Origin of the sequence: Pseudomaricurvus alcaniphilus, assembly GCF_011440395.1 — a bacterium.
Classification (GTDB): Bacteria; Pseudomonadota; Gammaproteobacteria; order Pseudomonadales; family Cellvibrionaceae; genus Pseudomaricurvus; species Pseudomaricurvus alcaniphilus.
Window position 1 is genome coordinate 57,672 of sequence record NZ_JAAOIX010000006.1, and the last position, 57,671, is coordinate 115,342.

The 57,671-nt window shown below is 58.3% G+C and carries 47 protein-coding genes (2 of these 47 cut by a window edge); 34 read left to right on the top strand and 13 right to left on the bottom strand.

Annotated elements, in window-relative coordinates:
* From G8764_RS12985 to G8764_RS13005, 5 genes are all read left to right on the top strand, one after another.
* Positions 1 to 1,589, top strand: partial view of an ATP-dependent acyl-CoA ligase gene (locus G8764_RS12985; protein WP_207951871.1) — the 3' portion only. 34 nt of this gene lie to the left of the window's left edge; only the last 1,589 of its 1,623 coding nucleotides appear in the window; its start codon lies beyond the left edge, outside the window; it ends in the stop codon at positions 1,587 to 1,589.
* Between the two features lie 95 nt (positions 1,590 to 1,684).
* Positions 1,685 to 2,641, top strand: a complete 957-nt coding sequence (locus G8764_RS12990) for a Rieske 2Fe-2S domain-containing protein (protein ID WP_166165086.1) — start codon at positions 1,685 to 1,687, stop codon at positions 2,639 to 2,641.
* Positions 2,638 to 3,681 (top strand): aromatic ring-hydroxylating oxygenase subunit alpha, encoded by a 1,044-nt coding sequence (locus G8764_RS12995; RefSeq protein WP_166165087.1) that lies wholly within the window; start codon positions 2,638 to 2,640, stop codon positions 3,679 to 3,681. Before G8764_RS12990 ends, G8764_RS12995 begins: the two co-directional genes overlap by 4 nt.
* 273 nt (positions 3,682 to 3,954) lie before the next feature.
* On the top strand, positions 3,955 to 4,578 hold the full coding sequence (locus G8764_RS13000; protein ID WP_207951872.1) for a TetR family transcriptional regulator: 624 nt from the start codon (positions 3,955 to 3,957) through the stop codon (positions 4,576 to 4,578).
* A gap of 288 nt (positions 4,579 to 4,866) precedes the next feature.
* The gene (locus tag G8764_RS13005) at positions 4,867 to 6,447 is read left to right on the top strand and encodes a phytoene desaturase family protein (RefSeq protein WP_166165089.1); all 1,581 of its coding nucleotides are present in this window, start codon (positions 4,867 to 4,869) and stop codon (positions 6,445 to 6,447) included.
* Between the two features lie 28 nt (positions 6,448 to 6,475).
* Here the strand turns inward: G8764_RS13005 and G8764_RS13010 are convergent, their stop codons facing one another.
* Entirely contained in the window at positions 6,476 to 7,117 is a 642-nt protein-coding gene (locus tag G8764_RS13010) for a TetR/AcrR family transcriptional regulator (protein ID WP_166165090.1), read from the bottom strand.
* Positions 7,118 to 7,310: 193 nt separating this feature from the next.
* Here G8764_RS13010 and G8764_RS13015 point away from each other — a divergent pair, with 193 nt between their 5' ends.
* From G8764_RS13015 to G8764_RS13085, 15 genes are all read left to right on the top strand, one after another.
* On the top strand, positions 7,311 to 8,594 hold the full coding sequence (locus tag G8764_RS13015) for a cytochrome P450 (RefSeq protein ID WP_166165091.1): 1,284 nt from the start codon (positions 7,311 to 7,313) through the stop codon (positions 8,592 to 8,594).
* Positions 8,595 to 8,633: 39 nt separating this feature from the next.
* A complete protein-coding gene (locus G8764_RS13020; protein ID WP_166165092.1) occupies positions 8,634 to 9,665 on the top strand; it encodes a hypothetical protein in 1,032 nt (343 codons plus the stop codon).
* Positions 9,666 to 9,693: 28 nt separating this feature from the next.
* Positions 9,694 to 10,056 carry a nuclear transport factor 2 family protein gene (locus tag G8764_RS13025; RefSeq protein ID WP_166165093.1) on the top strand — a complete coding sequence of 121 codons (363 nt, stop codon included), beginning with the start codon at positions 9,694 to 9,696 and terminating at the stop codon, positions 10,054 to 10,056.
* A gap of 313 nt (positions 10,057 to 10,369) precedes the next feature.
* On the top strand, positions 10,370 to 10,900 hold the full coding sequence (locus G8764_RS13030; RefSeq protein WP_207951873.1) for a carboxymuconolactone decarboxylase family protein: 531 nt from the start codon (positions 10,370 to 10,372) through the stop codon (positions 10,898 to 10,900).
* Positions 10,897 to 12,120 (top strand): MFS transporter, encoded by a 1,224-nt coding sequence (locus G8764_RS13035; protein WP_207951874.1) that lies wholly within the window; start codon positions 10,897 to 10,899, stop codon positions 12,118 to 12,120. The genes G8764_RS13030 and G8764_RS13035 overlap by 4 nt, the downstream gene beginning before the upstream one ends.
* Before the next feature lie 158 nt (positions 12,121 to 12,278).
* Entirely contained in the window at positions 12,279 to 13,553 is a 1,275-nt protein-coding gene (locus G8764_RS13040) for a cytochrome P450 (protein WP_166165094.1), read from the top strand.
* A gap of 138 nt (positions 13,554 to 13,691) precedes the next feature.
* Positions 13,692 to 14,999, top strand: a complete 1,308-nt coding sequence (locus G8764_RS13045; RefSeq protein ID WP_166165095.1) for an amidohydrolase family protein — start codon at positions 13,692 to 13,694, stop codon at positions 14,997 to 14,999.
* An 87-nt stretch (positions 15,000 to 15,086) separates the two neighbouring features.
* Positions 15,087 to 16,232, top strand: a complete 1,146-nt coding sequence (locus G8764_RS13050; protein WP_166165096.1) for an acyl-CoA dehydrogenase family protein — start codon at positions 15,087 to 15,089, stop codon at positions 16,230 to 16,232.
* Positions 16,233 to 16,257: 25 nt separating this feature from the next.
* Positions 16,258 to 17,298 (top strand): acyl-CoA dehydrogenase family protein, encoded by a 1,041-nt coding sequence (locus G8764_RS13055; RefSeq protein WP_166165097.1) that lies wholly within the window; start codon positions 16,258 to 16,260, stop codon positions 17,296 to 17,298.
* Positions 17,295 to 18,095 (top strand): crotonase/enoyl-CoA hydratase family protein, encoded by an 801-nt coding sequence (locus G8764_RS13060; RefSeq protein WP_166165098.1) that lies wholly within the window; start codon positions 17,295 to 17,297, stop codon positions 18,093 to 18,095. Before G8764_RS13055 ends, G8764_RS13060 begins: the two co-directional genes overlap by 4 nt.
* Positions 18,096 to 18,141: 46 nt before the next feature.
* Positions 18,142 to 19,266 (top strand): acyl-CoA dehydrogenase family protein, encoded by a 1,125-nt coding sequence (locus tag G8764_RS13065; RefSeq protein WP_166165099.1) that lies wholly within the window; start codon positions 18,142 to 18,144, stop codon positions 19,264 to 19,266.
* A gap of 27 nt (positions 19,267 to 19,293) precedes the next feature.
* Complete coding sequence (locus tag G8764_RS13070; protein ID WP_207951875.1) at positions 19,294 to 19,884, top strand: DUF1993 domain-containing protein; 591 nt, start codon at positions 19,294 to 19,296, stop codon at positions 19,882 to 19,884.
* Between the two features lie 540 nt (positions 19,885 to 20,424).
* Positions 20,425 to 22,008: a sodium:solute symporter family protein gene (locus G8764_RS13075; RefSeq protein ID WP_166165101.1), complete on the top strand. Its 1,584-nt coding sequence runs from the start codon at positions 20,425 to 20,427 to the stop codon at positions 22,006 to 22,008.
* Positions 22,009 to 22,137: 129 nt separating this feature from the next.
* Positions 22,138 to 24,177, top strand: a complete 2,040-nt coding sequence (locus G8764_RS13080) for a hypothetical protein (protein ID WP_166165102.1) — start codon at positions 22,138 to 22,140, stop codon at positions 24,175 to 24,177.
* Between the two features lie 110 nt (positions 24,178 to 24,287).
* Entirely contained in the window at positions 24,288 to 25,781 is a 1,494-nt protein-coding gene (locus tag G8764_RS13085) for a vanadium-dependent haloperoxidase (RefSeq protein ID WP_166165103.1), read from the top strand.
* Positions 25,782 to 25,908: 127 nt separating this feature from the next.
* Here the strand turns inward: G8764_RS13085 and G8764_RS13090 are convergent, their stop codons facing one another.
* The 4 genes from G8764_RS13090 to G8764_RS13105 form a co-directional block, all read right to left on the bottom strand.
* Positions 25,909 to 26,337 carry an HIT family protein gene (locus tag G8764_RS13090; RefSeq protein WP_166165104.1) on the bottom strand — a complete coding sequence of 143 codons (429 nt, stop codon included), beginning with the start codon at positions 26,335 to 26,337 and terminating at the stop codon, positions 25,909 to 25,911.
* Between the two features lie 32 nt (positions 26,338 to 26,369).
* Positions 26,370 to 27,869 carry a patatin-like phospholipase family protein gene (locus tag G8764_RS13095; RefSeq protein WP_279538453.1) on the bottom strand — a complete coding sequence of 500 codons (1,500 nt, stop codon included), beginning with the start codon at positions 27,867 to 27,869 and terminating at the stop codon, positions 26,370 to 26,372.
* Positions 27,870 to 28,091: 222 nt separating this feature from the next.
* The gene (locus G8764_RS13100) at positions 28,092 to 29,423 is read right to left on the bottom strand and encodes an alpha/beta fold hydrolase (protein WP_166165106.1); all 1,332 of its coding nucleotides are present in this window, start codon (positions 29,421 to 29,423) and stop codon (positions 28,092 to 28,094) included.
* A gap of 268 nt (positions 29,424 to 29,691) precedes the next feature.
* Positions 29,692 to 30,600 carry a LysR family transcriptional regulator gene (locus tag G8764_RS13105; RefSeq protein ID WP_166165107.1) on the bottom strand — a complete coding sequence of 303 codons (909 nt, stop codon included), beginning with the start codon at positions 30,598 to 30,600 and terminating at the stop codon, positions 29,692 to 29,694.
* Positions 30,601 to 30,702: 102 nt separating this feature from the next.
* Here G8764_RS13105 and G8764_RS13110 point away from each other — a divergent pair, with 102 nt between their 5' ends.
* The 7 genes from G8764_RS13110 (at position 30,703) to G8764_RS13140 (ending at position 39,967) form a co-directional block, all read left to right on the top strand.
* Positions 30,703 to 34,272 (top strand): indolepyruvate ferredoxin oxidoreductase family protein, encoded by a 3,570-nt coding sequence (locus tag G8764_RS13110; protein WP_166165108.1) that lies wholly within the window; start codon positions 30,703 to 30,705, stop codon positions 34,270 to 34,272.
* Positions 34,273 to 34,397: 125 nt separating this feature from the next.
* Entirely contained in the window at positions 34,398 to 35,138 is a 741-nt protein-coding gene (locus G8764_RS13115) for an SDR family NAD(P)-dependent oxidoreductase (protein ID WP_207951876.1), read from the top strand.
* Between the two features lie 30 nt (positions 35,139 to 35,168).
* Positions 35,169 to 36,455 carry an acyl-CoA dehydrogenase family protein gene (locus tag G8764_RS13120; protein WP_166165109.1) on the top strand — a complete coding sequence of 429 codons (1,287 nt, stop codon included), beginning with the start codon at positions 35,169 to 35,171 and terminating at the stop codon, positions 36,453 to 36,455.
* Entirely contained in the window at positions 36,452 to 37,501 is a 1,050-nt protein-coding gene (locus tag G8764_RS13125; protein WP_207951877.1) for a phosphotransferase, read from the top strand. Before G8764_RS13120 ends, G8764_RS13125 begins: the two co-directional genes overlap by 4 nt.
* Positions 37,498 to 37,824, top strand: coding sequence for an AMP-binding protein (locus G8764_RS13130; protein ID WP_166165110.1), 327 nt, complete (start codon positions 37,498 to 37,500; stop codon positions 37,822 to 37,824). Before G8764_RS13125 ends, G8764_RS13130 begins: the two co-directional genes overlap by 4 nt.
* 96 nt (positions 37,825 to 37,920) lie before the next feature.
* Positions 37,921 to 38,844, top strand: coding sequence for a quinone oxidoreductase family protein (locus G8764_RS13135; RefSeq protein ID WP_166165111.1), 924 nt, complete (start codon positions 37,921 to 37,923; stop codon positions 38,842 to 38,844).
* A 199-nt stretch (positions 38,845 to 39,043) separates the two neighbouring features.
* Positions 39,044 to 39,967 carry a helix-turn-helix domain-containing protein gene (locus tag G8764_RS13140; protein WP_166165112.1) on the top strand — a complete coding sequence of 308 codons (924 nt, stop codon included), beginning with the start codon at positions 39,044 to 39,046 and terminating at the stop codon, positions 39,965 to 39,967.
* Between the two features lie 67 nt (positions 39,968 to 40,034).
* Here G8764_RS13140 and G8764_RS13145 read toward each other — a convergent pair whose 3' ends face one another.
* Both G8764_RS13145 and G8764_RS13150 read right to left on the bottom strand, forming a co-directional pair.
* Positions 40,035 to 41,120: a ResA-like WAxxUGC motif-containing protein gene (locus G8764_RS13145; RefSeq protein ID WP_166165113.1), complete on the bottom strand. Its 1,086-nt coding sequence runs from the start codon at positions 41,118 to 41,120 to the stop codon at positions 40,035 to 40,037.
* Between the two features lie 4 nt (positions 41,121 to 41,124).
* A complete protein-coding gene (locus G8764_RS13150; RefSeq protein ID WP_243748803.1) occupies positions 41,125 to 41,586 on the bottom strand; it encodes a limonene-1,2-epoxide hydrolase family protein in 462 nt (153 codons plus the stop codon).
* Between the two features lie 360 nt (positions 41,587 to 41,946).
* Here G8764_RS13150 and G8764_RS13155 point away from each other — a divergent pair, with 360 nt between their 5' ends.
* The 5 genes from G8764_RS13155 (at position 41,947) to G8764_RS13175 (ending at position 47,525) form a co-directional block, all read left to right on the top strand.
* A complete protein-coding gene (locus G8764_RS13155) occupies positions 41,947 to 44,322 on the top strand; it encodes a TonB-dependent receptor (RefSeq protein ID WP_166165115.1) in 2,376 nt (791 codons plus the stop codon).
* Positions 44,323 to 44,431: 109 nt separating this feature from the next.
* On the top strand, positions 44,432 to 45,658 hold the full coding sequence (locus G8764_RS13160) for an acyl-CoA dehydrogenase family protein (RefSeq protein ID WP_166165116.1): 1,227 nt from the start codon (positions 44,432 to 44,434) through the stop codon (positions 45,656 to 45,658).
* Between the two features lie 14 nt (positions 45,659 to 45,672).
* Positions 45,673 to 46,386 carry a TetR/AcrR family transcriptional regulator gene (locus tag G8764_RS13165; RefSeq protein ID WP_166165117.1) on the top strand — a complete coding sequence of 238 codons (714 nt, stop codon included), beginning with the start codon at positions 45,673 to 45,675 and terminating at the stop codon, positions 46,384 to 46,386.
* Between the two features lie 13 nt (positions 46,387 to 46,399).
* Positions 46,400 to 46,756, top strand: coding sequence for a nuclear transport factor 2 family protein (locus tag G8764_RS13170; RefSeq protein WP_166165118.1), 357 nt, complete (start codon positions 46,400 to 46,402; stop codon positions 46,754 to 46,756).
* A 25-nt stretch (positions 46,757 to 46,781) separates the two neighbouring features.
* Positions 46,782 to 47,525, top strand: a complete 744-nt coding sequence (locus G8764_RS13175; RefSeq protein WP_166165119.1) for an alpha/beta fold hydrolase — start codon at positions 46,782 to 46,784, stop codon at positions 47,523 to 47,525.
* 76 nt (positions 47,526 to 47,601) lie between these two features.
* On the opposite strand, the gene G8764_RS13180 is transcribed toward G8764_RS13175, so the two are convergent.
* Both G8764_RS13180 and G8764_RS13185 read right to left on the bottom strand, forming a co-directional pair.
* Complete coding sequence (locus G8764_RS13180; RefSeq protein WP_166165120.1) at positions 47,602 to 49,953, bottom strand: TonB-dependent receptor; 2,352 nt, start codon at positions 49,951 to 49,953, stop codon at positions 47,602 to 47,604.
* 138 nt (positions 49,954 to 50,091) lie between these two features.
* Positions 50,092 to 50,259 (bottom strand): hypothetical protein, encoded by a 168-nt coding sequence (locus G8764_RS13185; protein ID WP_166165121.1) that lies wholly within the window; start codon positions 50,257 to 50,259, stop codon positions 50,092 to 50,094.
* Between G8764_RS13185 and G8764_RS13190 the strand changes: the two genes are divergently transcribed.
* Positions 50,258 to 50,974 carry a TetR/AcrR family transcriptional regulator gene (locus G8764_RS13190; RefSeq protein ID WP_166165122.1) on the top strand — a complete coding sequence of 239 codons (717 nt, stop codon included), beginning with the start codon at positions 50,258 to 50,260 and terminating at the stop codon, positions 50,972 to 50,974. The two genes, G8764_RS13185 and G8764_RS13190, sit on opposite strands and share 2 nt — an antisense overlap.
* Positions 50,975 to 50,980: 6 nt before the next feature.
* Here G8764_RS13190 and G8764_RS13195 read toward each other — a convergent pair whose 3' ends face one another.
* The 3 genes from G8764_RS13195 to G8764_RS13205 all read right to left on the bottom strand — a co-directional run bounded on the left by G8764_RS13195 (position 50,981) and on the right by G8764_RS13205 (position 55,827).
* Positions 50,981 to 51,595 (bottom strand): OsmC family protein, encoded by a 615-nt coding sequence (locus G8764_RS13195; protein ID WP_166165123.1) that lies wholly within the window; start codon positions 51,593 to 51,595, stop codon positions 50,981 to 50,983.
* Positions 51,596 to 51,663: 68 nt separating this feature from the next.
* Positions 51,664 to 54,117: a TonB-dependent receptor gene (locus tag G8764_RS13200; RefSeq protein WP_166165124.1), complete on the bottom strand. Its 2,454-nt coding sequence runs from the start codon at positions 54,115 to 54,117 to the stop codon at positions 51,664 to 51,666.
* 375 nt (positions 54,118 to 54,492) lie between these two features.
* Positions 54,493 to 55,827, bottom strand: coding sequence for an MFS transporter (locus G8764_RS13205; RefSeq protein WP_166165125.1), 1,335 nt, complete (start codon positions 55,825 to 55,827; stop codon positions 54,493 to 54,495).
* Positions 55,828 to 55,979: 152 nt separating this feature from the next.
* Between G8764_RS13205 and G8764_RS13210 the strand changes: the two genes are divergently transcribed.
* Positions 55,980 to 56,615 carry a glutathione S-transferase family protein gene (locus G8764_RS13210; protein WP_166165126.1) on the top strand — a complete coding sequence of 212 codons (636 nt, stop codon included), beginning with the start codon at positions 55,980 to 55,982 and terminating at the stop codon, positions 56,613 to 56,615.
* Positions 56,616 to 56,631: 16 nt separating this feature from the next.
* Here the strand turns inward: G8764_RS13210 and G8764_RS13215 are convergent, their stop codons facing one another.
* Positions 56,632 to 57,671: the 3' portion of a spinster family MFS transporter gene (locus G8764_RS13215; RefSeq protein ID WP_166165127.1), read on the bottom strand. It continues 298 nt past the right edge of the window; the window shows 1,040 of its 1,338 coding nt (coding positions 299–1,338); its start codon lies off the right edge, out of view; its stop codon occupies positions 56,632 to 56,634.

Below are 57,671 nucleotides of genomic sequence, written 5' to 3' on the forward strand. Positions count from 1 at the left end.
AGGACACCGTTATAGACGCCCTGGATCGCGCCGTCGCCGAACACCCCGAGCGTATACTGCTGGATTTTGGCGGTGAGCTGTTCAGTTATGGCGAGGTGGACAAACTGTCCAACCGCATGGCCCACTCCCTGCAGGAACTGGGTTTGCAGCAGGGCGAGACCCTGGTCAGCATGCTGGACAACAACATCGATGCAGTGGTCAGCTGGTTGGCGGTCAACAAGCTGAGTGCGGTCAGTGTACCGATCAACACCGCTTTGCGCGGCAGCTTTATGGCGCACCAAATCAACGATGCCGACTGCAAGATTCTAGTTTGCGAAGCGGACTACGTGCAGCGCGTGGTCGATATCGCCGACACCCTGCCCAACCTCGAGTTGGTGCTCTATCGCGGTGACCTGGCTGATCAACCTCAATGCTCCAAGCGCATCCTGCCGCTGGACGAGTATCGCGGCAGCAACGATGCCGGTTTTGCAAGCAAGCCCAAACCCTCGGACCTGGCCTGCATTATCTACACCTCGGGTACCACTGGCCCATCGAAGGGCTGCATGCTCAGTTACAACTTTATGTGCAGTCTCGCCCGTCTGCAATTGCGCGCCGGACCGGCCAGCAAGGACGATATTACTATTACCCCCTTGCCGCTGTTTCACATGAACGCCCTCTGCGTGGGTATTATTTCCAATATTCTGGTGGGGGCGCGGGTGGCGATTATTCCGCGTTTCTCGGTGTCCAATTTTTGGCCGGAAGTGCAGCGTTCGGGAGCGACCATCGCCTCGATATTAGGCAGTATGGGCTGGCTGCTGGCGCAGGCCGATGACAACGAAGCCATGCAGCAATGCATTGGCCAGATACACACGGTGCGCGGCAACCCTTTTACTGAAGAGGCGAAAAAAATCTGGCGCGAGCGCTTCGGTGCCAAACAGGTGGGCGGCAATGGCTACGGCCTCACCGAGGCCTGCGTGATCACCTCCCTGCCCGGTGGCGAATACGCGGCGCCGGGCTCGTCGGGCAAGCGCATCCCCGAATACGACGTGCGCATTGTGGACGACCTGGATCGCGAGCTGCCCGCCAATACCCCCGGTGAGGTGGTGGTGCGGCCGCTGCACCCGGACATTATGTTTATGGGCTACTGGCGCCGGCCCGAAGAGACCCTCAAGCTGATGCGCAATTTATGGCTCCACACCGGTGATATCGGCAAGTTTGACGAGGACGGATTTTTTTACTTCGTCGATCGGAAAAAAGATTATCTGCGTCGCCGCGGCGAGAATATTTCCAGCTTTGAAATGGAATCGGCGTTTTCCGATCACCCGGATATTGCCGAGGTGGCGGTGCATGCGGTGCCGTCCGACAAGGGTGAAGACGATGTCAAAGTGACTGCGATTCTGCGCCCCGGTGCGACGCTCAGCGAAGAGGCATTGTTTCACTGGTCCACCGACGTGGTGCCTTACTACGCTTTGCCGCGCTATATCGAATTCCGCACCAGCCTGCCAAAAAACCCCCAGGGCAGGGTGCTGAAATACCTGTTGCGCGACGAGGGCAAAACCGGGCAAACCTGGGACCTGGAAGACACGGACATCAAGGTGGCGAAACGTTAATTGCGCTCCACCTTTTTGTTGCTAACAATAGTGCGTTGATAAGAGTGACGCGTTGATAAGAATGTTGATAACAATAACAAATGGACCATGCTGCTATGAATGCAACTCAAGGTTGGCTGGCGGTCGCTGCGGTTGAAGAAGTGAACGGCAAAACCCCCCGGGCAGTTTCAGCCGGGGGCTTTGATTTCGCGTTATTCCGTGATCGCGACGGGGTGGCGCGGGCGCTGCAGAACCGCTGTCCACATCGGCGGGTGCCCCTGACCTTGGGCAAGATTATCGACGGCGCCATACGCTGTGCCTATCACGGCTGGACCTTTGACGGCGGCAGTGGTGCCTGCATCGATGTGCCCAATTTGAGTGAAGCAGAGCGCGTGCCCCCCAGTTTTTGTGTGCCGGCTTACCCGGTGGCCGAGCACCAGGGCTTTGTTTTTGTCTGGGCGGGCGAGGGCGAGCCGGGCTTGTTGCCGCCGCTGGCAGCGCAAGTCGATGCCCGCCTGGAGCTGGAGACCTACGGCAGCGGTGTGGCCGCGCTGGGAGTCGATCACTACCGCGATCTCCTGTTCGACGGGCCAGAAGTGGTGTTTGATATTCCGGGGGTAAGATTTACCGATTTTTACCTCGGCGATGTGCGGGTTATTGGTGACCGCCTGGTCATTGATCGGGAGGCCGAGTGGGGCCTGGCCAGCAAGCCGGCGGACATCAAGTTGGTCGACCGCCCTCTGGTGTTGCGCACGGAGCAGATTATTGGCAGTGGCAATGTGTTGTTCACCCTGCTCGACGCCAATGAGGATGTACTGGCGTCCCTGACGCTGGCGTTTGCCGCGGGCCGGCGCGGTACCACCTCCTATTGCTGGCGTTACCGCCGCTATACCGGTTTCAACCGCCAGCAGCCCGGAAAATATCGCTTGCTGGCCCGGGGCCGAGCGCCGGTTGAAGTATTTGAGAAACTGGATGGCAGCGCAGTAGCCGCAACCCTGGTCGGCCCTTCGGCCGATCTGTCGCTGCAGCCAGAATGGAAAATTCCGTTGCGGGAAGAGGAGATGGCGTTATGAACAGCAAGGTCGATGCAGTACCGTCAAGGCAAAAGCTGGCCACCGATTGGTTGCCGTCAAATTTTGACTTGCGTGATACCTGGTTTGCGGTAGCCCACGCCAATCACGTCTCCGCCCGGCCGATCAAGCGGGTGATGCACGCCCGCCAGTGCTACTTGTGGCGGGAGAACGGCACTCCGGTCGCCGCCGAGTTTCACCCCCTGCATATGGCGGCAATGAAATCTGAATACTCGGAATTTACCGCCGGCTCGGGTTACTTTCCGGTGGCGGAGCGCTACGGCTACGTCTGGGTTTGGTACGGCAACCCGGCCAACGCCACGCTGGACTTGCTGCCGCAGATCCCTTTTTTGCCCCGCGATGGCAGCAGTATTCCGGCCTATATGCGCACCACGGTGCGTTTCGATGGCTGTTCGCCGCTGTCGGTGGAGAACCTGCTGGATTTGACCCACGCGGACTTTCTCCACGGCGAAGTGGTGGGAGGCGAGGGCGAGGCCGAGTCCGATGAGGTTGAGTACAGCCATACCAGTGAGACCCTGACTCGCACCCGCATTGTGACCCACAAGCCGGTGTCCCCGGTAATGCGCTGGGTCGGGGGGGTGCGGGCCAAATACCAGGATTTCCGCTCAACCCTGCACGTGCACTTGCGCAGCAACCTGTGCATTTCCTATCCGCGCTTCCGCCCGGGCTTCGATATTCCCAATGTGCAGCCGTTTGTGCCCAGTGGCAAGTACCGCTCCAGGGTCAATCAAATATTTAACCTGCAGGCAGCACCCTTGCCGTTTCGCCACATTATGCCGCGCATGGCCTATGTGGTGGGCCCGCAGGACAATTCCGTGGTGCGGCCGCAGACACCGGTCTACCTCAGCGACAATGCGCCCCGGGACCTGCACTCGCGCTTCGACGGCCCCGGTGCGCGCTATCGCCTGTTGATGAAAAAGCTGTGGGAGCGCCAGCAGAATGGCGATTTTTCCTACGCAGGGGACGCCGATCCCGGGGCCGATATCGCGGCCCTGCTGGGTATGGATCGAGCCCTTGAATGACGTTCGCAGCGCTACAGGCCGCTTGCCGCTAAAATTAAAAATGACATAAACACGAAAAGTGTTAAGCTACAGCTTCACTGTGGCAACCGAAAAATGGAATCTGACGCCGCGCCACTCATTACAGGCGCACTCGGCTGATGCAACCAGGCCTTTTTTTGGCTGAATCGTTGGAGATATTGTTGGTTGTTGTTGTCGGTAGATAAGCAAATGCGGAGGGGCCCAATGCCCGAGGCGGAGTTAACAATAACGCGGAAGGTAAAGGCAAAGGAAAAAGTGCCGGCAAAAGAAGTTGCGAAGATAAATGGACCGATCAAGCGGCGGCGCAACAAGCGCTCCGAGAATACCATCCAGACCATTTTCGACGCCGCCGAGCAGGTGATCCTGGTGTCCGGCGCGGAGCGTGTGTCCATACTGGACGTCTGCAAGGTGGCGGATATTTCCCGGGGTACCTTTTACCGCTACTTCTCCTCCCAGGATGAATTGCTGGATGCCTTCTCCAAATTCAAGCGGGATCGTTTCCACACGTCCCTCACAGTAGCACTGGCGCCTTTCAATGACCCGGACGAACGCTTCAATGCGCTAGTCAACTATTTGAACAAGTACCTGGAGCAGGGGCGGGCGCGAAAGTTATTGACGGTAGCGCCGCAGTACGCCATGGGTTGGTTTAACCGCATTTTTCACGACGCCATCGAACGTTTTCAAGTGGATTTACGCATCGTTTTCGATGCCTGGGATGAGCGCCTGGGGGTGGAGCTGGATCGGGAATTGATCTGCGAATTTTTGATTCGCTACATTTTGAGCGAGCAACTGGTGAAGTCGACGCCACAGCGGCGCCGGGCACTGCCGAAAAAAATTCGCCGTATGGTACAGGCGATGGTCATCGCCCATCGATTATAGAGTACTAGACTAGGCGCCATTCATAAACGTGTCTATGTCTCCCTCGCTGGCCGGGATCCAGTGCTCTGGTGAGCCGAGGTTCCGTGTGCTGCAAGGTCATCCCCGCGCAGGCGGGGATCCAGTGAGTACTCGAAATCTATAGACGCCGGACTGTCACCTGCGCGGAAATAACGGTAAATAATAGCCTAGCCCCTCCTGCAGTTTGACCGTTGGTAAAAGGTAAACACTCTTCAGTTGCGTCGCAGCTGTGGTTCAATTGAGCCCCGATTTTTTACAGAGATAAAAACAATGCCTACATCTGCCGACTATGACGTTGCCATCATTGGTGGTGGCCACAACGGCCTTACCGCGGCTTGCTACCTGGCCGCCGAAGGAAAAAAAGTTGTGGTGATCGAAGCGCTGGATAAAGCCGGTGGCATGTGCAACTCCGGTTACACACTACCGCAAGCGCCACAACATATGATTCACCCCTGTGCCCTGGATTTGATGTCACTGCGGGTGCACCCCATGGTGCCCGATGAATTGCAGCTTGCCCGCCACGGTTTTCGCCAGGAGCGGATGCTGCCCGGTTATGTGTTCCTGCATCCCGATGGTTCATCGCTGGTGTTTGGCAGTACGCCGGAAGAAACTGCCGCAGAAATACGCCGCTACTCGGCCAAAGATGCGGAAGAATTCCTCAGTTTGATGCAAGTGGTCAATGCCTTTGTGGATATGGCACTGCCGCAGATGCGGGTCGATCCGGCGCGCTTTAATTTCGGCGCCAAGATGGCCTCGCTGGGTGTGTTGTTGAAAAACCTCAAGCTCAAGCCGGAAATTATGGGGCTGGTTAGCAGTCCGGCCTACACCACCATCATGGAGCGCTTCGAGCATCCTGTGACCCAGTCGGCACTGTGCTGCCTGCTCGGTGCCGCCGGCCCCATTGCCAATGAGGGCACCGGAATCTATTTTGTCCTGCTGGGGTTCGTGCAACGCTTTGGGCTCGGCCGTTCCATCGGTGGTATGCAGGCGTTGAGTGACGCGTTTGTCGGTCGCCTCAAGGAAGTGGGTGGCGAACTGATGTTGTCTACCCGGGTGGAGGAAATCGTTGCCGAGGCGGGTAAAGTCAAAGGGGTGCGCCTGGCCGATGGCCGCATGCTCAATGCCAAAGCGGTAATTGGTGCTATCCACCCCAAGCCGGCGCTGGAAATGGTGACGGCCGGGGAGATTGAGCGCAAACTACTGACCCGGGTCGCCCTGGCGCCCGCCAACTCCCACGGTGCCGCACCGGTCAAGGTGGACGTCGCACTCAAAGGTCAAATCAGCTACAAGCGCCACGAGGCGCTGCGTGGCGACGGTGTGAGTTTCCGCAAGAGTGGTATTATTTTCGGCACCGCCGAGGCGGTGCTGGATAATTTCAAGTGCGCGGCACGGGGCGAAGTATCAAAGCTGCCTTACCAGTGGATTACCGCGCCCACGGCCATGGACCCCAGTCAGGCCCCGGAAGGCCAGGATGTGGCCTATCTCTACCCGGTAGCCATGCCGGTGCACCCCACCGAGGGCTGGGATGCGATCCGGGACGAGGTGGCGCAAATGCTGATCGACCAGGCCGCCGAGTATATGGACGGCTTGAAGGAGCACGAAATTGCCCGCAATATCGACGTGCCCATGGATTGGGAGAAAAAATACAACGTTCACAATGGCTGTGTGGTGCATATCGATACCATGCCCTCCCGCTCCGGCGGTATGCGCCCGGCGGCCGGGCTGGGTGGCGATACCCTGCCGGTAGCAGGTCTGTACCTGGGTGGTGCTGGCATCGCACCGGGTGGCGGGGTCAACGGCTTGCCCGGTCGCATTACCGCGGCGCGGGTGTCGCGCTACTTGAAAAAGTAATTGCCACGGGGCGTGCAGTCAGGCGCGCTCAGTGTTTTTCCAGGGCGTTGAGAATCAGGTCGGCGATGTAGGTCTTCCAGCTTAGTGGTGCCTCATTGTCGGTCGGGTCAAAGCCCCCGACCGCGGATATGAGGTAGCGGCTGGTGAAGGTGCCACTGATCATCAGCGCCGCGGTCGCGAACACATAATTGGGCGGCATCCGATCGTGGAACAGGCCTTCATCGACACCGCGCTGGATGATATCGGTCATTTTTACGGTCAGTAGCGGGCCCATATCCAGCACACGGTTGCGAGGCGTGTCGTGATTGTCGTGGTAGCGAATACCTTCGGTGGCCAGGGAGGCCAGCGCCGGGTCCTGCTTGAATTGGTCAAACATCTGGTAGAGCATGGAGCGCATGGCCTCTCGGGGCGGCAGGTGCTCCAGGTCCAGCTGTGCCAGCTCAGTCATGGCGTGGTAGGAGGACTCGTCCAGCACGCAGGCGAACAAGTTGTCTTTGCTCAGGTAGTAGTGGTAGATCAGTTGCTTGGTGACGCCGGCCGCTTCGGCGATGGATTGAATATGGGCTTTGTCCAAACCCTTGTCGGCAAACTCCGCGCGGGCCGCGTCCAGAATACGCTGCATGGTTTCTACCTTGCTCGAGGACTTGGTTTGCTGGACTTTTTTGGTCATGAATTATTTCCCGCTATGGCCCGGCCCATTGGACCCGCTGTCAAACTTGAGCGCATGCGTTGCGCCGGTCGTTACTCTACCATAGTGACTTGATGCTTCATATGCGGTGTGCCTTTTCTTGCCACCTCTGCTTGCAAGGCAGCAACTCGGTGGAAAAGTGCATCAATAATAAATACCCAGAGGAACGACCAATATGACCAAGCCTGCTGCTCTCGATATCCCACTGAAAGCCTCCTACAACGTCGTCTCCCAGACCTACAAGGGCACGGACATCGACATTCACGAAGTCTGCGAAGCGATGCGCAAGAAAACGCCGATTTACGAGGGCGATTTTATTGCCCAGTTTGGCGTGCCCACCAATGCTGGCCTGGCCCAGGGGACCAAACCGACCTTTGCGGTGTTTAACTACGACGATGTCATGACGGTATTGCGCGACGCGGACACCTACACCAGCGGCTTTATTTTAAAAGGCTTCGGCGCCGCTTTTGAAGGCGGGCTGTTTATCCTGGGCCTGGACGGCGAGCAGCATCGCAAGGTGCGTCAATTGCTGCAACCCGCTTTCGTGCCGGCCACGGTGAATAAATGGCGCGGCAAGATGGATCGGGTGATTCGCGAGGACTTCCTCCAGCCGCTGGTGGCGGACAAGAAAGCCAACCTGATGGATTTCGGGCTCTATTTTCCCATTCGCATTATGTATTCACTGATGGGGTTTCCCGAGAATGACCCTGAGCAGTACAAGCAGTTTGCCTCCTGGTCACTGCTGATGGCCGGTGCCAACCAGATTGATCCGGACAAAATCGACGAGGCCAAGCGCCTGGGTATGCTGGCAGCGCAGGGCCTCTACGACGCCATTAAAGAGGTGGTGGTCAAGCGTCGGGAGGAGGGCGCCGAGGGCGAAGACCTGATTGCCCGCTTGCTGCGTGCGGATAACGAAGGCCAACGTCTCACCGATCACGAAGTGGTGACCTTCGTGCGTTCCCTGCTGCCGGCGGCGGGCGAAACCACCACTCGCACCCTGAGCTGCATCCTGGTGATGCTGTTTACCACCCCCGGCCTGCTCGAGCGGGTGCGCGAGGATCGCAGTTTGATTCCGCGTTTGATCGATGAAACAGTGCGCTACGAGCCGATTGCGACCTTCAAGGTACGGGAGACCTCCCGCGAGGTGGAAATGCACGGGGTCAAGATTCCCAAGGGCTCCTTTGTGCAAGCGATGGTGGTGTCGGCTAATCGCGACGAAAAAGTATTTGAAAACCCCCATGAATTTAACATCGACCGCAAGGCGCGGCCGTCGTTTGGTTTCGGTTTTGGACCACACATGTGCATTGGCCAGTTTGTTGCCAAGCTGGAACTCAATTGCGCCCTGAACGCGATGCTCGATCTGTACCCCAATATGCGCCTGGACCCGGACTATCCGGTGCCGAAGATTGAGGGCGCCCAATTGCGCGGGGCCTCCGAAGTGCACGTCATCTGGGATTAACCGGTTTTATTTTGAAAAACATAACAAGGGAATAACTGCATGCGCTATTTTAAGAATGTTCCACCGCGGGGAGACTTTGCCTACCAGTGCCTGGTCGGCCCGCAAAAAGTCAGTGGCGCCAAACTCGCCGACCTGCGCGACCATTTCGGCCTCAAGCTGACCAAACACATGCCGTTCGGCAGCATGCGCGACGAGGAGGGCCACATCTACTCTCTGGCGCGGGCCCTGAATGCGCCCAACAGCACGCCCAACCCGACCAAGTTCATGTACCTGAACACCCGTCTCGACAACAAGAATATACGTATCGATACGGCGAAAATGGAAGGCCGGGCCACGACCATGTTTCCAAAGCGCTGGCTGCAGGATGATACCGCACACTGGTCCAACCTGGACGGCGAAGAGGGCGCCGGCTGGCAGATTTCCGCCTCCGGCGAGCGTTTGAACTGGCGCGAGGATGGCTTGCTGGAGATCTCCGGCAAGCTGCTCGGCGAGGGTTTTCAGTGGTATTTGCCGGGTGAAGACTGGGGCACCTTTTACGTATCCCAGGTGTACGATGTGGCGGGTGAGTGCGAAGGTCGCAAGGTCAAGGGCTTCATTGCCCTCGACCAGGCCTGGATGGCCGAAGGTGGCGCCATTCACTACCAGAAGGACCTGGTGGTAAACAACAAAATGCATGTGCTCTGGTGGACCTTTGCCACCATCTACAAGGACGGTACCTGGGATCTCGGCTCATTTATGGTGGGACACGACAACCTGGGTTACGCCATCTTCCAGAACGAGAAGGGTGAAATTCGCTGCACCACCAACATCGAGGGCGAGGTGCGGCACAAGGATGGCAGTTACTTTGCGGAAAGCGCCTGTGTGGAATTGGAAAACGGCGAAAAGTGGGAGTTCCTGCCCGATGCTCGCGGCGAAATGATCGATTTCGTCGGTGGATTCCCGATCACCGCCCAGCAGGAAGGGCGCTGGCGCCGGGTGGGGGATACCCGCGAACCGGATCGCTGGATCGCCTGGGGAGAGTCCGATCGCCGCAACGGCTCCGCCCGCAATGTGCGCGGCAGTGACCTTTAACATCCGTCAATTGGAAGGAGAGACAGCAATGAGTGCAGCAACGGCAGAGACAATAACCGCGTTTATTCACCAGCAGGTTGCCTGCTGGAACGCCGGTGACAAGGACGGCTTTTTTCAGAGTTATCGCGCTATCGCCACCGGCAACCTGACCATTGAGTATGTGGGCAAGCACAGCGGTGACGGCTGGCCGATCCTGAAAGGGATGTGGGAGCAAAACCAGCCCAAGATCGATATTGAGGAAGTGGAGATGATCCTCAACGGCAACGAAGTCGCCTGCCACAATCGCAATAAACTGAAAGGCAGCGACCTGGCCATTGAGACCATCGAAATCTACCGTTTCGAAGACAATGGCGACCTTCATATCCGCTATTTTATTCGCCAGCCGGGCTAGGAGCCTGTCGGACTTAGGGTTGCCCTGCTGCGAAAAAGCCGAGTTTGGCCATTTTTTAACCATTTTCTCGTTAAATAGAACCACTATTCGCCTCAAAAATGGTTAAAAACTGACTCAAATCGGACTTTCTCTCGCTACGGGCACCTAAGTCCGACAGGCTCCTAGGGGTCGCAGAGCCGGAGCCCTCCTTCATTTGCCGGGAAACCGGTCGAGGGTGGCCGGCATTTTTTAAATTAAACATAATTGCAAAAAGTGTTACATTTATATAGGATCAAGTGCGTGATAAGACCAATAACGCATCCCGAGCTTGCCTATGCCGCGTATACCACCCCTGCCTGAAACCCTGATAGACGCTGAACTCAAGTCTTCTATTGCGGAGGCTCGCGCCGAGCGGGTCCTGAGTTCTACCTTACCCCTTGAAGTTTGGGCGCACCGTCCACAGACCGCTTTACCCTGGCTGCAGGCCATGCGCTCCTTCTATCGCGACAGCCTGCTCGACGACCGTTTACGCGAATTGGTGCGTTTAAAAATAGCCTCCATTACCCGCTGCCAGGCCTGCCAATTGGCCCGCAAAAGCGAGGCAGTGAGCGAGCTTGATATCGCCTGCCTGGCCTCCGACAGCGACCAGTTCTCGCCCCGCGAACAGGCGGCGCTGCAATTTGCCGAACTGTTCGCCGCCGATCACCTGGCCATTGGCGACCAGCACTTCGCCAGGCTGCGGGAGCACTTTTCCGACCCCGCCATCGTCGAACTCAATCTGTTTTGTGCACTGATGCTGGCCGGGGGGCGGGCGACATTGGTGCTGGATGCGTTCGAGGACCGTACCTTCGAGGACAGCCAGTGAGCCCTGGATCGGCGCCGGCCGCTGTATTCCGGCGCACACTTTTGGCACTGGTGCTGTGCCAGGTGGGCCTGCACGCCTGTATGCACGGCATGCGGGTGGCGGTGCCATTGCAGGCTCTAGCGCTGGGTTACAGTGCCATGACCGTGGGGGTGCTGGTGGCCATGTTTGCCATTGTTCCGGCTCTGCTGTCGATCGCCTTTGGTCGCTTTACCGATCGCGCTGGCTATCACGCCCCGGTGCGCCTGGCGGCGGGGCTGTCCATTACGGCCGGCGTATCCCTGGCGCTCAGCGAGTCGCTGTTCGCGCTCTGCCTGGGGGCGGCCTGCAGCGGTGCTGGCTCCGGTTTCGGCATGATCGCCATACAGCGCACGGCGAGCAAAATGGCCACGTCCGGGGCCAGTCGCCTGCAGGTGTTCAGCTGGATTGCCCTGGCACCGTCGGCGGCGGGGCTGCTGGGGCCGCTGCTGGGCGGCAGTTTGATCGATATCTATGGCTACCGTTACGCCTTTGCCGCATTGGGCAGTTTGCCGCTGCTGACCCTGTTGCTGTCACAGTTGGTGCCGCGCGAAACCAGCGGCGGCAGCGGCGACCGAAAAGCAGCGCCGCGGGGACGGATTCTGGATTTGCTGGCCCAGGGGCCGATGCGACGCTTGCTGTTTATCAACTGGGTGGTGGTGGCGAGCTGGGATGCTCACGGTTTTGTCATACCGATCCTGGGCCACGAGCGGGGCTTTAGCGCCACTGCGGTAGGTGGGGTTTTCGCCGCCTTTGGCGCCGCCTCTATTGTGGTGCGGCTGCTTATTCCGCTGCTGTCGAGGTGGTTGTCCGCCCGCCTGCTGATGCAGGGTTCGGTGGCGCTGGCAGCGCTGGCATTTGCTATCTACCCGCTGCTGCCATCGGCAGGGGCGATGGCCATGTGCGCATTTGCCTTTGGCCTGGCGCTGGGCGCGGTGCAGCCGTCGATACTGACGACATTGCACGATGTCACCCCCGGCGATCGGCACGGGGAGGCGCTGGCCCTGCGCTCCACCTTCACCCAGTCTTCCATGCTGGTGATGCCGCTGCTGTTTGGCGCTGTTGGTGCATCCCTGGGGGCCGGAGTCCTGTTGTGGGTGATGGCGGCGTTGCTGGGGGCGGGCAGCTGGCAGGTGCAGCGCCTGTTTGCGCCCACCACGGCGGCGCTTGCCAGCGCAGATTTGACCGAAGGTCAAAAGAACTAGGCTCGATTTAAGTTGAACATAAATAACGAAAGTGTTTAAATAAGTTTATCGATAACACGGTTGCCCACGCTCCCCAGGCGTTCCGCGAGAAGTACCTTGTGAAAGTCTCTGGTGACAGTGCGTAGGCGATAATAATGAATAACTCTGGAGAGAGTCCGATGACTGCTGAATCCGGCAAGGGGCTGGAGCAATCCTTCGCCAATGTGGCCGACAACTATCGCGGCCAGGACGTAGATCTTTACGCCGTATTTCGGGAGATGCGTGCCAAATCTCCGATTATCGCCGAAGATTTCATGAGCAAGTACGGGGTACCCAATATCGCCGGGTACGACCCCGACCGCCCCACCTTTACCGTTTTTCGCTACCACGATGTGATGAACGTGCTGCGCGACGCGGAAAACTACACCAGTGGCTTTATCGCCAAGGGCCTGGGTTCGTTTGTGGATGGCTTGATACTGACCGGTATGGATGGCGAGCAGCACAAAAAAGCCCGGGCGCTGTTGCAGCCGGTGTTTATGCCGGCCGTGGTGAATAACTGGAAGGTCAAAGTGATGGACCCCATTATTCGCAGCGAATACCTGGCGCAACTGCAGCCGCAGAAAAAGGCCGATTTGATGGAGTTTGGCCTGCACTTTCCGGTGCGCCTGATCTACTCCCTGATCGGTTTTCCCGACGACGAGCCGGAGCTGGTCAACCAGTACGCGGCCTGGGCACTGGATATCTTGTCCGGCCCCCAGGTCAATCCGGCCAATGCCGCGGCGGCCCGGGAGCGCGCGATGACCGCTTCCAAACACCTGTACGACTCAATCATTGAGCGGGTTCGGGCGGTGCGCGCCGCAGGCAGCAAAGGCGATGACCTCATCAGCCGCATGATTCATGCCGAGTACGAAGGACGCGCCCTCGACGATCACGAAATCACCACCTTTGTGCGCTCACTGTTGCCCGCCGCTGGCGAAACCACCACTCGAACTTTCGGTTCGTTGATGGTGTTGCTGCTGGAGCGCCCGGAGCTGCTGGAGCGCGTGCGCCAGGATCGAACCCTGGTGGCAAAAGCCGTGGATGAAGTGATTCGCTTCGAGCCGGTCGCCACTTTCAAGGTGCGCCAGGCCGCCCGCGATTTGCAGCTGGCCGGTATGAATATTCCCGCCGGTGCGATGGTCCAATGTATTGTAAGTTCGGCCAACCGGGACGAAGAGGTGTTCGAAAATAGTGAAACATTTGATATCGATCGCAAGATGAAACCGTCGTTTGGTTTTGGCTTTGGCCCGCACACCTGCATTGGGCAATTTATTGCCAAGGCGGAACTGCAGGTGGCGCTCAACGCCGTGCTCGATCTTTTTCCCAACTTGCGTTTCGACCCGGAGCAGCCGCGGCCGGTTATTACCGGTGCCCAACTGCGCGGCCCGCATTCGGTGCCAGTAGTGTGGGATTGATGCTGCAGGCCGTGCAGAACGGATTAACTGAACTTAAAAATTAAAGCATAAACCTGAATCATAAAACTGAATTATAACAACGGGGTGAGCGGTTACCCCGACCAACCCCCAGACTCCAAATTAGGAGGAGCCAACAAGATGAAATTAGATGATGTAGTACTTGTCAGTGTTGACGATCACGCGATTGAGCCCCGTGGTGCGTTCGACAAACACATGCCGGAGAAATTCAAGGGTCGCCAGCCGAAAGTCGAAAACCTGAAGGGCCGCGATGTTTGGGTATTTGAAGGCGATGCCACCGGCTATATGGGGTTGAACTCCGTGGTGGGTCGACCCAAGGAAGAGTACGGTATGGAACCGCTCGGCTACGAGCAAATGCGCCGCGGTACCTGGGATATCAAGGCTCGGGTCGACGATATGAACGCCAATGGCGTATTGGGCTCCCTCTGTTTCCCAACCTTCCCCGGCTTTGCCGGCCAGCGTTTCCAGAATGTGCCTGACAAGGCGGTCAGCCTGGCGGCGATTCAGGCCTACAACGACTGGCACCTGCACGACTGGTGCAATGCTGCCCCCGGCCGCTTTATGCCGCTGATGATCATCCCCTGGTGGGACCCCCAGGCGGCCGCGGCTGAAATCAAGCGCATGGCAGACCAGGGCGTACACGCCATGACCCTGTCTGACAACCCGACTGTGCACGGCTACCCGTCCATTCACAACGACCACTGGGATCCCATCTGGAAAGCTTGTGCCGACAACAAGGTAGTGATTTGCTGCCACATCGGTACCGGCGTCAAGGCTGCCCACGCCTCCGATGAATCGCCCATCGATGCCTGGATTACCTCCATGCCCATCGCTATCGCCAACTCCGCGGCGGACTGGTTGTGGGCGCCGATGTGGAAAAAGTACCCGGACCTGCGCATGGCGCTGTCAGAAGGCGGTATCGGTTGGATTCCCTACTTCCTGGAGCGGGCTAATTTTACCCACAGTCACCACAACACCTGGACCAACTCCAACTTCAATGGCCAGCAGCCCAGTGATTTCTTCAACAAGCACATCATCACCTGCTTTATTGAGGACGCATTCGGCCTGCAAAACACCGACAAGCTGAATATGGATATGGTGACCTGGGAGTGTGATTACCCGCATTCCGATTGCACCTGGCCTCATTCCGCCGATGTGTTCTGGGAGCAGGCCAAACATTTGTCTGATGAGTTGATCGACAAGATTTCCCACAAGAATGCCATGCGCGAGTTCTCCTACGACCCGTTCTCAATTCTCGGTAAAGAGAACTGCACCGTTGGCGCCCTGCGTGCACTGGCGAAAGATGTCGATACCGAACCGTCCCAGGGTATGGGTGGCGCGGCACCGAAGCGCGATGCCAACAAGCCCGTCACGTCCGGTGACATCAACAAGATGTTTGCCGAGGCGGACGCCGGTACCGCGCTGTAAAGTCGCACTTCTGGTTGTTCCCGGCCCGGTGACCCCCTCGACGGGTCGCCGGGGTTCAAACATCCTGGTAAAAGCGGAACGATTTTGATGTCCATAGATCAATTTAACTACACTCGCATCCCCGCGGATGCCGAACTGCTGCGCGCAGAAGTCCGGGAATTTTTAAGCCAGACACTGGCGGACTTTCCGGCCGTGCGGCGGGCGGATTCGTGGATGGGGTTCGACGCGGAATTCAGCTGTAAACTCGGCGCCCGTGGCTGGGTGGGTATGGCGTTGCCAAAGCAGTACGGCGGCGCCGATGCCAGTGCCTTTGCACGCTATGTGGTGATTGAAGAGCTGCTGGCGGCGGGCGCGCCGGTGTCGGCCCATTGGTTCGCCGACCGCCAGAGCGGGCCCCAGATTTTACACTACGGCACCCAGGCGCAGCGCGATTTCCACCTGCCGGCCATCTGCCGCGGTGAGCGCTATTTTTGTATTGGCATGAGCGAGCCTGGGTCCGGTTCCGACCTGGCCTCCATTAAGAGTCGCGCCCGGCGCGAAGGCGACAAGTGGGTTCTCAACGGCCAGAAAGTCTGGACCACCAATGCCCACCGCGCCCACTACATGATCGCCCTGGTGCGCACCAGTGACAGCGACAACCGCCACGGTGGCATGTCCCAGTTTATTATCGACCTGACTCTGCCAGGCATCACTGTGCGGCCGATTAAAGATCTGACCGGCAGCGAGCATTTCAACGAAGTATTTTTCGACAATGTCGAGCTCAGTGACGACGACCTGATCGGTAGCGAAGGCCAGGGCTGGCAGCAGGTGACTGCGGAGCTGGCGTTTGAGCGTAGTGGCCCGGAACGGTTCCTCAGTTCCATGGCACTGCTGAACACCCTGATCGAGATGATCGGTGAGCAGCCCGATCGGCTGCAGGCCCGGGAAATTGGTCGCCTGACTGCGCGTCTTTTCACCCTGCGCAATATGTCGCTGGCAGTTACCCGACAATTGCAGGAGGGTAAAAACCCGGCCTGGGCAGCGTCCTGTGTCAAGGATCTCGGCTCGGTGTTCGAGCAGGAAATCCCGGAAATTGCCCAGCTGTTGACGGAAACCTTACCCACCAGCAGTGGTGGCAGTGATCACGCCCGGGTGCTGGCCTACCTGATGCAACAGGCACCTTCGTTTTCCTTGCGCGGCGGCACTCGCGAGATTTTGCGCGGTATCATTGCCCGCGGCCTTGGCCTGCGCTGAGTTCGCCGAAGAGAGAGAAATCAACATGAGAGACGTTTTCGAATCCGCGCTAGAAAAATTATTTACCGATCACGTATCGGCGGAAGCGGTGCTGAATGCCGAGCGCGACGGCTGGCAGCCGCAGTTGTGGGCGGCAATTGAAGAGTCCGGCTTCGCCCTGGCCAGCGCGCCGGAAGAACTGGGTGGTGCCGGCGCCAGTTGGGATGACCTGTTTGGTGTCTTGCAATTGTGCGGCCGTTTCAGTTTGCCGCTGCCCCTGCCCGAAGCGCTGCTGGGCAACTGGCTGTTGGGACAGTGCGGCCTGGAAGCCATCGCCGCACCTCTGTCGGTGGCACCCCGGGCCGATCTTGTCTGGGAGGGTGGCCGCGTCAGCGGTACCTTGCAGCAGGTGCCCTGGGGGCGACATGTAGAACAGGTGGTGGCCGTTGTGGCCGGCCCGGAGCCCACTGTGGTGGTGCTGGCAACGGCCGCTTGCAGCGATAAGATCCTGTCCACCAATACGGCCGGTGAGGCTCGCGACGACCTGGTGTTTGAGCAAGCTACACCGCTGGCAAGTCAATCGCTGGCGGCGGGGTTGGCAGCAGATGTGCTGTGGCAGGGCGGAGCGCTGCTGCGCTCAGTGCAAATGGCCGGCGCCCTGCAGGAAGTGATGCGAGTCGCGGCCGAGTACGTCAATGAGCGCGTCCAGTTTGGCAAGCCGATCGCCAAATTCCAGGCGGTTCAGCACCAGTTGGCAGTGCTGGCCGAACACGTAGCGGCCACCCGTGTGGCGGCTGAGGCCGCCTGTGTGGAATCCACCGCCGGGCTGGCATTACTGCCCCTGATGGCGGCAAAAATCTGTGCCTCGGAAGCGGCCGGAATCGGCGCGTCGTCTGGCCATGGCGTGCACGGCGCTATTGGTTTTACTCACGAATACAGCCTCCATCTGCTGACCCGCCGGCTGTGGTCCTGGCGCAGCGAATTCGGATCACTGACCTACTGGTCGGATCAACTGGGACAAGCGGTGTGTGGCGCGGGTGTTAAACTCTACTGGCCGACCATTACATCAGGAGCTTTACCGCAATGAATTCATTTCTCCAGCTTGAGCGCGATGGCGCCATTCTCAAGGTAACCCTCAACGACCCTGACAGCCGCAATGCGCTCACCAGCCCGGAGCAGTTCCAGGAAATTGTCAGCTTGTGTGAAGAGCTGCGCCATGATTACAGCGTCAAGGTGATCATACTGACTGGTGCCGGCGCCTCTTTTTGTGCCGGTGGCAATATCAAGGATATGCGCGATCGAGCCGGTATTTTCGCCGGCAACCCGTTCGAGTTACGCGACGGTTACCGCAACGGTATCCAGCGCATTCCCACCGCACTCTACAACCTGGATATTCCGGTAGTGGCGGCGATCAACGGTCATGCCATTGGCGCCGGCCTGGACCTGACCTGCATGTGTGATGTACGCATCGCGGCGGAGGGGGCCAAGTTCGCTGAAAGCTTTGTCAAACTGGGTATTGTGCCCGGCGATGGTGGCGCCTGGCTGTTGCCGCGAGTCATCGGTATGCCGAAAGCGAGCCTGATGGCACTGACCGGCGATATGATCGATGCCCGGCAGGCGCTGGAGTATGGACTGGTGACTGAGGTAGTACCTCGCGAAGAGTTGGATGAGACGGCACTGGCCATCGCTAAGCGCATCGCCGTCAACCCGGCCCACGCTCTGCGCCTGACCAAGCGGTTGTTGCGCGAGGGGCAGCATATGCGCCTCGATTCGCTGCTGGAAATGTCCGCCGCCTATCAGTCCATTGCCCATCATACAGAGGATCACGAGGAAGCCGTTTCTGCCTTCCTGGAAAAGCGTGCGCCCGAATTTAAAGGCCGTTAGGAGTCTGGCAGATTCCGATAACGCCGTATAAGTTGGAGAATAAACAATGAGAAAAGTATTCCGCGACGATCACGAAATGTTTCGCGAACAGGCGCGCCGCTTTATCGAGAAAGAAATTACGCCGCACCTGGAAAAGTGGGAAAAAGAGGGTATCGTGCCCAAGGAAATCTGGCTCAAGGCCGGGCAGACCGGACTGCTGTGCAGCACCGTGCCGGAAGAGTACGGCGGCCCCGGTGGCGATTACGGTCACTCCGCAGTGATGATTGAAGAGCTGGCCCGGGTCAACGCTACCGCGGTCGGCTTTACCACCCACTCGGAAATCGTCGCCAACTATATTGTTGCCTATGGCAATGAGGAGCAGAAGCAGCGCTGGTTGCCGGGTATGGTGTCCGGTGAAATTATCGGGGTGCTGGGGCTGAGCGAGCCCAGCATCGGCAGTGACCTGCGCGCCATGCGCACGCAGTTCAAGAAAGACGGTGACGACTATATCGTCTCTGGCCAAAAGACCTTTATTACCAACGGTGGCAACGCCGACCTGGTGGTCACCGGCGGCAAGCTGGATATGAACGATAAGAAGTTGACCCTGGTGTGTGTCGAAACCAGTCGCGACGGCTTTGCCAAGGGGCGCCTGCTGGACAAGATCGGCCTCAAGGGGCAGGACACCTCGGAGTTGTTTTTTGACGACGTGCGGGTGCCCATGAGCAATCGCTTGGGTGAAGAGAACGAGGGCTTCAAATACCTGTCGCACCAGTTGGCCTGGGAGCGTTTGATCATCGCCATTCGTGCGGCCCAGTCAATCGAATCCATGATGGCGGAGACGATTGAATACGTGAAAAGCCGCAACGTTTTTGGCCAGACCGTCTTTGATTTCCAGAACACCAAGTTCAAGTTGGCAGAAGCCAAGTCGCAGCTCACCATGCTGCGCGCGTTTGTGGATTCCTGCCTGGAAAAGATCATGCTCGGCGAGTTGTCGGCGGACGAGGCGGCCATGGCCAAGCTGGTGGGCTCGGAGATGCAGGGCAAACTGCTGGATGAATTCGTGCAGTTGCACGGTGGTTACGGCTTTATGAACGAATACCGGGTCAGTCGCGCCTGGGTGGATGCCCGGGTGGCCCGTATTTACGGCGGTACCTCGGAGATTATGAAGCATATTATTGCCAAAACCCTGTAATTCCTTCGGCCCGGTACCGAATTTGATTTGAAAAACCAGGTAAAAACACAGCAAGATCAAGATAATACAATTGGAGTTTGGTCAATGGCTTTTAGTATGTATGAGTTGACGGTTCCGGTATTGCAGCAGGGGTTGGGTAACCTGGCCGGTTGCCTGGCCAAGGCCAGCGCCCACTGTAAAGACAATAATATTCAAGAATCTGCACTGCTCAACTTTCGCTTTTATCCAGATATGTACCCCTATGTCCAGCAGGTCCAGACCGCTGCCGATACCGCGATTATGGCTGCCAGCCGACTGGCGGGGGAAGAGCCGGCGTTGCTCCCCCAGGAAGAAACCGATTTTGCCGGCTTGATCGCCAGGGTGGAGGATGCGCGGGCAAAACTGAAGGCAATCCAGCCCGAGCAACTGGCCGGTAGTGAGTCGAAATCGATCAGTTTTACGGCGATGAATACTTACCGAATATCGTTTAAAAACGGCGCGGACTATTTGCAGAAATTCATTCTGCCAAATTTCTATTTTCACTGTACTACCGCTTACGACATGCTGCGCCACAATGGTTTGCCGCTCGGCAAGCGTGATTTTATCGGTGATTTTGGCGCCGATATGGCACCGCTTTGAGAGCGGGGTAGTGCCAGCAACCGCACCACTCTTTACGTTGGGGATCAGCCCCGATTCAAAAAGCGAATAGCAGCTTCCTTGCGGTTCGTCACCGCTAAGTATTGACCAGTTGTAAAACTCTGTAAGGCCCGGGCAAAGCGTGATTGGGGTTTGATCCTGATTCAGTAAATGCCCGGGTTATTACACCAGCCTCGGGCCGACACAATAGCAGTCCTGATTATCCTTATGAATATTTCAGCTAAAGGCGACAGTAGATAATTATTTTGTAGCCATTGAGCTATCAGCTTTGCTCCCGGTCTGGCTTCAGGGGCTTGCTTTCAAGACTCGCCGTCAATCCATCCTTGGAGGCTCCACGACAGCATGGATGCTGTTGTGGAGCCCCAGGGGTAGATCTGGGTTTCCGGGTAAAAAGGCTGGACGGCGACGCTATGGGCTGGCACAGGAGTTGCAGTGTTAAGCTCGCTGGCACTTTAGCCGGCGGGTTTAACGCAGGATCGATACTAGGGCCCAGGCTTCCGCAACCAGCGAGCGATCAACACAATGAATTATCTTGACTACATTATCGTCGGCTCCTATATGGTAGGGCTGATCTATATGGGTTGGCTGGTATCCGGCGAGAGCGACAAGGAGAGTTATTTCCTCGGAGGACGTTCCTTTGGCTGGGCGCCCCTGACCCTGTCCACCATGGCGACTCAATTGTCCGCCATCAGTTTTATTTCTGCACCGGCCTTTGTGGGCCTGCGCGAAGGCGGTGGTATGGCCTGGCTCGGTTTCGAGTTTGGTGTGCCGCTGGCCATGCTGGTATTGATGACCACCATTATTCCCGCCCTCTACAAGTCGGGTGTGGTCAGTATTTTTGAATTTCTGGAACGGCGTTTTGGCGTGTCCACGCGCATACTGCTCAGCATCGTATTCCAGATAAGTCGCGCCTTTGCCACCGGTATTATGGTGTACATATTGGCGATTATTCTTGAAAGCGTGCTAGACATCAGTTATTTGCAGACCATTGCCATTATCGGCGTGGTGACCATCGTCTATTCCACCGAGGGTGGCATGAAGGCGGTGGTTTGGGGTGATGTGGTCCAGATGATCATGATCACCGTCGGCTTGATGATCTGTGTCGGTTTTGGTCTGCATCACCTGGGTGGCTGGGATGTTTTCACCGCTAACGTCGACCGTTCGCGGTTGATGGCCGTGGACTACAGCTCCTTTGGTTTCAGCGGCGATGAGTTTGGCTTCTGGCCCCTGGTGTTTGGCGGTATGTTCCTGTACATGTCCTATTACGGTTGCGATCAAACCCAGGTGCAGCGCGCCATGTCCGCCAAAAGTGAACACACCTTGCGCCAGATGTTGCTCGCCAACGGTGTCCTGCGTTTTCCCATTACCTTGCTGTACTGCTTTTTGGGCTTGATTATCGGTACCTTCGCTTTGGTAACGCCGGAGTATATGGCTTCTATTCCGGCCAATGAGCCGGATAAAATGATGCCCATATTTATTCGCGACTACCTGCCCAATGGTATCAAGGGCATTTTGATTATCGCTATTTTTTCGGCCGCCATGTCGTCATTGAGTTCGACCATCAACTCGCTGACCGCGGTGTCCATGGAAGACCTGGTATCCAGAGGTTACCCCAACCTCAGTGATAAAGCCTACGGCTGGGTATCAAAACTGGTCTGCGTTCTCTGGGGTGGGATAATACTGATTTTCTCGCTGTTTGCCGGCGATATCGCCGATACCATTATTGAAGCCATCAACAAGGTCGGTTCGGTCTTTTACGGCCCCATACTGGCACTGTTTGTGATTGCTGTTTTTGTGCGCAATGTCAACGTAGTGGGTGCCAATATCGGGCTCCTGAGCGGTGTTTTCCTGAATATGTATTTCTGGCTCGCCCAGCCGCAGATCTTCTGGCTGTGGTGGAACCTGATCGGTTTTGTGGTCACTGTAACCGTAGGCATAATAGTCTCCCGGTTTGCCTACCAGGGACATGTCCATGGCCAGGAGAATATGCTGACATTTTCTTTTGACCTGCTGAAATCCAAATTCGCTTTGATCCTTGTGCTGTACTTTGTCGGTATTGTGCTGTTTGCCACCGCACTGCCTTCACTGTTCAACCTGATTGCCTAAAGCGTATCAGCAACCCGCTGCAGCTTGCTCGGGCAGCGAAGGGGCTGGTTTAGATCCCCCGGTAGTGCCAGAATAGGGTCAACCGCCTGACTCAGATGGCGGTGTCTCCGGGGGAAGTAAGCAAACATCATGTACTCACAATCAGGAATAGCTGGAAGCACAGGCCGTGCGAATTGGTATGCCACCGACTGGGAGGGAAAGCGCCACTGGTCGATAGCGCGCCTGTTTCTGGTTGTTCTCTGCGTCTCTCTGCTGTTGAGTCTCGCGTTTACCTACTTGCGGGCGCCGGTATACCGCAGTACTGCCACTCTGTTGATTGCGCCACCGCCGACCTTTAGCGACGGCTCGCAAGAGTTCAACCAGCAATACGTCGCCGTCCAGAGTCAACTGCTCACCAATCGGCAACTGCTGGAATCTACCTGGCAGGTCTTGCAATCCAATTCCTTTCCGGATCTTTTTCCCGACCTGTCGCAGCCACAGATCCAGCAGATGCTGCAGGTCGAATTGTTGCCGCAAAACATTGTGCTGCTGCATGTTACCGGTACGGATAAAATGGCGGTGCAGCCCATCGCCTCGACCTGGCTGGCAAACTACATTGAAATGCAGGGCACTGGCATAGACGATACCCAACAGGAGACCTTGTCGACGCTGGAACAGGAAAACCGCAACCTGATTGCGCACCTGAACAGCAAGCGCAGCGAGATCGAAGCATTTGCTCAGCAGCACAAAATCACGTCCAGCGTGCGTGAAGAAAACGAGACCTTAAGCCAGTTGAGCGGTTTGAGTGCAAGGCTGGCGCAGGCCAGTGGCGAAGTGGTGCAGGCCCGCGCCCGATTGCAGTCCTTGCAGGAATCTGAACTGCGGGGCGAGCTGGCCGCCGAAGGGGACATTGCCCGGGAACTGGCGGCCATGAAAAGCCAGGCCGCCAAGCTCAAGGGCAAGCTCGATCGGCTGCGGCAGCGCTATACAGCGGCCTATATGGCAAAGGAACCGACCATGGCTGCCATGCAGGACGAATACCAGTTGCTGCAGTCCAGTATCGGCGCAGTGCTGAAGGAGGCGCATCAGGAGGCCCTGCAAATCGCCGCGCGGGAGCTGTCCCAGGCACAGGCGCTGCAGCGTGGCTTGCAGGAGCAATTGAGCCAGTCCGATCAGAAGATACGCGAGTTCACTGAGAACTTCTTAAAGTACGAAGAAATGCGGCGTGAGCTGCAGCGACTGGAAGAAATGGTGCACGCGGCGGGTGAGAAACTGGTGGCGGAAACGGTGGGCAATCGCAACCGCGCCCCCCGGATCACCGTACTCGATCCGCCCCAGGTTCCCGACCAGCCAATCTACCCCCACTATGGGCGCGACGCCATGATCAGCGTTGCCGGCTCGCTGCTGTTGGCGCTGGTCTGCAGTTGGCTCTACCTGGGGTATTTGCGCAACCGTATCTGGATTATGCCGGCGACCGCCGATTCAGTGCGGGTCAATTCCCTGCAGTTGGCCGCGCAGGCGAGGCAGGGTCTGCCGGGTGCAACAGGGGGGCATTTGCTGGAAGATCGCTCGGTTTACGAGGCGAATCAATTGCCGAGCGCGCAACCGCAGCCGCAGATTTTACAGCCCGGGCATATAGATGCCTTGCTGCAGGTGGCGGTGCCGTCGACCCGTATTCTTATTGCACTGCTGGTGAGTGGGGTGCGGCCGCAAGAGCTGCCTCAATTATCGATCCAGGACTTCGATGCCGAGAGCCGCAGCTTGAAAATTGCCGGCCGCCAGCAGCGGCTGTTAACGGTTTCCGAAACAGTAGCAACAATGTTGCAGGCCTTCAGCCAGGGGCATCCCGATGGGGGTTGCATCTGGCAGGACGGTGAGGGGCAGAGGCTCAGTGTAGACGAGCTGGAGGCGATGCTGCGCTGCGCGGCAATCGATGCTGGCCTGGCCCAAGGGCACAGTATTGGTCTGGCAGATTTGCACTTTACCTACCTCACTTACCTGGTGGGCCAGGGCCTGCGGCTGGGGGAACTGGGTGCGATCGCGGGTACACTGGACAGTGCCACGTTGCAATTTCTGTCCCATTTTGTGCCCTCAGGTGGCGGCTTGGCGCTGGCGCAGATCAATCCCCATTACCCGTTGCCAGCTGCTGTTGCCAGCCGCAGCGTTGCCCACAACAGTGAACAAAGTTGATGTAATCCAGTTTCGAAATTGTCGGCCAGCTGGTCGTCAGTTCGTCAATCCGGAGCTCTCCCGGCCGGAGTAATACCCACCAACCAAACAGGTATTCGGAGGATCAACAAATGAAAATAAAACTGTCGATACTGGTGATACTCGGGTTCGTGATCCCGTCGCTCGCCAGGGCAATGCCCTACGACTTCGACAACGGCAACGCCGCGTTCGAGATCGTTATCCAGACCGTCGCACCGGTGGTGTTTACCGAGGTATCGCCGACCGGGGGTGATGCCACCCTGGTACTGCGCACCACCACCCTGATAACCAACGCCTGGTTCGATGCCACCGCACCCTATGCGGCGCCGGCAGTGGGTGTCTACTCACGCATTGCGCATCGGCCTGCGGCTGAGTCTGCGACCAATGCCAATTTGAATATCGCGCTGTTGTACGCCTCCTACCGAGTGCTGGAGCGGCTGTTGCCGAGCTATCGAGATACCTGGCGCGGGATGCTTGCGGGGGTCGGCCTCGACCCGGACGATAACAGCACCGACCTGACCACGGCGGTGGGCATCGGTAACGTCGCCGGACATGCGGTTGCGCTGGGGCGTGAGCGGGATGGTATGAACCAGCTCGGTGACGCCGACGGGCGCAGCTATAACCCGGAACCTTACCGGGATACCACCGGATACGCACCGGTAAACACCGCGTACCAACTGGTCAACCCGTCCCGCTGGCAGCCGGACATGCAGCGCCAGGGTACCGGCATCTACAAGATCCAGCAGTTCGTGACGCCCCAGTACGGCCTGACCGAGCCATACTCCTATAAAAACCCCAAGCGCTTTCGCGTGCCGCCACCAATCAACAGCAATCACCACCGCTTCGGGCGCTACAAGCAGCAGGCCGACGAAGTCCTGCAGGCCTCGGCAAACCTGACTGACGCCCAGAAGATGCAGGCCGAACTGTTCGACAACAAGATCAACAGCCTCGGTTTTTCTGCCATCTTTGCCGCCTTTTCCCAGGGCTTGAGTTTGCGCGAGTTTATCGAGCTCGACTTCCTCACCAATATGGCCGCCCACGATGCCGGTATCGTTATCTGGCAGGAAAAGCGCCGTCATGACGCGGTGCGCCCGTTTAGCGCAATCCAGTATATCTATGGCGACAGCCCGGTTACCGCCTGGGGTGGGCCGGGGCAGGGCACGGTTAGCGACCTGCCAGCTAACGAGTGGAGAAGTTACCTGGAAGAGGCCGACCACCCTGAGTACCCGTCGGCGTCAGCCTGCTTCTGCGAGGCTCACGGCCAGGCTGCGCGTCTCTACCTGGGTAACGATAACCTGAACTGGACCGTGCCGGCGCCGGCCGGTTCGTCGCGTATAGAACCGGGCATCACGCCGGCAACCGACATTGACCTGTTTTTCCCGACCTGGACCCAGTTTGTCGACGACTGTGGCGCCAGCCGCGTTTGGGCCGGGGTGCACTTCTGGTCGGCGGTAGAGCAGAGCCAGCGTCTCTGCAAAGTGTTTGGCGACCAGGCCCACGGTTACCTGCAGGAACTGGTAAACGGCACCGCAGCGCCCAGGCCACCCGCAGTTGGCCTAGCAAAAAAAGGGCGCAAGCATCACTAGAGTTGTGCGGGCGCCGCTACTGGGCGCGGTATCGATAGACGTTGGATACTGTCCGTTCCGGTGGCCGCGCCACCCCAGATGAAGACCAGGCACTTTCCCGGGTAGCACCGGGGTTCCGATAAATATCCTATAGCTGAGCCCGAATTTTCCTGGCGATGGATTCCAGTTCGTCATTATCAGCCCTGACGCGAGAGTGAATCTGCAGCTCCAGGCCGTGAAAGCGGGGAATAATGTGGGTGTGAATATGGAATACGGTTTGTCCCGCCGCCGCGGCGTTCAGTTGCACGATAGCAAAGCCCGGGGCTTCGATGGCCTTCTGCACGGCGCGGCCTACGATCTGGGTGGTGGTGATCATGGCCCTGGCATACTCCGGGTCGAGATAGAGCAAATTGGTCGCGGGTGACTTGGGAATTACCAGCACATGCCCGGGGGTGACTGGCATGATGTCCATAAAGGCCAGTGTCATGTCATCTTCATAGACACGGGTAGAGGGCGATTCGCCCCGCAGTATTTGGGCGAAGATATTGTTGTTGTCGTAGGGATCGTGCAATTGCATTGGGGAGTCCTTCGAATCGGTGCTGCTCCAGCCTACATAACCATATGGGCGTTGTAGCGCTCGTGCTGCTGGGTAACCGCTGATTTATCCAGGTTTTGCAGTATGTCATCAATGACGCGACTGATGCGGACCGAGTTTTTTATCTGCTCCAGTTTTGGCCAGGTCTCTCTTTGCCCGGCGGCGATCAATCTTTCAATGTCATTTTCCCGGTAGTTAAACAGGGTGTTCCCCTTAAAGACATGGGCGCTATCCAGCACAATATTAATATCGCCCACATAATCCTGGTTGGTCAAGTGGTGCAAGGTGGCGAAGAGCGGATCAAACAGCCCCAGGGTAACCGGCGACAGCCAGCGGCGGGTGGTTTGCAACGATTCCTGAAAGCCGGCATTGAGCAGAGTACGGGCAGACTTGGCCAAACTGTCGCTCGAAGAATTGGGGTCGGCCGCGAGAAACGGTCGCGCTACAGGATTGATCATGCTGACGATGTAGTGATTGATGCCGTACATGCGGGATAAACGTTTGAAGGGCAGGTCTTCGGCCAGCGACCCGTCGTACCAGCGCCGGCTGCGCAGGTAGGGTTTGGTTCGGCCCCTGGAGTCTTTGGCTTCAAGCTCTACCGGTTCTGCCAGGCCGGGGACGGAGCAAGAGGCTTTGATCGCCGATCGTATGGTGACGTTGGGCGAAGCGATGGCATTCAAAAGACGCGAACGCTGATGGCGCTCCACCGGTGCGACCGAAACGTTGATATAGCGGCCGGTATGCTCAAACGCCTCCTGGAAAGTCATGTTTTCCACAAACGAATCGATGACGTCATCGCGCTCGTTTTCCAGATCGGCACGCCCCTTGCCTCGCGATATTCCGAAGATGTCGCCAAGGCGAATTCCCTCTTCAAATTCATAGCGTTTGTGTAAAAAATAGTCTGTTAATTCCGCCTCGGAGCGGGTGCCAATTTGCGCCGCCGTCCAGGCACCGGCGCTGGCGCCGGAAATGACATTTGGCAGCAAGTCGTGTTTCAGGAGCGTGTCGACAACGCCGTGATGGAAGTAGATCAAACCGGCGCCGCCGCTTAATGCGAGGGCGGAGCGCCCATAGCAGTGACTGGCGCGGCGAAAGAAATTCAGTTTCTCATCTATAGGCAACTGGCTTTCCGGCACATCGGCAATCAGTTTTAAGGCCTTGATGATCAGGTTGACGTAGTCATCAATAAGAACTTTGGTGCCGAGCTTGGCCTGGCGATACAGGGCGCGGTTGCCCATGCCCGCCATATTGCCATGGATGCCTTCATTAAGAGCAAATAACACCTCTTCCATATCGCCATCGTCGAGGGCTTGGCGCAGGGCTTTGTAACGCTTCCTGATTTGACGGGCGTCATAGAGATCGCAGTGCTCGCGCTGCTTCCACTCTTCGGCGCCTGACATTCGGTCGTGTTTAGCGGCCATCTCCTGCCAGTCGCTGAAGCTATTGGCATTGCGCATGAGCTGCTCGAGTTTTCTCAACTTCCAGCGTCGCGTTAAGGAATATCCGGCCGCCATATGTCACCTGTAAACTGGTTAAAAGCGCTTATGAGATGCCTGCATCTCATAAAACACGTGTGTTTTAAGAATAGTTCTTATAATAAGAGGCGGCACGGCACCTGCATAGCCCTATTTAGTACTCATTCATAAGCCGCAGGTTTTGCCGGGCGCTAAAAAGTAGCGCTCCGGACGGACCGCGACGGGGGTTAGATCAGGCCGTGTGTAGATACGGCCACCGGGTCAAGCTGAGGCCACTGGGGGGGTGTGATAGCCGCCCTTGACGTACATCAGCGGCTGGCGCTGGGCGTTTAAAAAGGCCTGGTGAATGCGGCCGACAAAGATCTGGTGATCACCGCCGTCGTAAATAGCGTACTTTTCACACTCGAAGCTGGCGATGGTGTCTTGCAAGATCGGCACATTCAGGCTCCAGGTCTCCCAGGGCGTCAAAGCAAAACGGTCTTCCACCTTGCTGGCAAAACGCCGGGAAATATCCTGCTGGTCATGACTCAGGATATTGATGGCAAAGCAGTCGCTGTGGCGAAACGTGTCGAGGTTGGCGGAATCGTTTTTCAGGCAAAACAGCAGCAGCGGCGGCTCCATGGACACCGAGGTAAAGGAGTTGGCGGTGAGGCCCACCGGTTTGCCGTTGGCATCGGTAGTGGTCACCACGGTAACGCCGGTGGCAAAAGCGCCAAACGCGCGGCGCAGGGCCAGGGTATTGACCTGGGCGGTGCGAGTGGGTGCCAGCACCTGGGTAATGGCGTCGAGGGCGTGTTGGTCAAAGCGATCGAAAACCGGGTTGAGGTTGAATAAATCCCGCTGTGTCTCTTCGGCAATAAACTGGATGTTTGGCAGCGCCTCGCGGGCGGCAGTAAACAGCGGGTTGTTGGCGCGGGAGCCAATCAGTGTGGTCGGCACGGATACGGCGCGGGCAGCGCTGGTGATGCGCGGCAGCAGGGCGGACAGGTCGCTGGCCATGATCTCGCTTTCGCAGAGGGCGGGGTCGGCGTGCCAGCGCCAGCTGCTGGCAGCAGTCTTGCGCAGATACTTGTGAATGGTGGAGGGCGATAGCCGGGTTGCGGTTATGTCCGCGATGGCCTGCTGGGCCTGTTGGTTGTCGGTTGGACTGGTGCTGACGGCGCCGGCGATCTGGCGCAACTTGTGGCGCCGCTGGGCGCTGTCCTGGGGGTAGGGGCTGACCAGCACCAGCGCCTCGACCAAATCCTTACCGCTGCGCAATTTTTCTTCCCCGGCGGCCAGCACCGCAATCTGGGCACCAATACCGGAGCCGACAATGGCCGCTTTGGCAGGCAGGGTTCTCAACACCGCGAGCACGTCGTCGACCATGGCGTCGAGGCTGTAATTATCGGTCCAGTCGCTATCGCCGTGTCCGCGCAGATCCAGTGACACCACGTGGTAATTCTCCCGCTGCAGTCGCTGTGCCAGGTGCATCCACTCGTGGTGGGTCTGGCCCTCCGAATGCAGCAGCAAAATGCATTGTTGGGCTTCTGTGCCGCCGATCTCGGCCGCCAGTGTAACGCCGTTGTCCAAGTTCAGTTGTGTGTATTCCATCGCTGATTACCCCCGGTTGAGCCTGCCCCCTGACTTTTACCTTGATTAGGAGTAAAGCGGGTAATAGGCTGAAAAGTCAGAGTGACAAAAATGTCATTCTAGGGATCAGGGGTTGCAGGCGCGATGCTTTTGGTTGGACGTGGGGTAAAACCCCGGCTTTTCCTGCTTGTTAATGTGTAGTCGTTATCTTCTGGTTGTTCACTTGAGGTTGCTCACTTGGGGTAGTTCATTTGAGACTGTTTATTTTTAGGTTACGAGCCTGCTGCTACTAACTGCCACAGGCGTGAATCAGGAATTCCCGAAACGCTTCGCTGCAAGGATCCAGTTTTTTGCCCCGCTTCCAGATCAATCCCACCTCCATGTGCGGTATCGACTCCAGGGTGACGCTGGCTTCGATCTTGCGCCCCTCCAGTGACCAGGGCCGATACACCAGGTCCGAGAGAATAGTGACCCCGAATCCGTGGCCAATCAGACCGCGCAACCCCTCCATGGAGCTGGTGCGAAAGGCGACGTTGCGCTGCTGTTGCTGCGCCGCCCAGTAGCGCTCGGTCGAGGCCTCACCCTCATCCACAGTGATCTGGATATAGGGGTAGCGGGCGATGTCCGCCAGCGCCGGCGGTTGTTTGTCCAGCAGCGGGTGGTTGGCGGCGGTCCACAACTGGCGCCGCGAACGCACCAGCACGTGGTGGTCCAGTTGCTCCAGCTGGTCGGCGTTGGACAGTATCACGATACCCAGGTCCAGCTGGTCGCTGGCGATGGCCGCCTGGATTTCCGCGCGAGCCATGTCGTGCAGGTCGATGGCGATTTCCGGGTAACTGGCGCGGAAGCGGGCCATCAACGGTGGCAGGAAGTAACCGAGAATGGTGTAGGACGCGGCGATGTTCACCGCGCCGCGGAGGTTGTGGACCTGGAAGCGGGGCTGGCGCAGGGCGTCGTCGAGGGAGTCGAGGATTTCGCGGGCGCGCTGATAGAAGCTGTGGCCGTCCGCCGTCAGGGTCACCCCGTGGGGATGGCGCTCGAACAATTTGACCCCCAGCTCCCGCTCCAGGGTCAACACGGCGGTGGTAATGGCCGATTGGGTGACGTGCACCTGGGCCGCGGCCATGGAGAAACGCAGGGTTTCCGCGGCGGCGACAAAGTAGCGCAATTGCTTGAGGGTAACGTTACTGGAAGTCATTAGCTTAATTTATACCTGAGTGCAGATTTATTCAATTTACAATATTAAGACACTTACGTAATGTGTGTTCAATAATTTTTCTAATCAGGTTCGGAGCGAGCGATGGATGCCGGCAAGTTGGATACCCGCACTGACGGGTTGCGTGAAGTCACCCTGGACGACAAATACCTGCAGCCCAGTGGCCGCATCTATATCAGTGGCACCCAGGCCCTGGCGCGCTTGCCGATGCTGCAAAAGCAGCGCGACCAGCAGGCGGGCCTGAATACCGGTGGCTTTATCTCCGGCTATCGCGGTTCACCCCTCGGCGGCCTGGATATGGCCCTGTGGCAGGCGAAAAAGCACCTGGCGGACAAAAACATCATCTTCCAGGCGGGGGTTAACGAAGACCTGGCCGCCACTTCCGTGTGGGGCACCCAGCAGGTCAACCTCAGCCCCAATGGCGCCGATGTCGATGGCGTATTTGGCATGTGGTACGGCAAGGGGCCGGGGGTCGATCGCTCGGCCGACGTCCTCAAACACGCCAATGCCGCCGGCACTTCCCCGCATGGCGGCGTGTTGATGCTGGCCGGCGACGACCACGCCGCCAAATCCTCGTCGGTGGCGCACCAGTCGGAACATCTGCTGATTGCCTGCGGCATTCCGGTGTTGTACCCCTCCAACGTGCAGGAATACCTGGATTACGGCCTGCACGGCTGGGCCATGAGCCGCTATTCCGGGCTGTGGGTGTCAATGAAATGCGTCACCGATGTGGTGGAATCATCGGCCTCGGTGACCCTCGATCCCGACCACCTGGATATAGTCATTCCCGAGGATTTTGAACTGCCCGAAGGCGGCCTCAATATCCGCTGGCCAGACCCGCCGCTGGACCAGGAAGCGCGCATGCACAACCACAAGTGGTATGCCGCGCTGGCCTATATTCGCGCCAATAAACTCAATCGCGTGGTGATCGATTCACCCCAGGCGCGCTTCGGTATTATGGCAGCCGGCAAGGCCTACCTGGATGTGCGCCAGGCGCTGGCTGACCTGGGGCTGGATGACGCCGCTTGCGCCCGTATCGGTATTCGCCTGATGAAAGTGGGTTGCGTGTGGCCGCTGGACGCCCAGGATGCGCGTGAGTTTGCCACCGGCCTGGAGGAGATTCTGGTGGTGGAGGAAAAGCGCCAGATTCTGGAGTACGCACTCAAGGAAGAACTCTACAATTGGCGCGACGATGTACGGCCGAGAATTTTCGGCAAGTTCGACGAGCGCGATAACTCCGGTGGTGAATGGTCGGTGCCGCGCGGCCAATGGTTACTCCCGGCCTGCTACGAACTGTCACCGGCGCTGATTGCCAAGGGCATCGCCACGCGCCTGGAGCGGCTCGGCTTGCCCGCCGACGTGATGGCCAAAATCAATGAACGTATCCGGGTGATTGAGGGCAAAGAGCAGGAGGCGGCCATGCCGCGCCTGACCGTGGACCGCAAGCCCTGGTTTTGCTCTGGCTGCCCGCACAACACCTCCACCCGAGTGCCGGAGGGTTCCCGCGCCCTGGCCGGTATCGGCTGCCACTACATGGCCATGTGGATGGACCGCAAGACCGACACCTTTACCCAGATGGGCGGTGAGGGCGTCAGCTGGATCGGGCAGATGCACTTCTCCAACGACAAGCATGTGTTCGTCAACCTTGGCGACGGCACCTATTTCCATTCCGGTCTGCTTGCCATTCGCGCCTCGATCGCCGCTGGCGCCAACATTACCTACAAGATTCTCTTTAACGATGCCGTGGCCATGACCGGCGGCCAACCGGTGGACGGTGTCTTGACGGTGCCCATGGTGGCCCAGCAAGTGGTTGCCGAGGGAGCGAAAAAAATAGTATTAGTCTCGGACGAGCCGGAAAAATACGCCTCCCGTGAGGGCTTGCCGGATTCGGTCAGTGTCCATCACCGCGACCAGTTCGACGAGTTGCAGTTGCAGCTGCGGGATACCGCCGGCACTACCATTATGATTTACGACCAGACCTGCGCCACGGAAAAACGCCGCCGGCGCAAGCGCGGCCTGGCCGTGGACCCGCCTCGACGCGCCTTTATCAACCCCGATGTGTGTGAGGGATGCGGTGACTGTTCGGTGCAATCCAATTGCCTGTCGGTAGAGCCGCTGGACACCCCATTGGGCACCAAGCGGGCGATTAACCAGAATTCCTGCAACAAGGATTTCTCCTGTTTGAAAGGCTTTTGCCCGAGTTTTGTCACTCTCGAGGGTGCGCAGTTGCGCAAGCCGCAAACCAGTTCCGGACAGCTGCCCATGCCCGCTGATATTCCGGAGCCGGAGCTGCCGACCCTGGAAAAGCCTATTGGTATCGTAGTGACCGGAGTCGGTGGTACCGGTGTGGTGACTATCGGCGCGCTGTTGGGCATGGCCGCACACCTGGAAAACAAGGGGGTGACGGTGCTGGACCAGACCGGCTTGGCGCAAAAAGGCGGCGCGGTGATGAGTCATGTGCAGATTGCCGCTGACCCGGCTGCCATCCACGCCACGCGTATCGCCACCGGGGAAGCGGAAGTCCTGATCGGCTGTGATGAAATTGTCTCAGCCTCGGCGGATGCCCTGTCGCGGGTGCGCAACGGTCACACCACGGCGGTCATCAACAGTGCGCACACGCCGACGGCGGAGTTCCTGTCCAACCCGAACTGGCAGTACCCGAGCTCCAGCGTCGAGCAGGATCTGCTGACCGCCCTGGGTGAGCAGTGCAGTTTTCTGTCCGCCAGCCAGTTGGCGGTAAGGCTGCTCGGCGACAGCATATTTACCAATCCGTTGATGCTCGGCTACGCCTGGCAAAAAGGCTGGCTGCCCCTGTCGCGGGCGGCGCTACTGCGCGCCATGGAGCTCAACGGCGTGGCGGTGGAGAAAAACAAGCAGGCATTTGAGTGGGGCCGGGTGGCCGCCTACGACGCCGAGCTGATCCCGGCCGCAGAGCACAAGGCTGAAGTGGTCAAGCTGCACTTTCCGGAATCGGTGGCGGAAGTGGTTGAGCGTCGGGTGCGACTACTCAGCGCCTACCAGGACGGCGCCTACGCCGCGCGCTACAGCGAGGCCATTGCCCGTTTTGAAAACGCGGTAAAATCCGTTGCGGGTAGCAACAGTCTGGTGCTCAGCGCGGCGAAAAACCTCGCCAAACTGATGGCTTACAAAGACGAGTACGAAGTGGCTCGCCTGCACACCGCACCGCAGTTTATGCAGTTGTTGCGCGAGCAGTTTGAGGGTGAGCCGGGGGTTGATTACCAGATCAACTATCACCTGGCGCCGCCCATGATTGCGAAAAAAGACAGTAAGGGCCACCTGGTTAAAAGCAAATACGGCCAGTGGATGCTGGGCGCCTTCAAACTGATGCGCAAGTTCAAAGGCCTGCGCGGCAGCTGGCTGGATGTGTTCGGCAAGACTGCCGAGCGCCGCCAGGAGCGGCAATTGGTTGAAGAGTATCTGCAGTTGCTGGAGGAGCTGGCCCAGCGCCTGGATAAAGACAATATGGATATTGCCCGGTCACTGCTGGAGCTGCCGGACAGCATTCGCGGCTATGGTCACGTCAAGGAGGGCAATATGGCAGCCGCCGCGGCACAGCGTACCAGTCTGTTGCAGGAGTTGCGCACGGGCCGAACCACCGCTGCAAACCGGGTCCCGGTGCAGCAGGTGGTATAAGCTCGAGGCTGCACAGGGAAACTGAAAATGGCGGCACGCCCCTGTGCCGCAGCAGCCTCCGCTCAAGCCGGAGGCTCGCTAACTGTTTGATCGCCACAACAATAGCTAGTTTAAGGTGGGTCAAGATGTTGAATGCGCTGGATTTTTCCGGCCGAACTGCGCTGGTGGTGGGCGGTTCCAGTGGAATTGGCAATGGCATTGCCCGGGCCTTGTTGCGCCAGGGGGCGACGGTGCATATCTGGGGTACTCGAGCCTGTGCCGAGGATTACTGCAACGAGCCTGGTTCTGACCTGAGCGGGATGCAGTACCAGCAATGCAACGTGGCCGATGTTACAGCGGTTACCGAGTTGCAGCCGCTGTTTGCCAGCCTCGATATCCTGGTGCTGTGCCAGGGCCTGGTGCGCTATGAACGCAAGGAGTTTGACCCCGCCACCTTTCGCGAAGTAACCGAGGTCAATCTCAATAGCCTGATGACCTGCGCCAATAAATTTTATCCGTTGTTGAAGCGCAGTGGTGGCTCCCTGGTCATTATCAGTTCGCTGGCAGGGTTCGCGGCCCGCTTCGGCAACCCGGCCTATGCCGCCTCCAAGGCGGGGGCCATTTCCCTGACCAAGTCGCTGGCGCAGGCTTGGGCTGCGGACGGTATTCGGGTCAATGGGGTGGCGCCGGGATTGGTGCCGTCGAAATTGACCCGGGTTACCTTCGCTGACCCCCGCCGCAGCGACAAGGCATTGCGCGGTATTCCCGCTGGCCGCTTTGGCACTGCGGACGATATAGCCGGCAGCGTGCTGTTCCTGGCCTCGCCGCTGGCGTCCTATGTTTTCGGGCAGACCATCACCGTGGATGGCGGCAAGGGACTGGGCTAATTTAACGGTCAGAATAAGGAGGCGATCAACATGAGTTGGGATTTTGAAACCGAGCCCGAGTTTCAGCAAAAGCTCGACTGGATAAAGCAGTTTGTTGAGGCGGAAGTCGAGCCGCTGGAATTTGTGCTGGGCAATCACTACGCCGTGGGCAACCCCGACAATGAGCGCCTGGTGCGTCCCCTGCAAGCCCAGGTCAAGGCGCAGGGCTTGTGGGCCTGTCACCTGGGGCCGGAGCTGGGCGGGCAGGGCTACGGGCAGGTAAAGCTGGCCCTGGTGAACGAACTGATCGGCGCAGCGCGATTCGGCCCGATCGTTTTCGGTTGCCAGGCGCCGGACAGTGGCAACGCGGAAATACTCGCCGTCTACGGTACCGAGGCGCAAAAAGCGCGCTACCTGCAGCCCCTGCTGGAGAATGAAATTGTCTCCTGTTTTGCCATGACTGAGCCCCAGGGCGGTGCCGATCCGCTGCAAATACAGACCCGGGCGCGGCTGGATGATGGTGGCTGGCGATTGCAGGGAGAAAAGTGGTTTGCCACCAATGCCAGCACCGCGGCATTCTTTATCGTGATGGCAAAGACCGATGACGATGCCGAAAAACCACACCAGACCATCTCCGCCTTTATCGTTCCAGCGGAGGCCCAGGGTATAGAAGTAGTGCGCGATTGCGGCTACGGCACTGCGATGAAAAACCATGCCTATGTGCGCTTTAATGACGTTCGTATTGCCGCGGACCATCTGCTCGGTGCCCGGGGGCAGGGGTTCGCCGTCGCCCAGACTCGTCTCGGTGGCGGCCGCATTCACCACGCCATGCGCACCATTGCCAAAGCCAGGAAGGCGCTGGACTACTTATTGCGCCGTGCAGCATCACGCACTACCAAGGGCCAGCCGCTGGCGCAACTGCAAATGATCCAGGAGCGCATTGCCGATTGCTGGATTCAATTGGAGCAGTTTCGCCTGCTGGTGATGCGCACCGCCTGGCTGATCGACAAGTTGCAGGACTACCGCCAGGTGCGCATGCACATTGCCGCGGTCAAGGCGGCCATGCCGAAAGTGCTGCACGATATCGCCGGACACGCTTTGCAGGTGCACGGTTCACTGGGTTTGTCCGATGAAATGCCGTTTATGCACTGGATCACCGAATCCTATTTTCTCGGTCTTGCCGACGGGCCTACGGAAGTGCACAAGGTGACTGTGGCACGCCAGTTGCTCCGCGAAATCGGTGCCGAAGACGGTCCTTTTCCGGATTATCACCTGCCGCGGCGAGCGGCGGCGGCGCGCCTGAAGTACGCGCATCTGCGCGGCGATAAAAGCCAGTGAGCCCGGTCGACAATCGCCTCAACGAGATTGACCTGGGGGCGCTGGCCAGCTGGATGGCGCAGCAAGGCCTGGGGCGCGGCCGCATTGAGCAGCCCCGGCTGCTGGCCGGCGGCACCCAGAACCTGATTGTGCAGTTCAGTCTGCAGCAGCGGCCATTTGTCTTGCGCAAGGCAGCGGCCTCGGCCTACGCCAATGGCAGTGAAACCATGCGCCGGGAAGCCCGCGTGCTGGCGGCATTGGCCAGCACTGATGTCCCCCACGCTCACCTGATCGCCGCCTGTGCTGAAGAAGATGTACTGGGTGGTGCGTTTTACCTGATGGAGCCGGTGGATGGCTTTAATGTCAGTGTCGGTATGCCCAAACTGCATGGCGGTGATCCGCGGCTGCGCCGGCGCATGGGGTTTGCGCTGGTCGACGGCCTGGCCGCGCTGCGCCGGGTTGATTACCGGGCAGTGGGGCTGGAAGAATTTGGTCGCCCCGACGGTTTCCTTGAGCGCCAGGTCAGTCGCTGGCGCAGCCAACTGGAAAGCTACCAGCATTATCCCGGCTGGCCCGGCAGCGCCAATCTGCCCGAGGTGGATGCGATCGGCACATGGTTGGATCGGCAGCGGCCGCAAACCTTCAAACCCGGTATTCTGCATGGCGACTACCACATAAAAAACGTGCTTTACCGCAACACGGCAGCGGGCCTGGCCGCCATCATCGACTGGGAATTGGCGACCATTGGTGATCCGATGATCGACCTGGGCTGGCTGCTGGCCACCTGGCGCGACGCGGACGGCGCCGCGGGCGGTACACCCATAGTCATTGAGCCCTGGCAGGGTTTTCCCACGGCGACGGAGTTGGTGTCCTATTACGCGCAATGCACCGGAGAGGATGTTTCCAATGCCCGCTGGTACGGCGTATTTGCCTGCTTCAAGCTGGCATTGTTGTTGGAGGGTACCTACGCTCGCGCCTGCGCTGGCAATGTCGATAGCGGAGTGGGGCGCGAATTTCACGCCCGGGCATTGGCGCTGCTGCGGCGGGCCAGGGAGTGGATCGTATGACAGCTGCAGGTTTAATCCGCCCAAGCTGGTCGCTGGGTCAGCGGGAAACTCCGGTTGCGGCACTGGCGCGGGCAGTCGCAGTTCACCCGGGCAAGGTGTTTCTCGATTTCAGTGGTGGCAGCACCAGCTACCGCGAATTCGATCATCTTAGCAATGCACTGGCGCACTCGTTGCGCGAACGCGAACTTGGGGTCACGGCGGGCGTGACCCTGGCGTCGCTGCTGGACAACAGCCTCGACGCTGTGCTGTTGTGGTTTGGCATGAACAAGCTTGGTGCCCTCACTTGGGACATTGAAAAGTCCACGGCCAAAGTCAGCCGCTAATATTCGCCCTTGGTGATGTGCGGCACCAGTCTGTGAACAACCCTGGGAAGTGCTGAATAATCAGCGCCTCCCCAACTTGAAACTGAAGGAGACATTATGCGCGCAGCCATTATCAACCAGCGGGGAGCGACCCCCGTGGTACAGGAATTCCCGGAGCCGCAACCCCAGGCGGGAGCGGTATTGATCAATGTTGAAACCACCGGCCTCGGCGGCTGGGATGTGCTCGGCGCCTATCGCCTGGGGGTGGAGTTTCCCTGCGTGATTCGCGGCGAGGGGGTGGGGCGCACCGAGGATGGTCGCCGGGTCTATTTCGGCGAGCGTTCGGTCATACCCTACGGCTCCTGGGCAGAGAAAACCCTGGTGCCGGAGGCGGAAGTCTGGGAGGTGCCGGACGATGTCGATGATTGCACTGCGATCACCATGGGTATCGCCGCCACTGGCGCCCTGGTGCCACTGGAGACAGCGAATATCCAGCCCGGCGAGACGGTACTGATCCTGGGGGCCACTGGAACCCTGGGCCAGATTGCCCTGCAGCTGGCGCGCTACCTCGGTGCCGGGCGGGTAATCGGCGCCGGTCGCAATCGCGCGACGCTGGAGACATTGAAAGCCAAAGGCATCGCTGATGAGATCGTTTGCCTCGGCAGTGATGACGATGTGGCCGCCCATAAAACGGCCGCCGGCGAGGGTTACGATGTGGTTCTGGATGGCGTTTGTGGCCAGCCGATGCTGGACGCACTCAAAGCCACCCGCCGGGGCGCCCGTATCCTCACCATCGGCACCGGGGCGGGGCGCCAGATCAACCTGGATATGGCCGACCTGCTGTTTAAGACCTTGTCGACAGTGGGCACTGGTCAGCGACCGGCGGCGGATCGCGAGCAGATCTGGCGGCGTCTGTTGCAGATCGCCCGGGAGCAGAATATCCAGGTGGATTATCAGGAGTTTGAGTTCGCCAACGCGGCGGCGGCCTGGCAGGCGCAGGTAGACGGGGTGAATAAAAAGATTATCGCGCGGTTGGATTGAACGGCTGCCGAGCGCGGGGTCCTTGTAAATTTAACCCTGCGCTATTGGCGTCAAGAGCCATTGCAGCCAAGAGCCATTTAACCCAGTGCTATTTATCCCAAGTGCTATGATCCCACCAGAGCCAGGTAGCGAATGTTACCGGCTCTGCATAGGCTGCGGTCGTGTGAGTACAGCTGAAAAATAAAAAACGGGTGTGATCATGAATGCAGAACAACAGTTGTCCGCGCATAAAGCTGGCAGTATCGCCGACAGTATTCAGCGGCAGGCGTTTCGTACCGATGCGGTTTATGACAGCTACCAGGACGCACAAGCTTCAGCGCCTGGCTACGATATAGAAGTTCATAAACTGAATTTGCCCACGTCCGGACGAGGAGTCTATTACTCCGAGCGCCATTGTTTTCTTGAGTACGTCGAAGCGCCTGGACACTGCCTCAGTGCGCGCTATCCCGACAGCGATGAACCCCGCTCTATTGGTCAATTGATTTTTATTCCCCCGGGATTTGAGCTTGAGTGGTGTTGGGAGAAAGGGGTACAGCGCACGGTGACGTGCATGTTCGAGGTGGAGCGTATTGCCATATTGTCCGGTTACGACTGGCGTTGGGACGCTGTCGATGTGGCGCGTACGTTCGATATTCAAAACAGCTATTTGCTTATGGGCATGCGCAAGCTGGGTGAGGAGGCGTGTCGACCCGGTTTTGCCAGTGAATTGCAGATTGAGAATACGCTGGCGCTGATGGCGGTTGAGTTGCAGCGAGAATTTGTGGGTCGGTCTGCACCAGTGGCAGCTTCCTGCGGGCGCTTGTCGACGTGCCAGCTAAAGCGGGTCCGTGATTACATCTATGCCAGCCTTGGCGATGAGCTGAGTGTCGACCGAATTGCCCGTCATTGTGACCTGTCCGAGCGGGAACTGTCGGAGCAGTTTAAAAATACCGTCGGCATGACTTTGCGCCAGTTTGTTGCGATGGCACGGGTGGACCGGGCCAAGCTGTTACTCGCCGACCCCCGCTTAATGGTCAAGCAAGTCGGCTATGAATGTGGTTTTAAAGGGGCGGCGGCGTTCGTTGCGGCGTTCAGGAAAGCAACCGGTGTAACCCCTGCCGAATACCGCAAGCGTTACATGTAGGCAACATGGATTAATTCTTCCCTGAATTAATCCATGCACGCCAAGAGGGCGCGCCTGGCGGGCTTTCTCAGGGAATGATTTTGGGGTAGTAATTAATGGCGCCGACCTCCAGCAGGTCGCCGAGCATGCTGCCGTCGTAGACCCCCTTTGGGTCTTGTACGGTGGGGTCTTCAAATGACCAGGCCTGGCGCTTGTAGGTCCAGTTGTCAGGTTGCAGGCGGTGTGCTTCGCGCCAGTGGGGTATGGCATCGTCGTGGTGCCCGGCCAGGTGCAGGTGTTGGCCGAGTTCATAGCGGGCTGCGGCCTGGGCAACGGCTGGGGGGCGCGGCTGTGAGCGATCGATGACTTCCTGTTCTGACAGGACATATTGGCTGTTGGCGCCGTGTTCTGCCCAATCCTCGAGCATTTGCAAATAGAGCTCGGTTTCAAAGCGCATTTTTTTGACTTCGCGGAGGATCTGCACGTGCGCCGGGGTCAGCTGCTTGACGCTCTCCCACTTTTCAATGTCATCCAGCTCCATTTCGGTAACCGGTGTGCGTCCGGGCCAGGAGGGCTCCGCGGGCCTGACGATCACGCCTGCTTCATTGATCCAAATGCCATTGGGAACATTCACAACACCAAACAGCTCGCCCATGATATGGGCCTGGTCGATAAGCGCTGGGTGTCTGGGGTTGGCCAGTTCAATCCACTCCCGCACGGCGTCAGCGCCGGCGGTGTCCATGGCAACGGTGACAATCTCCAGGCCCTTGGGGTAGAGACGCTCCCTGACTTCTGCCCAGATTGGCCCGTCGGTACGACAGCCACACCAGGACGCCCAGGTGGTGAGCAGCACTTTTTTGCCGCGCAAGCTCGCCAGTTCAAACAGTTTGCCTTCCAGGTCGGGCAATACCAGGTGGGGAGCTTGGGCTGTGGTAAGTGCGCGGCCGGTGAGGGACTCGGGGCCGAGCGCCCAGAGTTGATGTTTTTCATCCTTGATCAACGGCATACCCAGTGCTTCGGCGACTACCGCCCCATTGAGGCTGCCATTGGCATTGCGAGCATTGGCTGGCAGCGGCACGCACTGTTCACCCTTGCAGGCTCCCTGGGGCTTTATGCTCCAGCCTGTTCGCTGTTCAAATTGTGTCGGATCAATATCCAGTGCGGTGAGAATCATGGTGTCACTCCTGAGTTAACGCGTGGCGGGGAAGCAGATCCAGCATTTGCTCTTCAGTCATACCCAGTTGGTATTGGATGTCGCGAATATCCCAATACTCACGCCAGGCGGTGATTTTGTTTTGCTCATTAAATTCGAACACAGCGCAAACGCTGGAAAAAATACGCTGATTATTTTTTTTCATGGTGACGTGGTCACGGCGCTCGGTGAAGACATAATTGTCACTGCCTGCACAGGCAATGATTTCGCAGTCACAGTCTGTGTAGTCCTGAAATTGACGCGCCAGTTCGGCGACCACATTGTCGCGACCGCGCAGTGGCTTGATTGCCGGTACGTGAACCTGATAGTAAGCGTTTTTGTCAAACGCCGCTGCGAACCTGTCGAAGTCCGGTTGCTTGCTGTGCAAGATGGCGAGTATTTCAAGAACGATGCGTTGTTTGCTGTTGTCGCTAATGCCGCTGTTCATGGCCACAAGGTATACCGTCAGTTAGTGAGTGTACTTGTTAAGAGTGACCTGGTAGTAGTGGTCCGATAAAAATGCCTGATTAAGAGTGCCTGGCACCTCATGGTGCCGGGTTACAGGGGTAATAGTTGAGGAAATACTGGGCGTAATCAAGTGCAACTGATATCGCTGAGCTCAGGAAAGTGTCGATGAAAAACGTGGTGTTATTGGACGATATTTTATGTATTTCAGCGATATCTATTTCGCTGGTTCCGCACCCGCCGCTGAACTAGTGTTTGCGGCTGCTGCAGTAATTTCGTCGCTGCCGGCCTGGTTTAAGTGGTAACCGGATAATCCTATAACGATAACCCAGGAACGATGACTATGTATCGACACCCGTTAACCCTTTCTTCACTGTCACTCTGCTTGCCATTACTGGCATCGATGGCGGTGGCCGAGTCTCCCGCCAGCGACCGCAAAGCGGTATCGCTGGAAGAAATCGTTGTTACTGCCCGCCGTCGGGAAGAGGCCCTGCAGGATGTGCCGGTATCCATTGCGGCGCTATCGGCTGACAGTCTGGAGAAATCATCGGTGCAGGAGCTGGAAAACCTCACTGCGGTGGTACCCGGGTTCCGATTCAGCTACGAGGGTGGAGCCAACAATGTGTCCATGTCATTGAGGGGGTTTGGCATCATTCCGCTGGGAGAAGGCGTGCCATCGGTGGTGGTTTACAGCAACGATGTGCCACTGCCAAAAGTAGGCGGCAATATCTCTACTTACGATTTGGCCAGTATCCAGGTACTCAAGGGTCCCCAGGGTACCTTGTTTGGTCGCAATACCATCGGCGGTGCGGTACTGATCTCTCCCACTGCACCGGCCTACGAGCAACAGGGTTACCTGCGCGCGGGCACCGGGAATTACGGCGCCCGCCTGCTGGAGGGGGCGGCCAATGTGACCTTGGTGGATAATGTCGCTGCGCTGCGCGTGGCAGGACAGTTGCGTCGCCGGGAAGGCACTGAAGTTAATCGGACTTCCGCCGGTCCCGATACCAACGAGATCGATCAACAAAGTGTGCGGGTTTCCTTGCGCCTGGATCTTTCGGAGCAGTTGAGCAATAACCTTGTACTGGACTATACCCGCTCGGATCGCAGGCCGGGTTCCGACCATGTGGTCGGTTATAATCCGGGGATAATTGCGGCCGCATTTACCCCGTCGCTGGGGGCCGCTGTCGCGGGTGCCTATGAACAGGCCATCGCCGACCAGGTGTCGGTCTTGCAAGCGGCAGGCGCACACCATGTGGCAAATAATTTTCACAGCGATGGCAATCAGCGTTCACACCGGGAACAGACCGAGCTGTGGGGGCTGGCCAATACCACCGAGCTGCAAACCGACAGTATTACGCTGCGCAATATATTTGGCTATCGCCATGTTTCCAGCACCATCACGGCGAATACCCAAGGTGTCGGTGACATCGATGGCCCACTCGGTCCATTTGTCATTTACCATTTGGCCTCACAGGATGAAAAAGAGTATTTCTCCAATGAATTCCAGCTGCTCGGCGGTGATGATCGGCTCGATTGGATAGCGGGTTTTTTCTACAGTCAGGACAATCCCACCAAGGCTATGGGCACTAGTGCGCAAGCGTTTAACTTGCTCGCCTTTGGTGTCTCTGATATTCACACCACGGCCCTGGCCGAGAACGAAAATTACGCCGTCTTTGGCCAGCTCGATTATCATTTGAGCGATGCCCTGACGCTGAATTTAGGCGCTCGTTACAGTTGGGACAAGATCGAAGGCTGCGGTGTTGGTGGCTTGAACAGGTTTCTGACCTGGTCCGAATGTAAAAGTGCCGGTGTCGAAACGGTGAAGGCGGACGGCAGTGCGCCAACCTGGACCCTGGGCCTGGATTATAAATTGACAGACGATGTGCTGCTCTACGGGATGTATCGCCGGGGTTATCGCGGGGTTAATATCAATACGCCCCAGTTTGCCTCTGTCTTTACCACCGGCGGCAGTGACCCGGCCTGTGTTCTCGGCGCGGGCCAGTGCCCGGATCTGCGCGCCTTCCAGACGGTAAATGAGGAACAGGTCAATGATTTCGAGCTGGGGGTAAAGGCCGACTGGAGTGTGGGGGAGGTGGTTGGGCGCAGTAATGTGTCCCTGTTTTACACCGATTATACCGACGCAGTGCAATTCGTTTCCGTGCGCGGCGCAATACCCGCGGCCGCACCGGACAACCCGACGCGCTCTTCAGTGGCAGTCAACGCAGCGGATATGACCATTCAGGGGCTTGAGTTTGAGTTGATGATTGAGCCGAGCGAGGGCTTGTCCCTGACCTTGACCGGAGCCTTTGTCAATCACCGTATTGACGAGATTAATGTGCCGGCTATAGGTACCCAGCTGCTAACCAAAGATAACGTCACTCTGCCGACACCTGAATTTTCTGGCACTGCTTTGCTGCGCTACGAATTTCCCGGTCGGGTCCTGGGCGGGTACCTGAGCGCCAGTGCCGACTACTTCTATACCGAAAAGTGGGATGCACAAAGCGGTATTTCCCTGCCCGGTTACGATTTGATGAATACGCGGGTCGATTTGGCGCGGCTGGGAGATGGTCACTTGGGTCTGGCGCTTTGGTGCCGAAATTTACTGGATGAAGAATACACCAGCGCGCCGGGGACGCTGCAGGCTTCGCTGCCGGCGAAAACGGCATTTTATGGCGACCCTCGAACCTTTGGTATGGAGCTGAGCTATACATTTTAACGGGCCGGTTTGACCTCGGGTCAAACCATACTCAGGCCCAGTTCAGCGACAGGCTTATTCTAACAATATACACTATTGTCACTCTGATAAATATTTTCAAGGTGTATTTATGAATGCCTATACCCCGCTCACTGTGGAAGATCCCGTCGCCGCTGCCCGGCAGCTGCTGCCGCTGCTTGCCGAACACGCTGTCGAGGCAGAGCAATTGGGGCACATGCCCGCTGCCGTGTTCGAGGCGATTAAGGCCGCCGGGCTGTTCCAGTTTATGTTTCCGCAGCGGGCTGGCGGGCTGGGCCACAAGTTACTCACCCACACCGAGACCGTGGCCGAACTGGCCAAAGCCGATCCCGGCACGGCCTGGGCCTTCGGGCTGCTGTCCAGCGTCACCGCGTCGGTGGCTTCCATGCCGGCGCCGGTGCGCGACCAGGTCTTTATTCGCGGCGACGAATTATTTTGCAGTGTGGCGGCACCGACAGGTACCGCCAGGCCGGTTGATGGCGGTTACCTGGTGAACGGACGCTGGGGCTATGCCTCGGGTTGTATGCACGCCGATTACGCCCTCAATGGCATCCGCGTGCAGGACGCCGATGGCAATACCATCGACCAGGGGTTCGCCATCGTACCGCTGCGGGATAACCCTTGCACCGGTATCGACATTACCTGGCAGGTGGCCGGCGTTTGTGCCTCGGGCAGCAACACCGTAGTGGCCGAGGGATTGTTGGTTCCGGCGGAATGTATTGTGCGCCCCGCAGCGCTGAAAGCCGCCGCTGCCAAGGCCAGCGCCGCCAGCCTGGCGGCCATGCAGGCGGCCATGGAGCCCCGCGACCGCTGGCCCCAGGAACCCCTGTTTCCGCTGGTAGTGCTCTCGCCGATGCTGGGTGCGGCCCAATCCCTGTTGGAAAAAGTAACCGCCGATATGCACGGGCGCCCGGTGATTGGCTGGAATTTTTCCAGCAAAGCCGAGTCGTCGGTGTTTGTGCAGCAACTGGGGCAGTCGGCCATGGAGATCGATTCCGCCTGGATGCATGTGCGCCGAGCCATCCACGATATCGATGTCACTGCCCAGCAGCGAGTCCTGAGCGGTTTTGACAAGGCCCGCATCCAGGCGGATTGCGGTCACGCCATGGGGTTGTTGCGCGGTGCGACGAGCCGGTTGATGGATGTGGCGGGTCCGGGCGCCTTTGCTTCGGCCAATGCCTTGCAGCGTTTGTGGCGCGACCTGAACGTGGGCAGTCGCCACACTTACCTCAGTTGCCCGTTGTCGGAAGAGCTGTACGGCCGTGCACTGAGTGGCCTGGACTCCACCATGACCAATCTTGCCGATGTAAACTCCTGAAGGAGAAGCGAGTAATGGCGGCAGTGCCCACAGCAGAGGACAATGAAGACTTTCGGGTGCGGGTGGCGCGGGAAAAGCGCGAGCGCATGCGCTTGCGCTTGCAGGACGCCGCCATCGAGGTATACAGCCAGGCGTCGCTGGCGCGTATGCCAGTGGTGGAGGATGTGATCAAAGCGGCGGCCGTGTCCCGCGGCACCTTTTACAAATACTACCCGTCGCTGGAAGAGTTGCTGGCGGATATCGGCCAACAGGTGGCCGGCGACGTACTGCAAACCTATCGCTTGTTAGTTGTCGGCGGCGACAACGCCGCTGCCACCAATCTGCTACTGGGGCCGGTGTTGTCCATGGTGCACGCCGGCATGGAATCCGCCAGGGCTTCGATCACCGCGCGGCTGGACTTTGTCGAGTATTTCTCCCGCGATAACAATATGAAAAAAATTCTCGCCGGTGCCCTGGTCAAGGCCCGCAGTGATGCAGTGATTGAGTACGACCACATTGACGCCGCCACCGATTACGTGGTCGGAGCAACGCTGGAAGCCATTCGGCGCCTGGCGCGTTCGCAACAGGTGGATGAACACTACATTAAAACGGTCGCCGGAATGATAGCCCGCGGCCTCGGCATGTCGCCGGCGGTAACCCGCTCGGCGGTGGACAGCAGTTGGCATACTATCCAGGCCAGTGCCAGCAGGCTACCCTGGTGGCAGCCGGAAATTATTTCCCGAGCATAACAGGAGCGCGACTTTGGAAAAGAATCAACAACTGGAACATTTTGTCCACGCCCAGGTGGAGTGCTGGAACCAGGGCGATAAGGAGGGGTTTCTCAAGTGCTACAGTGACATCGCCCCCAATGGCCTGTCAGTGGAGATTGTTGGTGCGCCGCAGATGGAGCCGCAAGTGGCGCTGGAGGCCATGTGGCGAACCCAGCCGGACATTCGTATCGACATTGTCTGTGCAGTGGTGGTGGGCAACGAAGCGGTGACCCACCATCGAAATATCAAGCGCAGCAGTGGTGAATTATCCACCGATACCCTGGAGATTTACCAGCTGGACGATGGCAAATTGTCGGCCCGCTATTTTGTCTCCCACCCTGGGAGTTAATGCCCGTACAGGCAGAGGAAATAGTATGCGAGCAGCGGATAATTTTGTTTTTCTGCACGGTGGTAATCACGGCGGTTGGTGCTGGGCCAGGCTGATGGAAAGCCTGCAGCAACGCTTCACTGGCCGCATGCTGGCGCTGGATATTCCGGGCTGTGGCAGCAAGCGCGGGCAGCAGCGCGAGGCCATCAGTTTGCCGATGGTGGCGGATGAATTGATCGACGATATTCGCCAGGCCGGTATCGACCAGGCGGTACTGGTGGGCCACTCCATGGCCGGTGTGGTCATGCCCTATTTGGCGCAGCGGGCGCCGGACCTGTTCAGCCAGCTGCTGTTTGTCACCACCTGCGTGCCGCGCCTGGGCGAGAGCATAATGCAGACCATGGGGGCGAGCACTCGCGGTGTGGATGCGACGGTGGTGGGCTATCCATTGGACCCGGCCAGCACCGAGCCAATGGATTTGATGCGGGCTATGTTTGCACCGGGCCTGTCAGAACAGGATGTAGAATGGCTGCTGCGCGAATGCAGCCAGGACCACTGGCCAATGCCACTGGCGCTGGAGCCATTAGTGGTGGATATGAATGACTTGCCAGTAGCCAGGGCTTACATTGTCACCGAACAGGACCCCATCTTGCCGCCGGAATGGCAGGGACGGTTTGCCGAGCGCAGCGGTGCCCGGGCGCAGTATTCAATTGCTGCAGCACACGAAGTATTCCTGTCACATCCCGCAGAGCTGGCCGCCCTGATTGAACGCGCTGTGTCGGAAAAGTAGCGACAGCAGTGGCTTCGAATTTCAATGGGCGCAAGTTCGGGGGCCACTCCGCTGGCCCCCGTTTCCCAATCAAACGTTAAAAACGCAGGGTAAGGTCGACCCCAAAAGTGGTCGGGTTGCCGGGTGTGGCGATCGATAATCCCAGTCCGGCGTTCACGTTACCCAAAGCGTGAGAGTAATACTCCTCATCCAGCAGGTTTTTGCCGTAGGCGCGAATCTCCAGATTGGGCTCATCCAGTTTCAGGCTGATGTTGGCGTTGAGCAGGCCGTACTCAGGCTGGATGCGGATGTCGTCCGGGGTGCCGGGGCCGTTAGCCGTGGGGACACCGCCCACCAGGCGAATGCCGCCGGGGTAATCCTGGGGTGCCATATCCATTTCCGCGCGCCAGGACCAGTCCAGCTGCAAATGCAGTTCACCGAAGGCGAGCGCCTGGGTGTAGGCGGCGGAAAGGCTGTAGGTCCACTCGGGAACTTCGAGAAAATTCTCCGCGGAATTATCGATGCCACCACTGGTAAAGCTATCGTATTCGGGCTTGGTGTAGGCGGCGGTAAAACCGAGGTCGAAATTGTCCGCCAGCAGTGCGCGGACTTCAATTTCCAGGCCATCAATGGTTGCCGAGGCAGCATTGAACAGTACAGAGCTGCACTGGGTGCCGGTACAAGCGACTGCTGAGCGCTGGATATCCTTGTACAGTGAGCGGTAGTAGGCGATGTTGGTGCGCAGGCGTTGCGCCAACAGGTCGGCCTTTAAGCCCACCTCAAAGTCAGTCACTTTTTCCGGCAGCAGGCGGTTGCCGGCCAGCGGGCTATTGCCGATGATGCGCTGGTTCACGCCGCCACTCTTGTAACCCCTGGCGGTGCGGAAATAGACCAGCGTGTTGTCGCTCAGGTCGTAGTCGGCGGCTAGCAAGTAGGACAGGTTGTTCTCACTGTTCGGCACTTTGACGTTGCAGGCCACCAGGTCCGGATTGAGCGCCAGTGGCAGGCTGCAGGTAAACGGCGCGACGTTGGAACCGGAACCCCCAAGGGCATTGATAACCTTGCGCTCGTGGGTGTAGCGCAAGCCGCCGGTAAGCCTCAATGCGTCAGTCAGGTTATAGGTGACCTGCCCGTAGGCGGCTTCACTGCGGGTTTCCAGGTGCGCCTGGGTAACTTGATACTGGCCATTGGTGAGGTTGGTAAACTGCCGGGTAAAGCCGTGCTCGGTGCCATCCAGCTCGTAGTAATAAAGGCCGGCGACATAATTCATCTGCTGCTTGAACGCAGCACCGGTTACTTGCAGCTCCTGGGTGAGCTGGTCCAACTCGATGTCGGTTTGCGCCGCGAAATTAATGATGTCGGTGGTGTCGACCTCGTAGAGGCGACTGTCGAGGGTTTCTCGCGTCGCAGTGATGGATTTTAGTTGCACATCGCCGAAATCGTAACTCATGGTCAGGGAGTAGTTTTCGGTATCTATTTTTGAGTACACATCGGTGTTGTAAGCCACTTCAAATGGATTGGAGTTGATACGATCTTGCAGGTGTTGCAGGGCGGCGGCTTGGCCGGCGGCGGTATTTTCTCCGCTCAAATTGATCGAGCCCTCCATCAGTGACCCCCGTGCCACGTTCGGATCTATATAGACCAGGCGGGTCAGCAGGCCGTTGTCATCGCCGTCCACCGCATCGGCGCGCAGCACTGCGGTAAAGGCGTCGTTGGGGGTGTAGAGCAGGGTGCCGCGCAGCGTTTTTATTTTCTGCGCGCCGACGTCGGTGTCGCGCTCGCGGTCGCGGCCATAGCCGTCCCGGCTGCTATTGCCCGCCACCAGGCGCACAGCGAGGATATCGTCGATCAGGGGGATATTCACCAGGCCATGGAGGTTGTGACTGCCGTAGTTGCCGGCGCCAGCTGTGATTTCACCCTCCAGCTCGCGGGTTGGCAGGCGAGTGGCAAGACTCACTGCGCCACCGGTGGTGTTGCGACCGAACAAAGTACCCTGTGGACCTTTCAGCACCTCCACTTGTTGCAGGTCCAGCAGGGCGTTACCCATCAGCCCGGCGGTGCCACTGAGGTATACGTCATCCACGTAGACGCCGACCGAGGGATCGACCGAAATCGCGATGGTGCCCTGGGTCTGGCCGCGCATCGACACCAGTGGTGAAAAACTGGAAGTGGCGGTCTGCGAGAATACCAGCGATGGCACCTGGTACTGCAACTCTGCAATATTTGTCACACCCTGGTTTTTTAATTGTTCGGCATTGAAAGCGGTAACCGCCAGCGGGATATCCTGCAGGGATTCCTCCACTTTTCTGGCGTTGACCGTCACTTCCTCAATGCTGTGTCGCTGGTTGACCTGGTAATCCTGGTGCCGATTGTCCGCGGCAGCTGCGGGAGCACTGGCGGCGATCGCTGCACATAAATGCAGCACTGGCAGGAGTTTACGATTTTGCATAGCGTTTCCTTTTGCGTGAGTTATTTTTTTAATCTTTAGCTGCACCGGTAACGGGGCTGGTGCTGGAGATTAACACAATTAATTCATGTGCATTAATAATGTATTCGCATTAATTGCTGGCGCAGTACACAATAGTCGCTATATGGATGGCGGCGGTCGCGGCTGCAGCGAAGCATCGATGGGAGCATCCACAACCTTGCGGACTTCCAGGCCGGGTTCGTGCAGAATGAGCCCGGGTGGTAAAGTATCGATACGAGGCACTACACTAACCCTTTGCTGCCTGGCCACAGGAGAAAGAACATCCATGAGCAGTCTCCCTAAAACAGATACCAGCACCACCCGGAATCTCATTATCACCACTGCCGAGCGCATGTTTGCCACCAGCGGCATTCACGGCGTCGCCCTGCGCGCCATCAGCCAGGCATCAGGCCAGGGCAATTCGGTCGCGGTGCAGTATCATTTCAAAAATCGTAAGGGCCTGGTTGCGGCGATCCTGAGCCAGCGTATCGAACGCATCGACGCGCGCCGCCGGGAATTACTGGATGAATTGCTGGGTGATTCGGCAACGCTGGCACTGAGGGATTGCCTGTATGTACTGCAGCAACCGCTGGTGGAGATGCTGGATAACGACAAACGCCACACCTTTGCCCGGTTTTTGCTGGCTTGTTATGCCACCCCGGATTACTGGAATATCAATACCGGCTTTGGCGTGCGCGCCTGGGTAAAAAGTAAAAAGGCGGGTGACAACACGGCCACCATGCAGTTATTAAACCTGATTTCCGAACACCTGCAGACTACCCCGGACAGGGTTCTGGCCTGGCGTATCCTGGAGTACGTTCGCTCTATAACGGGTACCATTGTGGGTTGGGAAAATGCCGTCGATTCGGGCATTGATATGCCACCACTGGAAGTACTGATGGATGACCAGATCAGTATGACCGTAGTGGCATTGAGTGCGCCGCTGTCGGAGAAAACCCGCAACTATCTGCAACTCGCAGGCGCCAGCGGCAAGAAGCGTTAGTTCCACTCAATCAGTATTTTGCTGGCGTACCAGGCTAACTTTTACTGGCGTGGCCTGGAGAATAGTTTGGCTGGCGATGCAGGCTTCCTCGCAGATCTCGAGAAATTCCGCCAGCCTCTCCTCCGATTCGTCGCTGTCCAGGATTACCATGGTTTCAATGCCATCGCAGCCGCCAATGCCCTGATTGCCGCGCTCCACATGGCCCAGGGTAGTGTGAAAGTTGGCCCGCAGTTCCAGCCGAATGCGGCGTATGTCCAGGTCGGAAAAGCGCAGGAAGCCGGTGATGTGAGTCATCAGGCAAAAGCCCATGCCCGCCATAAAATAGGCCAGCGGGGTCGGTGCCGACTCAGCACCGCCCAGCATTTTGCCCTCGTCGCAGTGTATCTCAAAGGAGGCGCTACCGGGCGTGGCGTTAAGCACCTGGGCGCGTTTGCCGCATTCGCTGGTAGGCTCAATAATCACATCCAGAGGAAAGCGGTAGGGTTCGCCCTTGCGGGCTTTGTGCCGTTCAGCCGGGGGCAGTGCTTCCAGAGTCGGTGCTTGCTCCAGTTTGCTGACAATATTGACCGCGGTTTGCACCGGTCGCGCCCAGTGGGGCGGGGAATTTGCAGTGTGCGTCATGAAATATATCCATTGGGGTCTAAGCGGACCGCTGCCCACCCGTCAGTGAGCAGCGGCGGTGGTGGCGGTTACATGGCAGAGGGGCGGAATGTGATTCGCAGCAGGATTTCCCGCCCCCTGTTGACGTAGCCCACCAGGTCAGCCAAGCCGCCGGAGGTGTTGGAGCCGGTGAGTGAACCGACCCCGGTGGTAGGTGCGTTGGATGATGACTGGGCCCGGTATTCATCGTTCAGGTTGCGGCCGAGCAGTGCCACCTCCCAGCGTTTGTCCGCGCTGAAAACCTGCAGGCCACCATTGAGGTAGGTGACACCGTCCTGCCGTGCACCGGGGGCCAGCTCCGGATGCGGGTTGTACTCCGAGCGGTAGGAGAGATCGGTGCTGATACGATAGCCGATGGCAGATTCACCGAAGTTACCCGAGTAGGCGACTCCGAGATTGCCCGACCACTCGGAGTCGTTGGGCAGTTGCGCCCCGGACAAATCCTGGGCCTGGTAGCGACCAGTGCCGGTATCCAGTCCCAGGGTACAGCCGTCGGCCTGGGTTTGGCCGATATAACAGGACGCTTCAAATTCGTCGAAGTGAGTATCGCTGTAATTGAGCGCACCATTGACGCTGAGCCCCGGCATATTGCTGGGGTTCAGCTCAAAATCCAACTCCGCACCGCGCAGACTGGCCTCGGCGGCGTTATTGATTCGAATAACCGGCAGGCCACTGGTGTTGTCCAGGGAGTTGACCTGCAGCTCTTTATATTGGTAATCGTAGAGCGCGGCATTGAGGCGCAACTGGCCTTGCAGCGCGCGCGCGTGCAAGCCAAATTCAAACCCCTCGACGGTTTCCGGTTTAAACAGGAAGTCCTGTGGCGAGCCAAACGCACCCTGGTTGATGTTGGGTGTACCGAATCCTCCCGATTTAAAGCCCTCTCGATAGCTGGCGAACAGGGTTAAATCATCGTTGGGGCGCCAGCTCAGGGTGAGCTCGGGAGAGATATCATCAAAGCTGGCGGAATCCGGTGCCAGCGGCTGGGCGTCACCATTTCTGTCGATGGCCAGATCGCGTTCTTCATCGGTCCAGCGCAAGCCGCCGGAAATCTCGACGCTGTCGCTCAAAGCATAAAACAGAGCACCAAATGCGGACAGTGTCTTGCCGTCAATGGTGTGATCAAAACGCGGACCCGGCGTGGCAATGTTTTGGATGTAGGTGTTTAACTCGGTGGATTCGACAAAGCCGCCGACGAGAAAATTGAGCGGGCCGTCAAAGCTGGAGCTCAAGCGCAACTCCTGGGAAATTTGTTGCCACTCGGTAATACCGCCGATGGTCAGGCCGGCAAAGGCCGAGGCGGGATTGTAGGAGTAGGTGTCGTAGCGTTTTTCCTCGATATCGGCGAAGCCGGTAACAGCGGTCAGGCGCAGCTCCGGGTTGATGTCCCAGTCCGCCTGCACGCTACCCAGCCCCAACTTGTACTGACCGAGTCCTTTTTCGTTTTTACCCAGGTCGGAATTCAGCAAGTGTTGCGGGTTGATGCTGCCGTGGGCATAGGTGTCGTTGGCCTTGCAATCGCTCACCGCAAGCAGGTCGGTGAGTGCGGACTGAACTGCCGGGTCGGCACTCAGGCGCGCCACCTGGAATCCCACTTGCGCAGTGCCATTGGGGCAGTATATGCGCTGGTTGGAGCCCTGTTGGAAGCCCGGTCCTTCCTGTTTCGCGTGGCTGAACTTGGTGCGCACCTGCAAGCTGTCGCTGGCTTCCCACTGCAGGCTCGCACGGGCGAACAGGAAGTCGTTTTCCGGGCCCTGGTCCATTCGGGCGTTGACAGCGCCGGGCACCAGCGCGTTGGCTTGTGCTTCGATATCGGTAGCCTGGTTATCTACCCAGCCTTTGATTTCGCTGGAGTTTATAAACAGTCGACCACCGAGGCTGTCAGTCAGGGGGCCGGACAACATAAGGTCGACGGAGGCTTGCTCGGCATTAAATTCGTAGCCGGCGCGCACCAGGCTGGTAAAGCTGTCGGTTGGGTCCTGGGTGGTAATAGAGATGGCTCCAGCGGGGCTGTTTTTACCAAAGAACAGCGCCTGCGGACCGCGCAGCACTTCAATTTGTTGCATGTCCAATTGGGCAATTCGCAGTGCGGTACCGCGGCTCAACTGGACGCCGTCGATATTGACGGAAACGGTCTGTTCAAAGGAGGCATTGGAACCGGCAGAGGTGCCGATACCGCGCATAATGATCGCGCCGCCGAGGCCGCCGGATACCTCGCTGACGGTGAGGCTGGGCACCACACTGGTCAGGTCGGCAAAGCTGTCGATACCGGCATTGTCAATGTCTTCTGCGCTGAAGGCCGAGACCGTTACCGGAACTGTCAGGTCGGACTCGGCGCGCATGCGCGCGGTGACAGTAATCTCCTCGATCGTTCTGTTGGTTTGTTCGGAGTTGGTGGTTGAGGCTGCTTGTAGCGGGGTGATGCTACAGCAGATACTGAAGGCGGTGGCGGTGTAAAGCGCGCTGCGAGCCGGAGTTATTTTCATCTGCGTTGTCCCTTGGATTTATTGTCGGTTTTATTTTTAAAGTTTTATTTTTGTGCGGATAAGTCGGTATGTGGGTGGCGCTGAACCGAGGCATAGAATACCACAATAATGCATATGCATTAATAATGTATATGCATTAAAAAGAGTTGCGCGAGTATTGATTGGCTATAAAGCTGTGGCCGACGGCTGCATGCAAAACGGCGCCCGCGCCTCGACCACCGCATTACTTGCTGCTGCATAATGACGCGATCAGGCGGCTGCCAGTGCGCCGGCAACGGCGCTGGGAAATTAAAGTTTTAGCGGCAAGGGTGTAACGACAGGGGGCGAGCGGCCGAGCCAGTCACGGCCTTGCCGATGCGGGCCATAGGTTGGTAATCAGGGGGTCGCTATCTCGCTGGCCAAGCGCCTGGCTGCGCTCAAACGACTGGCGGCGAGGAAGTGCAGGCCGGCCCAGAGGCTGATGCCTGCCAGGGTGAGTAGCCCCACTCGAATGGAGTCCGCGCCGCCGTGGAGGTCGCTGGCCACACCGACGATAAAGGGACCCAGGCCATAGCCGATCAGGTTGGAACCAATCTGCATGGCCGAGATAATTACCCCGCGCATGCGCGGCGGCGTATTGCTAATAAGAAATGAATAACCGGGCGCTGTGTGGGTGCGGCTGGCAACTTCAAACAGGGCAAAAGCAATCACTGCCACATAAACGTGGGTCGCCAGCGCCAGCAGCGCACAAAACAGGGCGGTGACAATGCTGCTGGCGAACGGCACCAGGGGCAGTGCGCGCAAGCCACCGCTGCGGTACACCCGGTCGCCGAGGTAGCCGCCCAGCAGCGAACCGAGGCCGCCGAAGATAGCAATGGACAGCCCGACCGTAATACCAGCGACGGTAATGGAGAGGTCGTGTACCCGGATAAAAAAGGACGCCGCCCATACCAGCACGCCGGACAAGACCGCGGATTTCAGGCTCACGGCGATAAAAATATTGAGCAAAGCCTTGTTGTCGATGATGAGGGCGAAGGATTGCAGGAGGGAGGGTGCTTTGCCGGCATCGCTGCTCTCAGGGGCGGCTGAATCCTTCTCGCTGTCGGGGTTGTCATCGCTGCCGCTCTTCTCCATGGCGCCGCGGGTGGGTTCGCGGACTGTAAAAAATAGCAATCCTACCAGCAATAGCCCGGGCAATCCGGCGACAAAAAACGCCGCGCGCCAACCGTACTTGGCTGCAATGAGGCCGCCAATGGCAAAACTGACCGCGGTGCCGATGGCGGTCGACAGCCAGAAAATACTGATTGCGGTTGAGCGGCGGTTTTCCGGAAATAAATCGCCAATAATTGACAGTGCGGTCGGTGCTCCGCCGGCCTCGGCGGCACCGACCGCAAGCCGGGCGATGAGCAGGTGCCAGTAGTTTTGGGCCAAGCCGCAGAGGAGGGTACACCCACTCCATACTGTAACCAGTACGGCGAGCAAGTTGCGGCGGTTGACTCGATCGATCAAATAGCCCAGCGGTATACCCGCCAGGGAATACAGGGTGGCATAGGCCAGCCCGGTGAGAATTCCCACCTGGCTGTCACTGATGCCGAACTCCTGCTTTAGTGGCTCAAGGACGATGGATATCACCGAGCGGTCCACCGCGTGGCAGACATAAATCAGGGTCAGCAGGGCCAGTGTGTACCAGGCGTGAGACGAAATTTCTTGTTTGCTGTTGCTGGGGCTCATGATTGGCCGGTCCCTTGCTCCCGGTGGAAGCGCTGAGAAATTATTATCTTGTTAATTATTTTTGGCGGCTGCATTATGTAATGCAAGTGAATTAAATGCAATTGTATTCGAACTGTTACGCTTACCGAATCATCACTGCAGGAGGTGTTTTTATGCTGGCTTTCTACCATACCCCCATGTCGTGCTCGACCGCTTCCCACATTGCCCTGGAGGAGTGCGCAGAGACCTATAGCCGTCATCGCATTCGTCTCTATAAGCCGGATGAACACGCCGCTTACAAGCGCGATGTCAACCCATTAGGCACCGTGCCGGCACTACAGACCGAGCGCGGATTGCTGACGGAAAACCTGGCGATCATGTGTTACCTGGCCGACCGGAATCCGCAGCTGCAGTTATTGCCGCTGGATAATTTCGAGCGCGCCCAGTGCCTTTCTTTTTTGTCCTGGATAGCCAGCAGTGCGCAAATTGCCCGCCGGCAGTCCCGGGCCCCGCAGCGTTTTACCGACGATGAAGCCGCGTACCCGGGCTTGTCCAGCAGCGGCGCTATCAAGTTCAAGGCCTGTGTGGCGCGCATCGAGGAGCGGCTCGCCAACAGCTCCTGGATCATGGGCGAACAATACACGGTGGCCGATGGCTACGCCCTGGTGGTGTATCACTGGGCGCTGCTGGACAATTTGGATATGACGCTGTATCCGCATTTTAGTGCTCACTTGCAGCGCATGTTGCAGCGGCCGGCGGTCCGCCGGGCCCTGGTGGAGGAGAAGTGCCGCTTGCTCGAATTGGAATAATCACCGATCCGTTCCTTTACGCAGGTTGCAACAGCTGTAGCCGGGTCCGGGCATAGGGTTTCTGGCCGCTCCAGCACAACCACAGGCCGAGCAGTGAGGCCGGCGCGGCGCTCAGGGTAATCGACCAATGCAGCATCGATTCATCGGCGAACACATAGTCGGTGATCAGTGCCACCAGCGTCGGCCCGAGGCCGATACCGAGCAAGCCACCCAGCAACAGGTAGACCGCAATCAATTGCCCGCGCATGCGGTTGGGGGCGACTTCCTGAATGGCCGGTGGCGCTGCGGTCTGGGCGATGGCGAGGCCAATCAGGCTGCAGCCGAGCACGGCACAACTCAAATAGGGGGTTGGCATCAGGGCCCAGATCGAGACCGTGGGCAGCAGGATGCCCTGGCCCACCAGAGTGACACGAAAGCGAGCGGCCGGTATTTGCTGCTGGTGCCAGTAGTCGCTGAGCCAGCCGCTGATCAGAGTGCCGATGGTGCCGCAGACGGCGATCAGGACACCGATAATGACCCCGGCTTCGGAGGTGGGCATGTCAAAGCGGCGCTGCATCAACGCCGGGGCCCAGGCGAGGCTGCCGTAACCGATGACCGCCAGAATTGACGGATAGACCAGCACCCGGGAGAAAGTGGCCCGGTGCTGCTTCAGGTAGGCGATGACATCGGCGACACTCGGCTGTGAATCAGTACTGCCCGTTTTCGCCGCCTCCTGGCGCCGCGGTTCGCGTACGCTGAACAGCAACCCGGCCACCAGGATGCCGGGCGCGCCGGCAAACAGAAACATCCAGCGCCAGTTATCCATCTGCCCCAGCACCGGCAGGGTCAGTCCCTCCGGGGGCAGTCCGTGCAGGATCAGGCCGCCGATAAACAGCGATGCGCCGGAACCAATGCCGATGGACATATAGTAGAGCGCCAGCGCCCGACCGCGACGGTGGGGGCGCACGTAGTCGGCGATCATGGAGTAGGCGGCAGGTGCCAGTACTGCCTCGCCGACACCGATGCCCATGCGCGCGACAAACAATTGCCAGTAATTTTGGGCCAGGCCGGAAAATA

Coding starts and splice junctions, on each gene's coding strand:
- G8764_RS12990 (WP_166165086.1), top strand. CDS start 1,685: ATGAATGCAACTCAAGGTTGGCTGGCGGTCGCTGCGGTTGAAGAAGTG.
- G8764_RS12995 (WP_166165087.1), top strand. CDS start 2,638: ATGAACAGCAAGGTCGATGCAGTACCGTCAAGGCAAAAGCTGGCCACC.
- G8764_RS13005 (WP_166165089.1), top strand. CDS start 4,867: ATGCCTACATCTGCCGACTATGACGTTGCCATCATTGGTGGTGGCCAC.
- G8764_RS13010 (WP_166165090.1), bottom strand. CDS start 7,117: ATGACCAAAAAAGTCCAGCAAACCAAGTCCTCGAGCAAGGTAGAAACC.
- G8764_RS13015 (WP_166165091.1), top strand. CDS start 7,311: ATGACCAAGCCTGCTGCTCTCGATATCCCACTGAAAGCCTCCTACAAC.
- G8764_RS13020 (WP_166165092.1), top strand. CDS start 8,634: ATGCGCTATTTTAAGAATGTTCCACCGCGGGGAGACTTTGCCTACCAG.
- G8764_RS13025 (WP_166165093.1), top strand. CDS start 9,694: ATGAGTGCAGCAACGGCAGAGACAATAACCGCGTTTATTCACCAGCAG.
- G8764_RS13030 (WP_207951873.1), top strand. CDS start 10,370: ATGCCGCGTATACCACCCCTGCCTGAAACCCTGATAGACGCTGAACTC.
- G8764_RS13040 (WP_166165094.1), top strand. CDS start 12,279: ATGACTGCTGAATCCGGCAAGGGGCTGGAGCAATCCTTCGCCAATGTG.
- G8764_RS13045 (WP_166165095.1), top strand. CDS start 13,692: ATGAAATTAGATGATGTAGTACTTGTCAGTGTTGACGATCACGCGATT.
- G8764_RS13050 (WP_166165096.1), top strand. CDS start 15,087: ATGTCCATAGATCAATTTAACTACACTCGCATCCCCGCGGATGCCGAA.
- G8764_RS13055 (WP_166165097.1), top strand. CDS start 16,258: ATGAGAGACGTTTTCGAATCCGCGCTAGAAAAATTATTTACCGATCAC.
- G8764_RS13060 (WP_166165098.1), top strand. CDS start 17,295: ATGAATTCATTTCTCCAGCTTGAGCGCGATGGCGCCATTCTCAAGGTA.
- G8764_RS13065 (WP_166165099.1), top strand. CDS start 18,142: ATGAGAAAAGTATTCCGCGACGATCACGAAATGTTTCGCGAACAGGCG.
- G8764_RS13075 (WP_166165101.1), top strand. CDS start 20,425: ATGAATTATCTTGACTACATTATCGTCGGCTCCTATATGGTAGGGCTG.
- G8764_RS13080 (WP_166165102.1), top strand. CDS start 22,138: ATGTACTCACAATCAGGAATAGCTGGAAGCACAGGCCGTGCGAATTGG.
- G8764_RS13085 (WP_166165103.1), top strand. CDS start 24,288: ATGAAAATAAAACTGTCGATACTGGTGATACTCGGGTTCGTGATCCCG.
- G8764_RS13090 (WP_166165104.1), bottom strand. CDS start 26,337: ATGCAATTGCACGATCCCTACGACAACAACAATATCTTCGCCCAAATA.
- G8764_RS13095 (WP_279538453.1), bottom strand. CDS start 27,869: ATGGCGGCCGGATATTCCTTAACGCGACGCTGGAAGTTGAGAAAACTC.
- G8764_RS13100 (WP_166165106.1), bottom strand. CDS start 29,423: ATGGAATACACACAACTGAACTTGGACAACGGCGTTACACTGGCGGCC.
- G8764_RS13105 (WP_166165107.1), bottom strand. CDS start 30,600: ATGACTTCCAGTAACGTTACCCTCAAGCAATTGCGCTACTTTGTCGCC.
- G8764_RS13110 (WP_166165108.1), top strand. CDS start 30,703: ATGGATGCCGGCAAGTTGGATACCCGCACTGACGGGTTGCGTGAAGTC.
- G8764_RS13115 (WP_207951876.1), top strand. CDS start 34,398: ATGTTGAATGCGCTGGATTTTTCCGGCCGAACTGCGCTGGTGGTGGGC.
- G8764_RS13120 (WP_166165109.1), top strand. CDS start 35,169: ATGAGTTGGGATTTTGAAACCGAGCCCGAGTTTCAGCAAAAGCTCGAC.
- G8764_RS13130 (WP_166165110.1), top strand. CDS start 37,498: ATGACAGCTGCAGGTTTAATCCGCCCAAGCTGGTCGCTGGGTCAGCGG.
- G8764_RS13135 (WP_166165111.1), top strand. CDS start 37,921: ATGCGCGCAGCCATTATCAACCAGCGGGGAGCGACCCCCGTGGTACAG.
- G8764_RS13140 (WP_166165112.1), top strand. CDS start 39,044: ATGAATGCAGAACAACAGTTGTCCGCGCATAAAGCTGGCAGTATCGCC.
- G8764_RS13145 (WP_166165113.1), bottom strand. CDS start 41,120: ATGATTCTCACCGCACTGGATATTGATCCGACACAATTTGAACAGCGA.
- G8764_RS13150 (WP_243748803.1), bottom strand. CDS start 41,586: ATGAACAGCGGCATTAGCGACAACAGCAAACAACGCATCGTTCTTGAA.
- G8764_RS13155 (WP_166165115.1), top strand. CDS start 41,947: ATGTATCGACACCCGTTAACCCTTTCTTCACTGTCACTCTGCTTGCCA.
- G8764_RS13160 (WP_166165116.1), top strand. CDS start 44,432: ATGAATGCCTATACCCCGCTCACTGTGGAAGATCCCGTCGCCGCTGCC.
- G8764_RS13165 (WP_166165117.1), top strand. CDS start 45,673: ATGGCGGCAGTGCCCACAGCAGAGGACAATGAAGACTTTCGGGTGCGG.
- G8764_RS13175 (WP_166165119.1), top strand. CDS start 46,782: ATGCGAGCAGCGGATAATTTTGTTTTTCTGCACGGTGGTAATCACGGC.
- G8764_RS13180 (WP_166165120.1), bottom strand. CDS start 49,953: ATGCAAAATCGTAAACTCCTGCCAGTGCTGCATTTATGTGCAGCGATC.
- G8764_RS13190 (WP_166165122.1), top strand. CDS start 50,258: ATGAGCAGTCTCCCTAAAACAGATACCAGCACCACCCGGAATCTCATT.
- G8764_RS13185 (WP_166165121.1), bottom strand. CDS start 50,259: ATGGATGTTCTTTCTCCTGTGGCCAGGCAGCAAAGGGTTAGTGTAGTG.
- G8764_RS13195 (WP_166165123.1), bottom strand. CDS start 51,595: ATGACGCACACTGCAAATTCCCCGCCCCACTGGGCGCGACCGGTGCAA.
- G8764_RS13200 (WP_166165124.1), bottom strand. CDS start 54,117: ATGAAAATAACTCCGGCTCGCAGCGCGCTTTACACCGCCACCGCCTTC.
- G8764_RS13205 (WP_166165125.1), bottom strand. CDS start 55,827: ATGAGCCCCAGCAACAGCAAACAAGAAATTTCGTCTCACGCCTGGTAC.
- G8764_RS13210 (WP_166165126.1), top strand. CDS start 55,980: ATGCTGGCTTTCTACCATACCCCCATGTCGTGCTCGACCGCTTCCCAC.